The sequence below is a fragment of the Streptomyces sp. NPDC059861 genome (genome assembly GCF_042731435.1).
In the GTDB taxonomy this organism is placed as follows: Bacteria; Actinomycetota; Actinomycetes; order Streptomycetales; family Streptomycetaceae; genus Streptomyces.
Genome location: NZ_JBHWJQ010000049.1, coordinates 1 through 51,997, shown reverse-complemented (window position 1 = coordinate 51,997; position 51,997 = coordinate 1). Strand labels below are relative to the sequence as shown.

General features: G+C 69.5%; 41 protein-coding genes and 4 pseudogenes. 27 read left to right on the top strand and 18 right to left on the bottom strand.

Annotation, left to right across the window (positions count from 1 at the left end; all coding sequences use genetic code 11):
* Positions 1-726 precede the first annotated feature (726 nt).
* The 4 genes from ACFV6X_RS31760 to ACFV6X_RS31745 all read left to right on the top strand — a co-directional run bounded on the left by ACFV6X_RS31760 (position 727) and on the right by ACFV6X_RS31745 (position 6,015).
* On the top strand, positions 727-3,108 hold the full coding sequence (locus tag ACFV6X_RS31760) for a SpoIIE family protein phosphatase (RefSeq protein ID WP_385389519.1): 2,382 nt from the start codon (positions 727-729) through the stop codon (positions 3,106-3,108).
* Between the two features lie 219 nt (positions 3,109-3,327).
* Positions 3,328-3,798, top strand: a complete 471-nt coding sequence (locus ACFV6X_RS31755) for a DIP1984 family protein (protein ID WP_385389517.1) — start codon at positions 3,328-3,330, stop codon at positions 3,796-3,798.
* Positions 3,799-4,370: 572 nt separating this feature from the next.
* Positions 4,371-5,018: a hypothetical protein gene (locus tag ACFV6X_RS31750; protein WP_385389514.1), complete on the top strand. Its 648-nt coding sequence runs from the start codon at positions 4,371-4,373 to the stop codon at positions 5,016-5,018.
* Positions 5,019-5,229: 211 nt separating this feature from the next.
* The gene (locus ACFV6X_RS31745) at positions 5,230-6,015 is read left to right on the top strand and encodes a DUF4253 domain-containing protein (RefSeq protein WP_385389511.1); all 786 of its coding nucleotides are present in this window, start codon (positions 5,230-5,232) and stop codon (positions 6,013-6,015) included.
* Between the two features lie 237 nt (positions 6,016-6,252).
* On the opposite strand, the gene ACFV6X_RS31740 is transcribed toward ACFV6X_RS31745, so the two are convergent.
* On the bottom strand, positions 6,253-6,639 hold the full coding sequence (locus ACFV6X_RS31740) for a metalloregulator ArsR/SmtB family transcription factor (protein ID WP_365451461.1): 387 nt from the start codon (positions 6,637-6,639) through the stop codon (positions 6,253-6,255).
* Between the two features lie 94 nt (positions 6,640-6,733).
* Here ACFV6X_RS31740 and ACFV6X_RS31735 point away from each other — a divergent pair, with 94 nt between their 5' ends.
* Together ACFV6X_RS31735 and ACFV6X_RS31730 are read left to right on the top strand one after the other, a co-directional pair.
* A complete protein-coding gene (locus ACFV6X_RS31735) occupies positions 6,734-8,710 on the top strand; it encodes a heavy metal translocating P-type ATPase (protein WP_385389508.1) in 1,977 nt (658 codons plus the stop codon).
* Positions 8,697-8,954: pseudogene (locus tag ACFV6X_RS31730) on the top strand ((2Fe-2S) ferredoxin domain-containing protein); the annotation flags it as partial. The gene ACFV6X_RS31735 and the pseudogene ACFV6X_RS31730, both read left to right, overlap by 14 nt.
* Positions 8,955-8,965: 11 nt before the next feature.
* Here the strand turns inward: ACFV6X_RS31730 and ACFV6X_RS31725 are convergent.
* Together ACFV6X_RS31725 and ACFV6X_RS31720 are read right to left on the bottom strand one after the other, a co-directional pair.
* Positions 8,966-9,412: a cupin domain-containing protein gene (locus tag ACFV6X_RS31725; protein ID WP_385389505.1), complete on the bottom strand. Its 447-nt coding sequence runs from the start codon at positions 9,410-9,412 to the stop codon at positions 8,966-8,968.
* Positions 9,413-10,295: 883 nt separating this feature from the next.
* Positions 10,296-10,952, bottom strand: coding sequence for a TetR/AcrR family transcriptional regulator (locus ACFV6X_RS31720; RefSeq protein ID WP_385389503.1), 657 nt, complete (start codon positions 10,950-10,952; stop codon positions 10,296-10,298).
* Between the two features lie 77 nt (positions 10,953-11,029).
* Here ACFV6X_RS31720 and ACFV6X_RS31715 point away from each other — a divergent pair, with 77 nt between their 5' ends.
* Complete coding sequence (locus ACFV6X_RS31715) at positions 11,030-11,722, top strand: NAD(P)-dependent oxidoreductase (protein ID WP_385389500.1); 693 nt, start codon at positions 11,030-11,032, stop codon at positions 11,720-11,722.
* A 189-nt stretch (positions 11,723-11,911) separates the two neighbouring features.
* Positions 11,912-12,631 carry a beta-glucanase gene (locus tag ACFV6X_RS31710; protein WP_385389499.1) on the top strand — a complete coding sequence of 240 codons (720 nt, stop codon included), beginning with the start codon at positions 11,912-11,914 and terminating at the stop codon, positions 12,629-12,631.
* Positions 12,632-13,203: 572 nt separating this feature from the next.
* Here ACFV6X_RS31710 and ACFV6X_RS31705 read toward each other — a convergent pair.
* Positions 13,204-15,348, bottom strand: a complete 2,145-nt coding sequence (locus ACFV6X_RS31705; RefSeq protein ID WP_385389497.1) for a ThuA domain-containing protein — start codon at positions 15,346-15,348, stop codon at positions 13,204-13,206.
* Positions 15,349-15,352: 4 nt separating this feature from the next.
* The gene (locus tag ACFV6X_RS31700) at positions 15,353-18,193 is read right to left on the bottom strand and encodes a carbohydrate-binding protein (RefSeq protein WP_385389494.1); all 2,841 of its coding nucleotides are present in this window, start codon (positions 18,191-18,193) and stop codon (positions 15,353-15,355) included.
* An 847-nt stretch (positions 18,194-19,040) separates the two neighbouring features.
* Here ACFV6X_RS31700 and ACFV6X_RS31695 point away from each other — a divergent pair.
* A complete protein-coding gene (locus ACFV6X_RS31695) occupies positions 19,041-20,177 on the top strand; it encodes a PQQ-dependent sugar dehydrogenase (RefSeq protein ID WP_385389492.1) in 1,137 nt (378 codons plus the stop codon).
* Between the two features lie 330 nt (positions 20,178-20,507).
* Positions 20,508-20,641 (top strand): annotated as a pseudogene (locus ACFV6X_RS31690) (IS5/IS1182 family transposase); the annotation flags it as partial.
* A 17-nt stretch (positions 20,642-20,658) separates the two neighbouring features.
* Here the strand turns inward: ACFV6X_RS31690 and ACFV6X_RS31685 are convergent.
* On the bottom strand, positions 20,659-21,642 hold the full coding sequence (locus ACFV6X_RS31685) for a BtrH N-terminal domain-containing protein (protein ID WP_385389489.1): 984 nt from the start codon (positions 21,640-21,642) through the stop codon (positions 20,659-20,661).
* 368 nt (positions 21,643-22,010) lie between these two features.
* On the opposite strand from ACFV6X_RS31685, the gene ACFV6X_RS31680 reads away from it, so the two are divergent.
* Positions 22,011-22,463 carry a hypothetical protein gene (locus tag ACFV6X_RS31680; protein ID WP_385389486.1) on the top strand — a complete coding sequence of 151 codons (453 nt, stop codon included), beginning with the start codon at positions 22,011-22,013 and terminating at the stop codon, positions 22,461-22,463.
* Between the two features lie 34 nt (positions 22,464-22,497).
* The gene (locus tag ACFV6X_RS31675) at positions 22,498-23,082 is read left to right on the top strand and encodes a hypothetical protein (protein ID WP_385389484.1); all 585 of its coding nucleotides are present in this window, start codon (positions 22,498-22,500) and stop codon (positions 23,080-23,082) included.
* Positions 23,083-23,490: 408 nt separating this feature from the next.
* Here the strand turns inward: ACFV6X_RS31675 and ACFV6X_RS31670 are convergent, their stop codons facing one another.
* The 3 genes from ACFV6X_RS31670 to ACFV6X_RS31660 form a co-directional block, all read right to left on the bottom strand.
* A complete protein-coding gene (locus tag ACFV6X_RS31670; RefSeq protein ID WP_385389481.1) occupies positions 23,491-24,234 on the bottom strand; it encodes a 3-oxoacyl-ACP reductase family protein in 744 nt (247 codons plus the stop codon).
* 596 nt (positions 24,235-24,830) lie between these two features.
* Positions 24,831-25,319, bottom strand: a complete 489-nt coding sequence (locus ACFV6X_RS31665) for a hypothetical protein (RefSeq protein WP_385389479.1) — start codon at positions 25,317-25,319, stop codon at positions 24,831-24,833.
* A gap of 406 nt (positions 25,320-25,725) precedes the next feature.
* Positions 25,726-26,043 carry a hypothetical protein gene (locus ACFV6X_RS31660; protein ID WP_385389477.1) on the bottom strand — a complete coding sequence of 106 codons (318 nt, stop codon included), beginning with the start codon at positions 26,041-26,043 and terminating at the stop codon, positions 25,726-25,728.
* Between the two features lie 320 nt (positions 26,044-26,363).
* Between ACFV6X_RS31660 and ACFV6X_RS31655 the strand changes: the two genes are divergently transcribed.
* A complete protein-coding gene (locus ACFV6X_RS31655) occupies positions 26,364-27,143 on the top strand; it encodes an SDR family NAD(P)-dependent oxidoreductase (RefSeq protein WP_385389474.1) in 780 nt (259 codons plus the stop codon).
* 622 nt (positions 27,144-27,765) lie between these two features.
* On the opposite strand, the gene ACFV6X_RS31650 is transcribed toward ACFV6X_RS31655, so the two are convergent.
* Positions 27,766-28,617 (bottom strand): endonuclease/exonuclease/phosphatase family protein, encoded by an 852-nt coding sequence (locus ACFV6X_RS31650; protein WP_385389472.1) that lies wholly within the window; start codon positions 28,615-28,617, stop codon positions 27,766-27,768.
* A gap of 608 nt (positions 28,618-29,225) precedes the next feature.
* Entirely contained in the window at positions 29,226-29,579 is a 354-nt protein-coding gene (locus ACFV6X_RS31645) for an antibiotic biosynthesis monooxygenase family protein (RefSeq protein WP_385389470.1), read from the bottom strand.
* A 389-nt stretch (positions 29,580-29,968) separates the two neighbouring features.
* Between ACFV6X_RS31645 and ACFV6X_RS31640 the strand changes: the two genes are divergently transcribed.
* Positions 29,969-30,196 carry a DUF6355 family natural product biosynthesis protein gene (locus tag ACFV6X_RS31640; RefSeq protein WP_385389522.1) on the top strand — a complete coding sequence of 76 codons (228 nt, stop codon included), beginning with the start codon at positions 29,969-29,971 and terminating at the stop codon, positions 30,194-30,196.
* A gap of 200 nt (positions 30,197-30,396) precedes the next feature.
* On the opposite strand, the gene ACFV6X_RS31635 is transcribed toward ACFV6X_RS31640, so the two are convergent.
* The gene (locus tag ACFV6X_RS31635; protein WP_385389468.1) at positions 30,397-30,972 is read right to left on the bottom strand and encodes a dihydrofolate reductase family protein; all 576 of its coding nucleotides are present in this window, start codon (positions 30,970-30,972) and stop codon (positions 30,397-30,399) included.
* A gap of 402 nt (positions 30,973-31,374) precedes the next feature.
* Between ACFV6X_RS31635 and ACFV6X_RS31630 the strand changes: the two genes are divergently transcribed.
* The 8 genes and pseudogenes from ACFV6X_RS31630 to ACFV6X_RS31595 all read left to right on the top strand — a co-directional run.
* Positions 31,375-32,382, top strand: a complete 1,008-nt coding sequence (locus ACFV6X_RS31630) for a LacI family DNA-binding transcriptional regulator (protein WP_385389466.1) — start codon at positions 31,375-31,377, stop codon at positions 32,380-32,382.
* A gap of 64 nt (positions 32,383-32,446) precedes the next feature.
* Positions 32,447-33,736: an extracellular solute-binding protein gene (locus ACFV6X_RS31625; protein ID WP_385389463.1), complete on the top strand. Its 1,290-nt coding sequence runs from the start codon at positions 32,447-32,449 to the stop codon at positions 33,734-33,736.
* A gap of 7 nt (positions 33,737-33,743) precedes the next feature.
* Positions 33,744-34,676 carry a carbohydrate ABC transporter permease gene (locus ACFV6X_RS31620; protein WP_385389460.1) on the top strand — a complete coding sequence of 311 codons (933 nt, stop codon included), beginning with the start codon at positions 33,744-33,746 and terminating at the stop codon, positions 34,674-34,676.
* A gap of 1 nt (position 34,677) precedes the next feature.
* Complete coding sequence (locus tag ACFV6X_RS31615) at positions 34,678-35,556, top strand: carbohydrate ABC transporter permease (protein WP_385389458.1); 879 nt, start codon at positions 34,678-34,680, stop codon at positions 35,554-35,556.
* 8 nt (positions 35,557-35,564) lie between these two features.
* Positions 35,565-36,644: a glycosidase gene (locus tag ACFV6X_RS31610; RefSeq protein WP_385389456.1), complete on the top strand. Its 1,080-nt coding sequence runs from the start codon at positions 35,565-35,567 to the stop codon at positions 36,642-36,644.
* Positions 36,641-37,855, top strand: coding sequence for a Gfo/Idh/MocA family protein (locus ACFV6X_RS31605; RefSeq protein WP_385389453.1), 1,215 nt, complete (start codon positions 36,641-36,643; stop codon positions 37,853-37,855). The genes ACFV6X_RS31610 and ACFV6X_RS31605 overlap by 4 nt, the downstream gene beginning before the upstream one ends.
* The gene (locus ACFV6X_RS31600; protein WP_385389451.1) at positions 37,852-39,438 is read left to right on the top strand and encodes a glycoside hydrolase family 13 protein; all 1,587 of its coding nucleotides are present in this window, start codon (positions 37,852-37,854) and stop codon (positions 39,436-39,438) included. Before ACFV6X_RS31605 ends, ACFV6X_RS31600 begins: the two co-directional genes overlap by 4 nt.
* Before the next feature lie 232 nt (positions 39,439-39,670).
* A pseudogene (locus tag ACFV6X_RS31595) lies at positions 39,671-40,356 on the top strand (molybdopterin-binding oxidoreductase); the annotation flags it as partial.
* 23 nt (positions 40,357-40,379) lie between these two features.
* Here ACFV6X_RS31595 and ACFV6X_RS31590 read toward each other — a convergent pair.
* The gene (locus ACFV6X_RS31590) at positions 40,380-40,799 is read right to left on the bottom strand and encodes a hypothetical protein (RefSeq protein ID WP_385389449.1); all 420 of its coding nucleotides are present in this window, start codon (positions 40,797-40,799) and stop codon (positions 40,380-40,382) included.
* Positions 40,800-41,307: 508 nt separating this feature from the next.
* Between ACFV6X_RS31590 and ACFV6X_RS31585 the strand changes: the two genes are divergently transcribed.
* The 4 genes and pseudogenes from ACFV6X_RS31585 (at position 41,308) to ACFV6X_RS31570 (ending at position 46,579) form a co-directional block, all read left to right on the top strand.
* Positions 41,308-43,389 carry an NPCBM/NEW2 domain-containing protein gene (locus ACFV6X_RS31585; protein WP_385389446.1) on the top strand — a complete coding sequence of 694 codons (2,082 nt, stop codon included), beginning with the start codon at positions 41,308-41,310 and terminating at the stop codon, positions 43,387-43,389.
* A gap of 1,080 nt (positions 43,390-44,469) precedes the next feature.
* Positions 44,470-45,123, top strand: coding sequence for a nicotinamide riboside transporter PnuC (gene pnuC / locus ACFV6X_RS31580; protein ID WP_385389443.1), 654 nt, complete (start codon positions 44,470-44,472; stop codon positions 45,121-45,123).
* Positions 45,120-46,199, top strand: coding sequence for an AAA family ATPase (locus tag ACFV6X_RS31575; RefSeq protein WP_385389441.1), 1,080 nt, complete (start codon positions 45,120-45,122; stop codon positions 46,197-46,199). The genes pnuC and ACFV6X_RS31575 overlap by 4 nt, the downstream gene beginning before the upstream one ends.
* A gap of 3 nt (positions 46,200-46,202) precedes the next feature.
* Positions 46,203-46,579: pseudogene (locus ACFV6X_RS31570) on the top strand (VOC family protein).
* 192 nt (positions 46,580-46,771) lie between these two features.
* Here the strand turns inward: ACFV6X_RS31570 and ACFV6X_RS31565 are convergent.
* The 3 genes from ACFV6X_RS31565 to ACFV6X_RS31555 form a co-directional block, all read right to left on the bottom strand.
* A complete protein-coding gene (locus tag ACFV6X_RS31565; RefSeq protein WP_385389439.1) occupies positions 46,772-47,551 on the bottom strand; it encodes a TIGR03943 family putative permease subunit in 780 nt (259 codons plus the stop codon).
* Entirely contained in the window at positions 47,548-48,594 is a 1,047-nt protein-coding gene (locus ACFV6X_RS31560) for a permease (RefSeq protein ID WP_385389437.1), read from the bottom strand. The genes ACFV6X_RS31565 and ACFV6X_RS31560 overlap by 4 nt, the downstream gene beginning before the upstream one ends.
* A 619-nt stretch (positions 48,595-49,213) precedes the next feature.
* Positions 49,214-49,591, bottom strand: coding sequence for a DUF1330 domain-containing protein (locus tag ACFV6X_RS31555; protein ID WP_385389435.1), 378 nt, complete (start codon positions 49,589-49,591; stop codon positions 49,214-49,216).
* A 423-nt stretch (positions 49,592-50,014) separates the two neighbouring features.
* Here ACFV6X_RS31555 and ACFV6X_RS31550 point away from each other — a divergent pair, with 423 nt between their 5' ends.
* Positions 50,015-50,314 carry a hypothetical protein gene (locus ACFV6X_RS31550; RefSeq protein WP_385389432.1) on the top strand — a complete coding sequence of 100 codons (300 nt, stop codon included), beginning with the start codon at positions 50,015-50,017 and terminating at the stop codon, positions 50,312-50,314.
* 444 nt (positions 50,315-50,758) lie between these two features.
* On the opposite strand, the gene ACFV6X_RS31545 is transcribed toward ACFV6X_RS31550, so the two are convergent.
* The gene (locus ACFV6X_RS31545) at positions 50,759-50,914 is read right to left on the bottom strand and encodes a hypothetical protein (RefSeq protein ID WP_385389429.1); all 156 of its coding nucleotides are present in this window, start codon (positions 50,912-50,914) and stop codon (positions 50,759-50,761) included.
* 124 nt (positions 50,915-51,038) lie between these two features.
* Positions 51,039-51,758, bottom strand: a complete 720-nt coding sequence (locus ACFV6X_RS31540) for an SDR family oxidoreductase (protein ID WP_385389426.1) — start codon at positions 51,756-51,758, stop codon at positions 51,039-51,041.
* Positions 51,759-51,997: the final 239 nt, after the last annotated feature.

The following is a 51,997-nucleotide window of genomic DNA, read 5'->3' as shown; positions in this document are numbered from 1 at the left end:
CCCACCGGTACCGGTGGGCGCACGTCCCCCCTGGTCTCCAACCTCGGCGTGCTGTACACCTTGCCCGCCCTGGTGATGTCGTTGACGATCCCCGAAGTGCTGGGCACTCGGATCCTCGACCCGCTCCACGTCGCGATCGCGTCGAGCGAGTACACCTTCGCACTGCTCGCGGAGCTTGGTCGACGGCCTGGACACGGTGCCGGCGGTCTTTCTCGCCACGGCCGCCGCCCTCGGGCACACCGCGCGCCGGCAGCTGCTGCCCGTACGGCTGCCGCCTGCCCTCCCCGTCATCGGCGCGGGCTGCGTCCGGCCGCCGTCTCCGACGGCGGTCTCGTCTCGGTCGCCTCCGTCGTCGGGTCGGCCGACTCGTCTCCCTGCCCTCGCTCACCGCCCGCGGACTGAGCGGGTTCAGCCGGTCATCACCGACGCCTCCGCCAGCCGCGCCGACACCGTCGACCCCGTCTGGCACCGGGCCCGATCGTGCCCGCTCGCCGTGCGGGAGGCCACAGCCCGGCCCTCAGGGCGGAGCCCGTCAGCACCGGCGACCTCCTCCCCGGCGCCCGGGGCGGCCGACGCGCCACACCAGGCACCTTCGAGATCAGGACCTACAGTTGAAGTAGGCGACGACCTGGCGGGAGGCGGGCTGAACCGGTCGGTTCGGCTGCCGGACGAGCGGTCCCGTCGCCGGCGCGGGGCGGGCAGGGTGGAAGCGGAGGTGCTTTCGAAATGCCCAACGACGACGTGCTCGCGCTCGTCGACGAAGGCGGCCGGGTGGTCGAGTGGAGACGCCCCGCCGAGGAGCTGTTCGGGTGGTCCGTCGACCAGGCCGTCGGCCGGTCCGTGACCGCGCTCCTGCGTGAGCCCACCACCGACGGCGAACAACGACGGGAAAGACTCCCGGACACCAAGGCGATCCAGGTCAAGCCGGTGCTGCACGGCACCTCTGTGCTCTGGCAGGTGCGCGTGGCGCAGGACACCGCACCGGGACAGAACACACCCGAGCACGAAGCGTCAGGAGGGGAGGCTCCGGGGCATGACCTTGCGATCCTGGAAGCTGTGTTCGCCCATTCCCCGGTGGGACTGCTCGTCCTCGACGACCGACTGCGCGTGGTCCGCACCAGCAGCGCCGTCGGCTGGCTGCGCGACACCTCTGCGGGGCAGGCGGGGCACCTGCCGGGCAGGCACTTCACCGAGGCGTGCGCATTCGAGGACGCCGAGCAAGAAGCCGTCGTGGCTCGACGGGTCCTGAAGAGCGGCAAGCCGGAAGTGAACCGGACCGTCCGGGTCCTGAGAGCACCGGGCGGTCCCCGAAGCCGCACCGCATCCGTCTCCTACTTCCGCCTGGCGGACTCCCACGGCGATGCCATCGGAGTGGTGGCGTACACGGTCGACATCACCGAACGGGTAAACGCACAGCACCGCCTCGCCCTGGTGGAAGCGGTCCGCACACGCGTGGGGCACCGGCTGAACGTGATGCACGTCTGCCAGGAACTGGTGGAGGCCGTGGTGCCCGCCTTCGCCGACGTCGCCGATGTCGAGGTGATCGAAGACGTCATCCGCGGGGAAGACCCTCCCCCCACCCCCGTCCAGCCGGACCTCCCGCTGCGCCGAGCCGCCTTCCGCGGCGACATCGGGAGTCACCCGACCGCAGTCGTGCGCCCCCTGCCGGCCGGCACCCCCTTCTCGTACGTCCTGTCCGACCTCCGGCCCCGCCTCGTCCCCCTCGAAAAGAACAGCTCGTGGCAGGCCGCCGACCCCGAACGAGCCGACGTCATCGAGCGATCCGGCGCCCACTCCCTGATCGTCGCGCCACTGGCGATGCACGGGCAGACTCTGGGCGTCGTCAGCCTCTACCGTGGCCGCCGGCAGGACCCCTTCGAACAGGACGACATCACGGTGGCCTACGCGGTGTGCGCGCACGCGGCGCTCTGCATCAACAACGCCCGCCTTTTCATGCGCGAATGGATGATCGCGTCGACCGTCCAGCGCAGGCTTCTCCCCCAGCACCCCTCCGCGCAGGCCACGGTGGAGATCGCCTCAGTGCACCACGCCGACCCGCAGGGCGGCAGCACATGGTTCGACACGATCGCCCTGCCGAGCGCGCGGACCGCCCTGATCGTCGGAAACGTGGCAGGGCAGGGCATCGCCGCCGCCGTCACCATGGGACTGCTGCGCACAGCGCTCCATACACTCGCCGCCCTGGACCTGGAACCCGACGAACTGCTGGCCCGCCTCAGCGACACCACAGCCCGTCTCGTCGCCGCACGCGCCTCACTGCCCGCTACCGACCCCCTCCACGGCGAACCGCTGGCCGCCGGCTGCATCATCGCCCTCCACGACCCGGTCGACCTCACCTGCACCATCGCCCGCTCCGGTCTCCCCGAACCGGTCGTGATCTTCCCCGACGGCACCCCCGCCGACCTGTCCGTCCCCCCGGGCCCCCCGCTCGCCGAAGCGGACAACGCCCCCTTCCCCGCCACCACCGTCAGCATCCCCGAAGGAACCACGCTGGCCATGGGCACAGCCACACTCACCGACCAGCTTCTGGCACCCAGCGGCTCCCTGCGGCCACTCCTGCACCGCACCTGCGCAACGCCCCTGCCGCACATACGCGACACCCTCGCCGACGCACTCACCCACCACCACCACCCCACCGGCGAGACACTCCTCCTTCTCGCCCGCACCAAAGCACTGCCCGCCGACCAGGTACTGACCTGCGACCTCCCCGCAGACCCCGAGGCCGCACCGATCGCCCGCGCTGCCACCCGCCGCCAACTGGACGCCTGGAAGGTGGACGAAGAAACCGCGTTCATCACCGAACTCATCGTCAGCGAGCTCGTCAGCAACGCGGTCCGCTACGGCACCCCTCCCCTACGACTCCGCCTGCTCCACCACCAGAAGCTGACCTGCGAAGTCACCGACACCGCAGCCAGCGCCCCGCAGGTCAAACACGCCCGCACCATCGACGAGACAGGCCGAGGCCTGCACATCGTCGCCACCCTCGCCGACCAATGGGGCACCCGCTACCAGCCCCAACGAAAAACCGTCTGGGCAGAACAGCCGACGGGAGCGTCGGTGGGATCTCCCTCATCCAGTTCGCCCGCGTAGGAGTAACGGCGCAGGCACGGCCGGCATGTGGTCGCGGGCAGGAACCGACGTGCCGGCCACCATCGGCGTCCTGTCGGATTCCCTTTCGTAGCGCTCTGAGCGGATGCACGCTCTCACCGCAGTGGCTGGTCAAGGCCCCGGCTGATCAAAATCCAGGTGCGTGTCAGCTGGTCCGCGCTCGTATACTCGTGCGAGCTCATACAGGGGGAGGTGGAGACAGTGAAGCTTGCTGAGGCACTGGCAGAACGTGCGGAGGCGACGCGCCGGGTAGAACAACTGCGAGCGCGCGTCGTCAGCAGTGCGCGGTACCAGGAAGGGGAGACCCCCGCCGAAGACGCAGCGCAGCTTTTGGCTGAGGCCGGTGAGGTGCTGGAGGCCCTGGAGGCGTTGATCCGGCGGATCAACCGGACCAATGCCACGGTGGAGATGGGTCCGGACGGCACGCTCACCGATGCCCTCGCCCGCCGGGACGTTCTGCGGCTGCGTCACTCCGTGGTCACCGCGGCGGCGGATGCGGCGGCGGGCAAGGGCGAGCGCGGATACGGCCGGCAGCTTCGGTCCGAGCTGATGATGCTTTCCGCGCTTCCGGTCGCGGAACTGCGCGGTCAGGCGGATGCACTCGCCCGGGAGATCCGCGAAGTCGACGTGCGGATCCAGCGTACGAACTGGGAGGTCGATCTGCTGGACTGAGGAGTCCAGCAGGCTGGGACGATGTGGAGCAGGTAGCAGCTTCGGAGGCGTGCACACACCGAGGGCCGGCGGTTTTCCAGCCCACTCCTGGCGCGTGAAGAGCAACGCGGGGGTTCGACTCCCCATCAACAGCGCAGCTCAGCACCGCGTACAGGTGACGGTGCACATCGCACAGCACATCACCACGTGCAGATCCGAAGCGGCGAGGGCGGGTTCGGGGCTTTCCACATCGCAGCACCATGGAAAACGGCGCTCTCCGGCGATCCTGTTGGCGCCTTTGGCGACGCTTCTGCAACTACCGCGAACGGGACTTCCGCGAAAGCCACGTCGCTTGTCGAGAATGCCGACCACCGGCGCTGGGCGGGCCGGAGAGCGGCGTCGCCGAGTTCCGAGTACGCCGGATGCCCGTTCCGGGGATCAGGTCGGGCTGTGCACAAGAGGGTGGCTCAGCTGCCGAAGCGCGAGGGCGTCGACCTGCGCCCCTCTGCCCGTCGCGAGCCGGGATGCTTCGTGCACGTCAAGCGCTCGACCCCGACACCGCGTTGTCAGAGGGAGCGGCCAGAATCGCTGCCATGACGAACCAAACGACCTGGCTTGCCACCCCACGATGTATCAGCTTCGGGGGCTACCACGTGGTGCTCGCCCGCGGCCTGTCCCCGGAAGAACTCGCCGACCGCCTCGCCGCGGCCCTGCTGTACGACACGAAGCACATCGCCGTGCCGGTCGGAGAGCACACCGGAGAGTCCCTTCTGGAACTCATGGACGACACGTACGGCGATTCCTTCGACGGCATCGGACTGCGCCTCGGCCGCACGAGCAACTGGTCCTACGCCGTCGCGTACGGCGGCTGGCCCGGCGAGTTCGGCCCGCTGGCACCGGTATCGCGCGGCGGAGCGCACGTCTGCCTCCTGGAGTACGAGGAGGAGAACGGCAAACCGGTGCCGCCACAGTTTGCGTACTTCCGCGAAGGCCGGCTTCTGAGTGGCTGCAACCTGCACCTGGACGCCTCCTGGGGCTACCAGGGAGTCGACGGCGACCCCGGCACAGCCGCCCGCTTGGAGGAATCGCTGACCGCCGCCGGCCTGCCGGACCCGGAACGGACCCGAAGAGAGGTGCACCGCATCGCGCTGGGCGTTGTAGAGGAGTTCTTCGGGCTCTCACTACCCAAGGAGCAGATCGTGACCGGCACCCTCCCAGCCGTCCTACTCGAACCGGCCTAGTCGATGTCCACACCGACGGACGAGGACCAGTGCGTGCACTCGCTCCTCCCGACCATAGGCCCGACCAAGGCAGGTCACGGCAGTGCGCAGCCTGACAGGGGGCTGCGCACCGCGAGGCCGGGTCAACTACGCAGCCGGATCATTGGAACGTGGGGCGCCCTTTGTCCCTGCGGGTGGCGGCGCTGTCGGTACCTGGGTCTACGGTTCGACCATGTCGTTCGCCTTGCCCGATGGTCTGCCTCCCGGCCGGTTTCTGTCTTGTGGCTCCGTACAGGTATGGGTCTCTGACGAATTGCCTGAAGACGTGGAACGGTCGTGGCCTGATCTGCTGCGCGAACAAAGAGCCCACGGTCTGGTTCCACTGCTGTGCTGGCCCGGCGCCATGGGCAGAGCGCTCACTTTGGACCAGGTCGATGCCGTCCGCTTGGAGGAGGTGCTGGCCACAGACTTCGTCGAGTACCGCCGCAGGAGGCTGCCTCTCTGGCAGGACCCGACGTCGTCACCGGCACCTGACGGAGTCGAGCCGTGGCCGCAGAACCCCGGACCGCCCTTCGAGCAGTGGCCGGGCCTGACATCGCGGATGCCGGTTACGTCCGCAGGACCGACGTCTGAGGAGGCTGCGTGCAGACTGCTGCCCGAGCTCATCGACACGGACCCGTTGGGGCTGGCCGAGTGTCACCTCGTTCTCGTCCCTTCCCGTCGCAGCAGCGATGCTCTTGCGTTGATCGGTTGGTCGGCGGAGGCACCACTCCCCCTGCTGTGTGCGCTCCTGCGGAGCTGGGAGGACCGATTCGGCGCCCAGGTCGTGGCGGTGTTCGGCAGCGAGCTGCACGTCTCGGTGGCGAGACCTCCCGTCGCAGCCGAGCACGCGAACCTGCTCGCGTTGGAACACCTACTGTCGACCGCGAACAACATCGTCGACGACCCGCCCACACCATTCCCCCAGTACGCGACGGACCTCGTGGGGCGGACGTCCTGGTCGTTCTGGTGGGATTAGGCATGCCGGTCAGGCTGCCTCCTTCCGTGGCGCGGGAGGCCGTCGAACGCCATGCAGTGGGCGCGGGCTGCGCCGATGTCCCGGATCGGACGCCGACGGGTGAGGGCTGATGGTGGGGCCAACGGGAAGTGATCGACGCGATCGCCTGTAAGTTCCAAAAGGGCTCGCAGTGGCTGCACCGCCACGCGGGAGCGGGCGTGTCGTTATCGGAACGACCCCTGGAGCCGCAATCTCGCCTCAGTCCGCAGCGACCGGCTCAGCGTGTTCGGTCGGGACATCGCGGACGCCCAGCCGCAGGTGTTCGACGTGGTACAGGGCCTGCTCCAGGAGTTCGGCGACATGGTTGTCGTAGAGGGCGTAGATGATCGACCGGCCGTGGCGCTCACCGGCGACCAGGCCGAGGTTGCGCAGCAGGCGCAGTTGGTGGGAGCAGGCGGACGCCTCCATGCCGACGGCCTCCGCGAGGTCGCTGACTGAACAGGGCCCCTCCTGGAGCCGGGCGAGGATGTGCAGCCGCGAGGGTGTGGCCAGCGCCTGGAGGGTGGCGGCGACATCCGCGGTGCCCACGGCGTCCAGGCGCTCGCGGGTGGTGGCTCTGCTGGTGGCGTCGCTGCTGTGGCCCATGCCTCCATCATAACGACCACACATGAAGACCTATTCAGCTATTCATGTATGGTGCGTGCGTACGCCCCGTCCACCCGTGAAGGGTTGATTTGTCATGCCTTCTGTCCTGGATCAGCGGTCTGCGCCGCCTGCTGTCGGCGAGCGGCCATCCGCGTCACGGCGCCGGACGCGCGTTCTGGCGCTGCCGGAAGCCCGGTGGGCGCTCGCTGCCCTGCTGCTGTTCCTGCTCGCCCTGCCCCTCCACCTGCTGGGCACCCCGGCGTGGCTGTGGGGGACCCTGTTCGCCGCCACCTACGTCACGGGCGGGTGGGAGCCGGGATGGGAAGGGCTGAAGGCACTCAAGGACAAGACCTTGGACGTGGATCTGCTGATGGTCGTCGCGGCGCTCGGCGCCGCCGCGATCGGGCAGGTCCTCGACGGCGCCCTGCTGATCGTCATCTTCGCCACCTCGGGTGCCCTGGAGGCCGTCGCCACCGCACGGACCGCCGACTCGGTGCGCGGCCTGCTCGACCTTGCCCCCACCACCGCGACCCGGCTGCTGCCCGACGGCACCGAGGAAACCGTCGACGCGGAGACGCTCGCCGTCGGAGACACCATCCTGGTCCGGCCCGGCGAGAGAGTCGGCGCCGACGGGCAGGTCGTCGACGGGGCCAGTGACGTCGATCAGGCGACCATCACCGGCGAGCCGCTGCCGTTGGCCAAGCAGGCCGGGGACGAGGTGTTCGCCGGCACCGTCAACGGCACCGGCGCCCTGCGGGTGCGCGTCGAGCGTGACCCGGCGGATTCGGTGATCGCGCGGATCGTGAAGATGGTCGAGGAAGCATCCGAGACCAAGGCCCCTACTCAGCTCTTCATCGAGAAGATCGAGCAGCGGTATTCGCTCGGCATGGTGATGGCGACACTTGCCGTCTTCGCCGTCCCGCTCGCCTTCGGCGGCGAGCTCCAGTCAGCCCTGCTGCGGGCGATGACCTTCATGATCGTCGCGTCCCCATGCGCCGTGGTCCTGTCCACGATGCCGCCGCTGCTGTCCGCGATCGCCAACGCGGGCCGCCATGGCGTGCTGGCCAAGTCCGCCGTCGTCATGGAACGCCTCGGCCAGATCGACGCCGTCGCCCTCGACAAGACCGGCACCCTGACCGAAGGCACCCCCCGCGTCACCGACATCCGCCCCCTGCCCGGCAGTGGGCTGGACGAGACCGCCCTCCTGGTCCTGGCCGCCTCCGCCGAGCACCAAAGCGAGCACCCCCTGGCCCGCGCCGTCGTCGACGCCGCCCGCGAACGGGAGCTGCCCCTCGCCGCCGCCGTCGACTTCGCCGCCGTCCCCGGCCAGGGCGTCACCGCCACCATCGACGGCCACAACATCCAGGTCGGATCTCCCTCCCGCCTCCTGCCCGCAACTGCCGACCAGCCGTACCGTCAGCTGGTGGCCGAGTTGGAGGAGACCGGACGCACCGCTGTCGCCGTTTTCCGCGACGGGGTACCCGTGGGCGTGCTGGGCATCGCGGACCGGCTCCGTCCGGACGCGGCCGCTACCGTCGCCGCCCTTACCGCCCTGACCGGCCGAGCTCCGGTGCTGCTGACGGGCGACAACGCACGCGCCGCCCGGCGTCTGGCGGATGAGGTGGGCATCACCGAGGTCCGTGCCGGATTGCTGCCCCAGGAGAAGGTGAACGCCGTCAAGGAGTGGGAGGCGCAGGGACGCCGGGTGCTGGTCGTCGGTGACGGCGTCAACGACGCTCCCGCGTTGGCCGCCGCTCACTCCGGGATCGCGATGGGCAAGGCCGGCTCCGACCTCGCCCTGGAAACCGCGGACGCTGTCGTCGTCCGCGACGAACTCGCCACGATCCCTGCCGTCGTCGCCCTCTCCCGTACCGCCCGTCGCCTCGTGGTCCAGAACCTCGCCATCGCCGGGACCTTCATCACCGTCCTCGTCGCCTGGGACCTGATCGGCACGCTCCCGCTACCTCTCGGGGTCGCCGGACACGAAGGCTCCACCGTCATCGTCGGCCTCAACGGGCTGCGTCTGCTGCGCGAGGCTGCCTGGCCACGCCTCGCGGGTGACTCCGCGTGAGCAGACGCGTTCCCCATGCCGCCGCCTCTGGGCGGCACGGCCCACTGTCACGGTCTGTCGCGGTTGCTGCTGCGGCAAGCCGAAGACCCCCGGCCCCGACCACGCCGCCAGCTCCGCGATATGCGTCAAGCACTCGACGGCACCCCGACCGTGCGGATCGCCGGTTGGCTCGACGGCTGCGAGCACGTCAACGTCGTCGTGGTCCAAGCCTTCCGCCGCCGGCCGCGAGAGGGGCGGACGACCCGCCCGGCATCCTCAGCCTTCGGTGGGACGAGGGGCGCGCAGGTGCGCCCGTTCCTTCAGCTCTTCCTCGTCGACCAACGTGAGCATGGGCTGACCCGGCGCGCACACCATGGTCACGATGAACCTGGTCGGTGCGTCCGACTGAGCGTTGCCGTCCTGGTAGTGGATCACGTCACCGCCCGGCTCCCAGAACGTCTCACCGGCCTCGATCACGCGCTCCGGCTCGCCCTCGAGCTCGAAGCGGAGCGCGCCTTCCATCACGTAGCCGAACGACGGCCCCGAGTGGCGATGCGGAGGGAGTCCGGGATGACCAGGAGGCCAGTCGACAAGTATCGTCATCGCCGATCCACCTTCAGGGAGGAAGGGCGGAGTGACTTCCTGCAGCAACTGGACCTCTGGCGGCAGCGAGACCTCGTGCCCCTCGGCAGGGGGGACGTCCGCCGCGTTCTTGTCCGACATGGACCACACCTCCGCAAGCCTGCCTGGAGTGGACGATCAGCCACAGCCCCTGTCCGTGACACGCCGGTCTCAAAACCACCCTGCCTCACGTGGGCGGCCGCCACAATCCGGGAGCAGCAGGATCGAGTGCAGTCGGAACTCAGGCTCCGGCTCAGCCTTCATCCGGCGGCCTTGTGAGTGACGGCTGGGCGCCAGGCCGGAGGACGTGAAGGTCGAGGGCCTCGTCCACTGCGCCGAACCGTCAGCCCATTCACCATGACCACGGCTCATCTTCGAGCGACTTGAGGCGAGGCTGGACGGCTGCCGCGACGGAGGCCGAAACCGACGGACTGGATGCCCGGGGGACGGCCATGGTGCCCGGCTGGGGACAGCGCGTCCGCCTCCGGCGTCGAGGGAGGATCCGCACCGCACCGCTGATCCAGATCGGCCACAACGGCGGCTTGCACAAGCTCCGCCGACTGGTGGCACGGCCCGACACGCTGCACAACCCGCCCCGATCGCGGTGGTACCGGTCTTGGGCGGTACCGGCCGGACGGGCCTGCGTTCGGCCACCAGCGCCTCCTCGTGGTCGGGCCGGCCACGCCTGCGCAGGCGGTGCGCAACCGCGATCGCGCAGCCCCGCCGGGTGCTGCGCACTCTGCCCGCGCAACCAACCGCCGATGGCACCGCGCCCCGACACGGGCCGGCCGCCACGCCCGGCACCCCGGTCACTGTGAACGAGGCTCGCGCCTTGTCGGCGGCTACCGGAACGGCGTAGTAGCGCACCGATCCGTCGGCGTACCAGGCACCCGCGATGAGGAGTTCAGCGCAAAGACCGCTGCCTCACGAGAACCTGCGTGCACCGCTGCCTACGGCGCTTGCCGCACCAGCGGTGTCGAGGTGGTCACGACCGGACGGCCCCGACACCGGACGTCGGCGAGCCCCGACGGTCTGCCTGGGTGGTCGCGGCGGTGCGCGAACGCGGGGTCAGTGCCGCGCGCAGCGCCGGGGTGAGGATGTGGCGAGTCTCGGACGGGGTGAGTGCCGCGGGGGTGGGGAGGGGATTGAGGTAGCGGGTGTAGATGAGGCCGCCGAGGATGGTCACCACGGCCGTGGCGCGGGCAGTCGCGTCCCGGCCGCCGAGAAATTCACCAAGCCGGACCAGCAGCTCACGCTCAAGGTATTCGCGTATCACCTTGGCGGCCTCGTCGCTCTGAGCGGTCAGCTGGAGGAAGTCGGCGTCCTCCCACAGGCCCGTCACCGCGTCGATCAGGCGGCCGGGGAGGGTGGCCGGGTCGCCGCCCAGGACGTCGTCCACCGCCAGCGCATTGGCGCAGTGGAACTGCATCACGTCCGCGAACAGGCCCTTCTTCGAGCCGAAGTGGTACGCGATCAACGCCGGGTCGACCCCGGCGGCCCCGGCCACCGCGCGCACGGTGGTGCGCCGGTAGCCGCGTTCCAAGAACAGCGCACGGGCCGCCAGGACGATCGACTCCCGGGTCGGCGGGTTGCCCCGGGGGCGGCCACGTGTGCGGACAGGGGCAGGGGCGGCGTTATTCATCAGCGTTGAGCCTGCGTTTCGTGACCGGCACCGTCAAGGGCGTTTCCGGGAACCATACGAAGGGATTGCCCGACACCATGCGTATCGCAGTATTCGGCGCCAACGGACCGACCGGCCGCCACCTCACCGACCAGGCCCTCGCCGCCGGCCACGAGGTCGTCGCGGTGACCCGTCGGCCCGGCTCCCTCCCCCAGCGGCCCGGCCTCGCCGTGGCCGTCGCCGACGCCACCGACCCGGCGGCCGTCGACGCCGCGATCGGCGGGACGCAGGCCGTCCTGTCGGCGCTGGGCGCGCGCTTCAGCAGGGAGACCATCACCACGTACTCGGCGAGCGCCACCGTCATCACCGGGGCCATGGCACGCCACGGCATCAAGCGGCTGCTCGCCGTCAGTTCCAGCGTCGCCGACCCGAACTGGCGTCCCACCGGCGCGCACTTCTTCAACCATGTGCTCGATCCTCTGGTGAACCGACGCCTCGGCCGCACCCTCCACGAGGACATGCGCCGCATGGAGGCCGTCATCCGGCAAACGGGCCTCGACTGGACCCTCGTCCGGCCCTCGGGCCTCTTCGAGCACCCGGTCGTCACGGACTTCCACACCGCCGAGACCAGCGCCGACGGCGTCTTCACCGCCCGCGCCGACCTCGCGGCGAGCATGCTGCGCGAGCTGGAGGAGCGGCGGTACGTCCGAACGGCCATGGGCGTCATCACCACGGCCGTGAAGCCGAACATCGCCAAACTGATCTGGAACGAGGGCGTGAAGAAGAAGTGAGCCGGGCAACCGTCGAACCGTCCCTCGCCGCGCGCCGAAGCCGCCCCGCTGGCGGTGAGCCCCGCGCACGCCGACCAGCTGCTCGCCACATGATGCCCGTCGCTCCGCAAGACACCCGGACGTGGTGTTTGAGCCGCCAGACATGTGGAATCGGGCATGGCGGCAAGCTCTCGTGGAGAAGTCCTCGTCATGCGTGAGCCCTCGCAGGACAACACATCACGCCCGCCCGACAACCTGTACAGGACGGACGTGGTCTTCACGGCAGACTTCGCATCAACCCGGCAGTGGGTGGCCGGCCGTTCGTGGGCCTATCCAGGCGGCGGCCCCATCAACCCCGCCGACGACAAGCTGGACTACCTCGTGCCCGATCCTTCGTACTGCCGGCAGGGAAGGTTCCTGGCCACACGCCGGTCAGACGGCAGATGGAACACGGGACTGCTCACCACCGAGGGAAGTCAGGAGGGGTTCCTCGTCCAAGCGGGCGACGTGCTCGAGGCACGCGTACGCCTTCCACGGGAGATCGGGGCCTGGCCCGCCATCTGGACCTGGCGGGACGGTGACCAGGAGATCGACATCTGCGAGTACCACCCCGACAACCCCGATCTGCTGGAACTCAGCAACCACGTCCGTGACACGGGGCACTCCTACAGGAGCGAAGCGATCTCGCCCGGGGCGTGGCTCGATCTGCGTGTCGACTTCGGCGCCCGCTCCGTGGTCTGGTGGGTCGACGGGACCCGGGCGTTCGCCGACGGGCGAGGGGTGGGCAGCCAGTGGCGCGCCTGTCTCATCGTCAACCTCTCAGTGTGTGCGGGACGTTACCACCCGCCGCCGCAGGACGGCATCGAGGAGATGGCGTTCGAGGTCGCGAGTCTGGTGGTGCGGCGTCCACGGGGTCACGCCGAGCGTTGAGCTGCGATCGCTCTCCCAGGCACACGGAGGAATTCTTCACCGTGATACCGGCCGCGTGGGGCCCGGATCCGGTCCGACACGAAGGCGAGCGCGGTGTGCCTCGCCGGCGGCCAGGGCCTGGGGCTCGACGAGGGTCCGCAGGCCGCCGACGGCGATCAATGGCTCGGGCTGCTCGGTGAGGGTTTTCGAGGCGGCCGACTGGCCCCGGACGGCCCGCCTGACCGCCCTCCAGGCCACTGCCCCGTGGGCATCTGCCCCGCCCGCACGATGACCTCAGACCTCGCGGTGGAGCCGCCTCCGGCGGCCCCACCAGGCAGCAGCGTGCCCGAACGCTCCCCTCGGCCAACGACGAGCCGGGAACTCCTTCAGAACACCCCACCATGAAGCTCGGGCCGCGCAGGCAGCCACCTTCAGGACGTGATCATCTGCCTGACCACCTCGGCTATGGCCCACACTCGTACCAGGCCTGGACGACGGCCCGATGGCGGTGCGCCTCTTCCATTCCGTGTCAAGGGCGTCCGGCCGGGCTACGCCGGCCGGACGCTCTCATGGGTGCACCGGCCCGGGCCGCATCAACGCGGGGCTGCCGCCCGGAAGCGGCTCGCCCAGTACGCGGTTCGGTCCAGGTAGGCCGTCTCCGCTGCCTGGCCGTTCAGTCCGTAGGCCCCGTCGTACGTCAGGTAGCCATGACCGCCCGGCGGTGTCGAGTCGGCGGGCTCGATGGAACTCCCCTCATGCCATTCGTTGAAAGAGGTCACCGACACCCACGACGGTGAACCGCCGATCGCCGGGTCGAGGGCGTTGGTCCACTGCCGGTCGTAGGCCGCGCCGTTCGCCCGCTCCACGGTGGGCGTGGAGTTGCCGGGCACCGCCCGGTCGTCGATGTAGCCGGGCGCGACGGACGGGGCCCAGATCAGGCCGTTCGCGCGGGCGTAGTCGCCCGCGTGCTTCCAGCCGGGCGCGGTCGCCCCCGCGATGCCGTCGTAGGTGTACATGCCGGAGAAGTGCGCGATCTTGCTGGTGTCGGTGGTCTGGGCGAGGACGATGCTGGTGTCCGTGACCTGGTCCAGCGCCGTCCAGTCGGTGATGTCCAGGCTCTGGAACACGTAGAAGGCGCTCTTGCCGCCATGCTCCGACGAACGGTGGAAGGCCGGGTGGCTGCCATAGGTGCGGTTGATGTACTCGATGTCGGCGACCGTCGAGGCCGCGGTGCGGCCCGCGTACGGCTCCAGGTGCCAGGCCACCTGGATGCCCTGCTCCTGCGCGGCGTCGAGCACGCCCTGCACGAGCCGGTCCTCATAGCCGGCCCGGCCCCACCAGCTGTAGACGATCACGCCGGCGCCCGAGCGGGCGACCCATTCCATGTGCTGGGCGACGGTGCCTTCGTAGTCACCCGAGTCGTACGGGCCGAGCGCCGGGTAGAAGTCGGCGCCGACGTCGTCGGGCGGGGTGCGGCCGCCCTGTTGCCAATGCCGCCAGCCGCCGTTGACCGCCGGGCTGCCGTACCAAGGGTAGTAGAAGAGGTGTACGTCGTCGGCCAGAGGGGCGGAGACGGGCTCGGCGCCGAGGCTGAAGGTGTCGATGTCGAACAGGGCACCGCCACCACCGGTGAATCTCAGGAAGAGCGGTCCGGTGGCGGATCCCGTCAGGGTCGTCGTGACGGTGGTGAAGGTCTCCCAGCCGCCGGTCACCGGCACGGCCACCGAGCCGAGCAGGGTTCCGGTGGCCGATCCGGAGCGGATCTCGATGGTGCCGCCCGCGCCCGCGGACGACACCTTCGCCGTGAAGGTCTTCGCCCCGGCCGTGGAGACGGAGGAGTAGCCCGCCCAGTCTCCGTTGTCGATGTAGCCGAGGGTCTGGCCGCCGCTGGCGGGGGCGTGCGCGGCCGTCTGGACGCCGGAGCCGGCCGTGTACGACTCGGCCTCGACCTGTACGGTGCCGGCCGGAACCGAGCAGTTTGCCGCGAGTTGCCCGGCCGCGTACCGCACCGCGCCCAGCAGGAGGGAACGGAAGGCCGGGTCGGCGTAGGACTCGATGGTGTGGCCGAGCCCGGTGTAGAAGGAACGGCCCTGGCCCTGCCTGTGGCACCAGGTGATGGGGTGGTCGGCGCCCATCGAGCCGCCGCTGTAGCTGCTTTCGTCCAGGGTCTGCAGGACGTGCACGTCGGGACGCGGGTTGGCGCGGTAGTTGTACCACTCGTCGGTACGGGTCCAGGTCGCACCCAGGTGCGAGGTGGCGGGGTGGGTTCGGTCCTCGTTCCTGATCGTGGCCCGCTGGATGGCGGGGTGGCTCTGGAACCAGGCGCCGACGAGCTGCCCGTAGTACGGCCAGTCGTACTCGGTGTCGGCCGCCGCGTGCACGCCGAGGTAGCCACCGCCGGAGTCGACGTAGGACTGCAGAGCCGTCTGCTGGGTGGAGTTGAGGACGTCACCGGTGGTGTTGAGGAACACCACCGCCTCGTAGTTCGCGAGATTGCCGGCTGTGAAGGCTCCGGCGTCCTCGGTGGCCGTGACCGTGAAGTCGTTCTGCTGGCCGAGGGTGCGCAGGGCGTCGATGCCGGCCGGAATCGCGTCGTGGCGGAATCCCGCGGTCTTGGCGAACACCAGGATCTCGAACGAGGCCGCGTGCGCCGTGCCCGCAGGGACGACCAGGCTGCCCAGCAGGGCCAGGATCAGGGCCGCGCCGCCACGGCGCAGGCGCCGTAGGAGGGTGGTCATGTCATCAACCCTTCCGTTTCGTCGAGGAGGCAAGCGTGAAGGTGTCGACGTCGAAGAGGCTGCCGGAACCTCCGGTGAAGGTGAGGAACAGCGGTCCCGTTCCGGTGCCGTTGAGTGTGGCGTTGACGGTGGTGAACGTGTCCCAGCTGCCGGTCACCGGCACCGTCACCGAGCCGAGCAGCGGCCCGGTCGGTGAGCCGGAACGGAACTGGAGGGTGCCGCCGGCGCCCGCGGAGGAGACCCGCGCGGAGGCGGAGGTGGCTCCCGCGGTGGAGACGGAGGCGTAGCCGGCCCAGTCGCCGTTGTCGATGTAGCCCAGGGTCAGCCCTCCGCTGGCCGCGCCGTGCGCGGCGGACTGGACGCCCGAGGCGGAGCTGTACGACTCCGCCTCCCACGGCGTGGTCGTGGTGGAGCCGGTGCCGAGGGTGAAGGCGTCGACGTCGAACAGATTGCCCTGGCCGGTCGGGCCGCGGAACACCAGGAACAGTTCGGTGGTGCCGGAGGGCGCGCCGGAGAGGTTGGCGGAGACGTCGGTGAAGGTTTCCCAGCCGCCGGTCACCGGCACGGTCGCGGTGCCGAGCAGGCTCCCGGTGGCGGACCCCGCGCGCACCTCGATCCTGCCGCCCGCTCCGCCGGAGGCCACTCGGGCGGTGAAGTTCGTGGCGCCCGCGAGGACATAAGGCTTGAAGGAGATCCAGTCGCCGTCGTCGGTGAAGCCGACCGTTTTGCCGCCCTCGGCGTTGGCGTGGTCGGCGGTCTGGATGCCGGACTGGGCGCCGAAGTGCTCGCCCTGGCGATGGCGGGGTTGCAGGGTGCGCACCGAGTGCGTGGTCAGGCCGCCCTTGTCGGTGTATTCGGCGTCGAAGACGCCGTAGAGGTTGGCGGCGCTGTCATGTTCGCCGTCAGCGGGGACGGTGAGGTTGCCCTGGCAGCCGGTGGTGGAGGTGATGGCGTGGGTGTGGCTGTCATGGCCGATGAGATAGGTGACCTTCACCTTGGAGCAGTCGATCGTGACGTCCTCGGGGTCGCTGACCTGCACCCTGAAGGGCACGGTGTCCCCGAAGGAGAACAACTGCCCGTCCGGTGGCTGTTGCAGGGTCACCGTCGGCGCGGTGTTGCCCGCGGTGACCACCAGGCTGGCGGTGCCGGTCAGGCCCTGTGGGTCACGGACCGTGAGGGTAGGGCGGTAGGTGCCCGCGGTGGTGTACGTGTGGCTGGGGTTGGCCTGTGTGGACGTCGTGCCGTCACCGAAGTTCCAGGAGTAGCTCAGCGCCCCGCCCTCGGGGTCGGAGCTGCCCTGCGAGGAGAACCGCACGGTCAGCGGCAGGGCACCGGAGGTGCGGTCCGCGGAGGCCTGGGCGATCGGGTTGCGGTTGCTGCCCCCGATGTACTCGATGCGGTACAGGCCCGCGTTGTTGCTGCCGGTGCCGTAGTCCAGGACGTACAGCGCGCCGTCGGGCCCGAAGTCGGTGTCCATCACCTGCGTGCCGTTCCAGGGAACGTCCTCGATGGTGCCGTACGTGCCGTCGCTTTCGACCTCGATCGCCTTGATCCACTGGCGGCCGTACTCGGCGGCGAAGAAGCGGCCGTCGAGGGACTGCGGGAACTTCACGCTGGAGGTCGAGTTGGGGTCGTAGCGGTAGACCTCGCCGCCCATCGGGGACTCCGAACCGCCCCCGAACTCGGGCGGTGAGCCGTCCAGGCCGTACTTGATCCAGCTGGACCTGACGGCCGGCAGCTGGGCCTGACCGGTGTTGCGGAACGAGTTGTTCGTGGGGCCGCCCGCGCAGTTGTACTTCGCGCCGGACGGACCGCTCGGGAACGTGTACTCGTTGTAGACCTCGCTCGAGGTGTTGGTGCCGGTGCAGTACGGCCAGCCGTAGTTGCCGGGCGAGGTGATGCGGTTGAACTCGACCTGGCCGCCTGGTCCTCGGTTGGGGTCGGTGGCGCCGGCGTCGGGACCGTAGTCGCCGAGGTAGACCGTGCCCGTGGCCCTGTCGACGGACATGCGGAAGGGGTTCCGGAAGCCCATCGCGTAGACCTCGGGCCGGGTGTTCGCGGTACCGGGGGCGAAGAGGTTGCCCGACGGGATGGTGTAGCCGCCGTTGGCGGCCGGCTTGATCCGAAGCACCTTGCCGCGCAGGTCGTTGGTGTTGCCGGAGCTGCGCTGGGCGTCGAACTGCGGGTTGCGGCCGGTGCGTTCGTCGATCGGCGTGTATCCGGAGGAGTCGAACGGGTTGGTGTCGTCGCCGGTGCTCAGGTAGAGGTTCCCTGCCGCATCGAAGTCGATGTCGCCGCCGACGTGGCAGCACTGGCCGCGGTCGTTGGGCACTTCGAGGATGACCTTCTCACCGGCCATGTCCAGGGTGCCGTCGCTGCGCAGCGTGAACCGCGACAGGTTGAGGTGGCCCTTCCAGGCCTCGAAGTCGGCGGCGCTGCCCGTGGTGGGGGCGTCGCCCGCAGGAGTGTTCAGCTTCGGGGAGTAGTAGAGGTAGACATAGCGGTTCGTGGCGAAGGCGGGGTCGACGGCTACGCCCTGGAGGCCTTCCTCGTCGTGTGTGTAGACGTCCAGCTTCCCGGCCTGCTTGGTGTTGCCCGCGACGTCGGTGAGGCGGATCGTGCCGTCGCGCGCCGTGTGCAGCACAGAGCGGTCGGGCAGTACGGCCAGAGACATGGGTTCACCCAGCTCGGCAGCTCCCGTGGCGAGTTGTACCTGCTGGTAGTCGGCGGTCGGGAGGTCTGCGGGGGCGGCTGCCGCCTGTTGGGGCGCGGTGACCGCGACTCCGGCCAAGATCAGGGCCAGTGCGGTGAGCCATCGTAGCCCTGCGCGAGGGCGCTGAGACATGACAGAGCTTTCCTTCCTGACGGTGGGGGAAGTCAGGCAGGCGCGCGCCGGCCGCGCTTGCCGCATGGATCAGCGGTGCTTTCCTGCAGAGATATTGCGCGGTACGTACGAAAGATTGTGCGGCTCTGCGAGATATTTGCACACTGGCGGCGCCTGGCCAATTTGTCAAGGCTCTGTCAAAATTCGCGATGCCGAGAGCGTCATGCGGCGACCGAAGACCCCTCCTACGCCAACGTCGTATCCGCCACGGGAGGAGACCACGACGTTCACCGCACGCGGGGAGCAGGGAACAGACCGTGCGCCGGCTCAGTCGGAGCGCGCCGAGGGGACCATTCCCGCGGGTGCGAGGAGCAGGGGCGGGCAAGGTCACTTGAAGCCCGGGGGTCCGTCCCTGCGGGTGCGGCGAAGAACACGGCGCCCGGGACTGCCGGTTCGAAAGGCTCTCCTGCAGTTGGGAGCGGCCGCTCTGGGGTGGGAGGGAGGCGTCGCGGTGTCGCCGCTTCTCTGCGGGTCAGGTCTGCGGCGCGCCTGGTCGAGGGAACGGCCCCGGTATGCCGTCACGGTTCGGCCATTGGCGGCAGCTTGCTGGAGGGCGGGAGCGGGACCGTTGCGACTCAGGGCAACAAACCCATCGGCGAGATCGCGTAGTTCGTGATGCGCGGTTTCTGGCGTGGCTGGTCTATACCAAGTCGCACTGTCCCAGTATCCTCATCCGTAGCCAGCCAATAGCACACCGTTCTCTCTCCCCCACCCCCCCCACCAGGTTGCGTGCTGGCGCCAGCGTCACCCCACGAGACGCCCCGGCAGCCGCGCGACCTGCCGATTCACCGCCTCCAGGAGGAACACGGTGAGAGTTCGCACCAGAAGCTCGGCGATCATCGGCACCATCTGTCTCGTCGCTTCCCTCGCTCTGACCGCGGCGTCGGCCGACGAGCCCGCCGCCCCACGGCAGGCGGCGAAGGTCACCCTCAAGAACGTGGCCACGGCCCAGAATCCGACGGCCGGCACCACCGGTCCTGGAGGGAGGCTCTGGATCGCCGAACGCGCGGGCACTGTAAGGATCCTGGACGCCAAAGGGCTCGGCAAGCCCGTCCTCGACATATCCGCCGAGACCACCACCGACGGCGAACGCGGGCTGCTGGGCATCGCGTTCGACAAGAGGTTCGCGCACTTCTACATCTCGTTCACGAACCTCGAAGGCACCAGCACCGTGGACGAGTTCGCCGTACTGCACGGCAAGATCCAGCCGCGCACCCGGCGTACGGTCCTCACCCAGACGCAGCCCTATCCGAACCACAACGGCGGCGACATCAAGATCGGCCCCGATGGCTACCTGTACATCGCGCTTGGCGACGGGGGCTCGGGCGGCGACCCGCACGGCAACGGACAGAACCTCGACACACTGCTCGGCAAGCTCCTGCGCATCGACCCGAGGGGCGCCAAGCCGTACGCGATCCCGCGAGACAACCCCTTCGTGAACGACCCCGCCGCGCGGGACGAGATCTGGGCCTACGGGCTGCGCAACCCGTGGCGGTTCTCCTTCGACTCGGGCACGGGCGACCTGTTCCTCGGTGACGTCGGCCAGAACGACTGGGAGGAGATCGACTGGGCCCCGGCGAGCAGCACGGGCGGGCAGAACTACGGCTGGGGCCAGATGGAGGGCACGCATCCCTTCCGCGGCGGCACGGAACCCGCGAACCACGTACCGCCGGTCTTCGAGTACGACCGCACCAACTTCGCCTGCTCGGTGACCGGCGGCTACGTCTACCGGGGCAAGGCGATCCCGTCCCTCAAGGGTCAGTACGTGTACAGCGACTACTGCGACGGCACCATCCGCTCCCTGCAGATGAAGAACGGCAAGGTGACCGGCGTGAACGACCTCGGAGCCAACGGCGGCGAGGTCATCTCCTTCGCGCAGGGCGGCAATGGCGAACTGTACGTGCTCGCCATTGGCGGCAGCGTCTTCCGTATCGACCCGGTGTAACGACCACCAGAAGGAGTCGCCGGGCAGCGACTATCACCCCCGCAAAACGTCGGCGCGGATGCCCACCGGTGTTCGTCAACGTCAACACCTGCACGTCGCGTGGTGTGGACAGCTGTCGGTGCGGGGGTCTTGCGGGGCAGGCGCCGGGTCATCATGGTGATGAGCGCCCAGTTCAGGTGGGCTTCGGAGTACTGGGGCAAACGTTCGTAAGCGCGTGTGTGGTGACGAGCGGTAATGGTGTCGGGAGAACGAGCCACGGACGAAGGGGGAGCCGTCGGCCGGGCCAGTGGGGCGACGCCCCGCAACTCATCCCGGTCATGGAAGTGTCCGCGTAGGAACGAAGTTGAGCGGCGATCAACGCCCTCACGACCTTCCGGGCGGTCGCCACGAGGTTCGACAAGCGCGCCTACGTCTGCCATGGCACCGTCACCGTTGCCTCGTTCCGACTCTGGTTTCGCACATGACCCCCCGGGCAGGCCTCCTAGAGCATGCTGAGTGCCTGCATCGCATCACGTTCGATGCGCGAGAGCTCGTGGAGGACGGAGCCGGCCTGCATGAGGTTCTTCGTGTCGCCGGATTCGCCTGCTGTCCCGATGAGTGCTGCCACCTGTGTCCAGAGGGTGGCGGCCTCGGCATACAGGCTGTGACCAGTGCGCAGGTGCCTGCTGTCGATCAACGTGGCAGACTCGGCGAGGAAGTCCCGGTAGAGGTTGCGGAACAGGGCGCCGCCGGTGCCCGCCCTCTCCATGAGGACGGCGGCCCGTGACAGGTCCTCCCGCGGATTGTCGCTGCGCTGCAGCCACTTCGGAACTTGCTTCGCGGTCTTCTCGATGCCCCGGTGGCCCAGGTTCGCGATGGGCGGGTTCAGGAAGGCGTCGGCGCAGGTCTTGATCGCGGGGATGATCCGGTCCAGCGGTGACGTCAGGTTGCTGGGCGCTGTGATGGTGAAGGAGCGGTGCTTGGCGGTCATGGGGCCGCGCTCGGCTCTGGCCCTGGCCAGACCGGCGAGGCTGGTCGAGACGGCTCCGCCCTGCGGGTCGGTGTCCACCAGGTAGGCGTCCTGTTCGTCGTAGCCGTACATGGCCACGACGTGCCCGCCGAAGTGCACCTTGGTGCTGAAGTAGTCCAGGTGGTAGCTGTCGAGCTGAAGGCCGACCGGCCGACCGGCGTCGATGGATGCCGCCACGTTCTGCCATGCCTTGCGCGGGGAGGTGGTCTCCCCTACCAGCAACTGAAGCCCGAGGACGGCGGCCAGGTTCCTGGTGAGATCGAACGGCTTGACCCGGCCTCCCAGGAAGGGAAAGCCCATGCCTTTGCTGTCCCAGTAGATGAAGGACAGCCCGGAGCCAAGCCCGAAGAGCATGGGCTCGGACAAGTCGAGTCCCTCATGGCGCAGCAGCACGCCCAACGCCGTCGTCTCGCAGTGCTGCGTACCGCGGACTTCGATGTCCTTCACCATGGTCATGCCGCTGATTCTCCTCCCTCACCGGACAACAACGCGGCAGATGGGCGCGCCAGGCCAGCACGTCCCAGGCATGATCCGCCGGACAAGACCCGCCTGTTCCTCGGCACGCTCGCCTACCCCCTGCCCCACCCCACCCCGCTCAAGGCAGGCGAGGCGCCCGACTTCAACGCGGTCATCCACACCCTCGACCTCCTCGGCTGTGGGGCAACCCCCGGCAGCGCGCATATCCACTGGACTGTGTGCCGGCAGTGGCTCGACCGCGCCGGTAACCCCTTCCTGGCGCTCGTGCCGTCGGAACCGTTTCACCGGGCGTCGTGTCCTTCATCGCGGAAGGTGATTCCACGCCGCGGAACCACCGGTGAAGGGAGATGGCCATGGGGCAGGTACGCGAGGGGGCACGGTTAGGGGCTTGGGCCGTCGTCGGGGTCATCGGCCTCGCGGTGCTGTACTTGGTCGGGGTGCTCGCCTTCGGCGGCGCGGGGTGGATCACCGCCCCGTTCCGCGGTGAGGCGGACAAGCGCGAGAACACCGTCGGCTCGGGCGAGTTCCGCCAGACCACGTACGAGGAGTTCTTCGATCTGTGCGAGGCCGTGCAGAACGCCGAAGGGACGATCCAGGCGCTTGAGGAGGAGCGGAAAACCGCTTCGCGGACTCGCGCGACGCAGATCGACCAGTCGATCACCGCGCTGAAGGCCACGCGGATCGAGTCGGTCAACGCCTACAACTCCAAGGCCGCCCAGGAGCACCGCGCGCCCTTGCGTGACAAGGATCTGCCCTACCGGCTGGATGCCACCGCCGAGCGCACGACGTGCACCAACTGATCCCCATCTCATCCAGGGAAGAGGGCAGCACCGCATGAAGAAGTACGCACGCATGCTCCTGGCCACCGTCGTCGCCATCGTTGTGGGCCTTGCCCTGACGTCCTGCACCGACTCCAGCCAGGACAAGGAGAACAAGGCCAAGCAGGACAACTACGACCACCTCGTGGCCCAGCAGCCGGCGGGCCGCATGGAGTACTCCCCGACCCGCGAAGCGATCAACCAGTGGGTCAAGACGTGGGGGAAGCGGGGCAAACTATCCTACGTCTACATCCAGAACGCCGACGGCGAGTACGGGTACTTCATCATGAAGGGCCTGCCGGTGCCGCGCTGCAAGATGCTGACTCCGACGGAGAGGGTGGAGTCCACGTCCAACGGCGTCGCTGTCCTCGCACAGCCCGGCATGGACGGCACCTACACCTCGGGTTCCACCTGTAACGCCTACTACGGCTTCGACGCCACAACGGGCGCGTACATGGAGTTCACGGTCGGCACCAACCAGTCGTTCTTCCTGTTCGACAAACCCATGACGATGCCCGAGTACGCCACCGCCAAGCAGCTGGGACCGACCTCGGTGAACGACCTCGAGAAGCAACCTGAGCGATCGGGGGCCGGTCGATAGAGCTGGTCCGCAAACGAGGACGACGACGCGGGCGACTTTCCCACAGGCGTGGCGGGGGTCGTCGCGCGTCCGTAGTTGCAGGCCGTCACCGGCAGGCCATCGCGGACGATCCGAGCGCCTCTGGTCTGGACGCCGAGGACGTCGGCAGGGTCGCCGACATCGCCGCCGAGCACACGGCGTCCTCGGCGAGATCCTCGTACCCCGCCTGCTCACCGGGGGAAGGCGTGAGGGCTGTGGCGTGGACGCGCCGGAACCGATGCTCGCCACCTCCCCGCCGACCAGCCTCTGCCGGCGGGGTGGGCGGGCAAGGTGAAGTGCGCCGCGTGGCGGGCCGGGGCGTCGGGGGAGGCCGGGCACATCGTGCTGCGCTGACCAGTGTCCCGACCAACTGGTCATCCAGCTAAGGGATCAGGCGGCGAAGCCGCCGTCAACGTTGATGGTGGCGCCGGTGATGAATGAGGCGTCAGGTCCGGCGAGAAAGGTGACCACACTCGCGATTTCGTCAGCGGTGCCGTAGCGGCCCGTTGCGATGAGCGGTCGAGTGATCTTCGCGAAGTCGCTGTCGGCGGGGTTCATCTCGGTGTCCACCGGACCGGGCTGAACGGTGTTGACCGTGATGGCGCGGCTGCTGACCTCGCGGGCCAGGGCGCGGCTGAAACCGGCGACGGCGGCCTTGGTGAGTGCATAGACGGTGCCTCCGGCGAAGTGGATCCGGTCGGCGTTGATGCTGCCTACGGTGATGACGCGGCTGCCGGACGTCATGTGCCGCAGTGCTTCCCGGGTGGTGTGGAAGACGCTGCCTACGTTGACAGCCACGGCGTGGTCGTAGGTCTCGTCCGTGACCTCTTCGATGGGCCCTACCCCACTGGCGCCTGCATTGTTCACGACGATGTCCAGGCCACCGAGCTGTTTGACGGTCTCGGTGACCGCACTTCGCGCGGCAACGCGGTCTGAGGCGTCCGCCTGGATCGCGACAGCGGTTCCACCGTCGCCTGCGATCTGCCTTACGAGGGCTTCGGCCCGGTCTGGGGAGGAGTGGTAGGTGACGGCGACGGCAGCGCCTGCCTGCGCGAGGTGGCGGGCGATGGCAGCGCCGATGCCGCGTGATCCGCCCGTGACAAGCGCGTTTTTGCCCTGCAGGGGGTGACTCATTGGGAACTCCTATTTTTTGAGCGACCACTCAATATTACGCTCGCGACAGGATGCGTCAACCATCCATCAGCGACTCTGCAGGGCAAATAAGACACGCCACGACGCCCCGTCGCCTGAACGGTCAGCTGGAGGTGGTCACGCGCAGGTCGGCGACAGGGCCACCCAGAGGCGGGGAACGGCCGAGCGAAGCCCGGTACTCTCAGTCACCAGTTCAACGACATGAGCAAAGTCTCGCGGCTCACTCCCGATGCGGCCTCTACGGCGATGCCGTCTGCGGGTGCGGCACAGACCGGGCGGCAGCACGAGCTTGACCTCCGACCAAAGGCCCGCGCCCTTCTGAGCGTGTGCGAAATCGCTCGGTGGGCATGACCTGGGCGGCTTTGAGGCGGGCGCACACACCCCTCCGGCGTCACGTCTCCTGTCGTACCCCCACGGCCGACCCCCGCGAGCCAGCGGCCGACCACCTTGGTCGCCTTCCCGACGTGCCCTTGGAGGGATGTACCGCTGCCACCGAGGGCCAGATGGTCTGGTTGATCTGGTACTCCGGCAGTCGGCGGGGTGGCCCGTTCCGGGCTCGGCCCGGTCCCCGACACCGCTCACCGCCGCCCGAACAGGTACTTCACGTGCCGAAAATGATCACGCACACGCGCAACCCCCACGACCAGCGCACCGCCGGCGATGAGCACGCCGCCCCCGATGGGCAGCAGCGAGTCGACGATCATGCTTCTGCGCTGGTCGTCCACGCTCGCCTCGCCCACGTCCTGGCCGTTGAGCAGCAGACGGCAGTCGATCGTCTCGGACGGAGTGCAGTACGGCTCGAACGTCACGATGGCATGGAACCCGAAGACGACGAGCCCGGCTCCGACGCCGAGGACGAGGAGCCACAGCAGGAAGGCCGCCCCCGCCAGGACCGGGCCGCCGACGGCCAGCACCACACCCACGACCACACTCACGACGATGATCAGCGCGTAGGCCACGGTGACCCAGACCCACAATCCGCTCGCAAACCCGACCGGCACCAGGATCACCGAGAACGCCACACACCAGTACAGCCCATTACGGAGGCCGTCCTGGACCTCTTCCATCACTCCGCCCCCCGTCATCACCGTCGTCCATCCGCCACAGGGCGGCGCCGATCCGGCCCACGCCTCGTCCGCACCCCCCAGGGGTACCAGTCTCGCGCGGCGGCGGGAAGCGGTGCTCCCGCGCGGCCTTCTCCTCGGCCGAGCGGCGGGCCTTCCCGGTATCCCGGACAGCTGCTTACCGCAGGCGCAACCGCGTCGCCCCAGCAGCCACCGCGCACATGAACGCTGCTCGTCATGGAGGCTGCTGGGATCAGATTCGTCGTGTATGGCTGCCTGGAGGTCAGTGACCCGGGGGGGCGCCGAGTGGGCGTGGGGTAGCTGTCGGGCCGCCGCCCTGGCTGTGTTGAGGCGGGTGCCGCGCGAGGCGGCGAGGCCCCCGCCGAACCGAAGACCGGTTCCGTGATGCTCACATGGGTGACTGGAGTCGGGCGGCCGAGGAGCTGCGGGGCGTCGCGCGGCGGCGACGGGCGGCGAGCGGGCTCAGTTCGAAGGTCAGCCGTCCCAGCGCAACGAGGGTGCCCTGCCCGAAGACGAGCAGCAGCCATGCTCCGTCGCGCCCGTACCAGTCCTCCGTCCAAGGCCGCGTGATCGCCGCTGTCACGATGAGATGCGAGAGGGCGATGATGACGCCTGCCCGCCGCCGCACGGGAAAGACGAGCGGCAGCAACGCCCAGAGCGTGGAGGCAAGAACCAGCCAGGGGGCGGCAAAGGCCAGGCCGTGCATGATGGACCTCGATATCGGTAGAGCGTGCCAGTTACCGTCACACCAGTGGGCCCGTAGTGCCAGCCCGACGAGATATCGCCCTGATCACGATGCGGATTCGGTGCACATACTGGACCGGTCGGCGGCATGTTCCGCCCTTCAGCTCACCACGGCTGACGGCAACTGAAGGACTTCGGGCGGACTCCGCGGTACTGCTCGAGAACCTGTCCCGAGGCGGCTCAACGCGTCGGCCTCGCTCCTAGGTTGCTGCCTTGGGCCTGGCGTGATGGCGTACTTCGACCTTCCCCGCCCGGTACTTCCACGCCGTCTAGGGTGCGGGTATGACCTCACATAGCTACCTCTCCGAACTGTTCTCGCTGGATGGCCGGGTCGCCGTGGTGACAGGCGGCAGCTCCGGCATCGGCCGAGCCATCGCCGGGGCTCTCGCGCGAGCGGGGGCCAGCGTGGTGATCATGGCCCGCAAGGAGTCGGAACTGGCGGCCACCGTCGACGAACTGGCGGCGGACGGCTGCCAGGCGAGCTGGGTGAGCGCCGACCTGAGCACCCGCGACGGGGTGCGCGCAGCGGCAGAGCAGGCAGCCGAGGTGTTCGGCGAGCCCGACATTCTCGTCAACAGCGCCGGGATCAACCTGCGGCCGCCGATGGGCGAGCTGGGCGAGGACGTGTGGGATGCCACGATGGCGGTGAACCTGGAGGCGCCCTACTTGTTGGGCCAGCGATTCGGGCCCGGGATGGCCGAGCGGGGCTTCGGTCGGATCATCCATGTAACCTCCCAGCAGGCGCATCGGGCGTTCGTCCAGAGTGGCGTCTATGGGGTCTCCAAGGGGGCGCTGGAGTCGTTGACCCGCTCACAGGCCGAGGCGTGGTCGCCACACGGCGTCACCTGCAACACGCTGGTGCCCGGCTTCGTCATGACCCCGCTCAACGCACGGTTGTCGTCCGATCCGGAGAAGGTGGCGGCGCTGGCCGCGCGCACGTTGGTCGGGCGCAACGGCGTTGCCGAGGACTTCGCCGGAGCGGTGGTGTTCCTGGCCAGCCACGCTTCCGGCTACGTCACCGGGCAGGCGATCTTCGTCGACGGCGGGTTCTCCGTCCACTGAACCCACCCCGTCGGACATCCCCGTCAATGCTTGTTCGGCCTGGACTGCCTCGGAGTCGCCCTGCCGCACGCCGGATCGACCGACTGCCGCACACCGGGCCCTGTGCCCACTGCAACGGCCACCTGGCCCGGTGGGAATGCGGCCGGCAGGAAAGCTGACCGGGAGGCCGGTCAGCGGTCCCGACGGGAAAGCGCGGGCCCGGCCAGTGCCACCCCTGGCAGTCGCGGACACCGTCGTCGTCACCAGGGTCCGGGCTGAGGCGACACCAGGTGATGCCGCCGGCGAGGCAGGGTGTACGCATCCGTGGGGCCGTCGTCGGCATCCGTCTGCTGCCCGACGCGGCCCCGTCAGCAGCCCTTCCGCAGCGAGCCGTACCACCCACCGACTCACCAACCACCCCCCGTCCAACGACGGGGAGTTTCAAACAGGCGAGCCGCCCACCGCACGCCGCAGCCCCCGGCACCGAGCACGGCAACGGCGGCCACTCCACGACACGGAGAGCCCGATCGCCACGACCGACAACACCGCCACCGAGGCTCTCAGCACCGCGCCGCATCACTCCCCCACACGCGCGTGCAACCGCACCGCCCCTGCTGGGCGGCCCGCAGGTGGGCGTGGTCGCTCAGGACGTGACGAGGACCTTGCTGAGCAGAGGAAGGTGGTCGGAGGCAGTCGGATCGTTCTGAATCACGCGGGTGACGAGCGGCGTCACCTCACGGGTCGTGTAGATGAGGTCGATCCGCTCCGTGGGGGCCTCGGCCGGGTAGGTCGCACCATCGCCGTGCCCATGCAGGGACTTGGCCCACGCGTCGGTGTACGCCTTCTGCAACGGCTGCGACTCCGGGGCGGTGGGCAGTGCGTTGAAGTCACCCACGAGGATCCCGGGCCTCTTCTTGCCGATCAGGTCTACGACCTGCGCCGTCTGCTGAAGGCGGTCGGTCTGCGAGCTGGCGGCCAGGTGCGTGTTGTAGAACTCCACGTTCTTGCCGTGGACATTGAGGGTGGCGTGCAGCAGACCGCGCTGTTCCTGGCCCGGCGACTTGTACAGCCAGGTGTTGTCGGAGGCGGTGATCGGGTACCGCGACAGAATCGCGGTGCCGTACTGAACGCGGTGACCGCCGGCCGCCGGCGGGGCGTTGTCGATATTGGCACCGAAGACCACGTGGTAACCGAGCAGAGACGCCAACTCGGCAGGCTGGTCCGCCCAGTCGCTGCGCCCGGAGTAATGGTTGTCGACCTCCTGAAGGCCCACCACGTCGGCGCCACTGTCGCGGATGACGTCCGCGATGCGCCGGAGGTCGAGGACGTCGTCGGTGCCCTGAGCGTGATGGATGTTGAACGTCATGACGTCCAGCACGCGGGGGCCGGGACGCCGGTCGGCGGAGATCTGGTCGTCTGCCGAGGCCTGAGTGACGGATCCAGCGGCGGCGAGCGCGACGACAGCGGCGAGAAGGGACAGGGTCCGGCGGTACATGAGGGCCTCCTGGCACAGGTTCATCAACGGTCCCGATCATGGCCGGGTCCTCTGACGTGCCATTGGCCGCAACGTGAAGACAAGCAACCCCGCCGGCTACGACAGGGAGTCGACAGGTCGATCCCGACCCCCGAGATCCGAACATGCCCGTACGAAGCCGCGCGTTCCGTGGTCCGTCACCCAGCGGGACTGGGACGTCAACGCGTAGGGGGTGGAGCCCAGGCGGCCTGTGAACAGCTACCAGCGGAGATGTCGGTCCGGCTGCCGGCCTGGTCCGCGGCGGTGTTGCCGATCCGTGATGGCGGTCAGGGCTGTACTGATCGTCTCCAGCACCTCGGCCATCTGCGGGGCATCACCCCACCGGCCCGCATGACCAGCAGGGTGAGTTGACGGTGGCCGCCTCACCGGCACGGGTGGAATCTGCGAGTCGGTCCGCCCGTTTCCCTCGTCGTGGTGGTACCGGGGCGTCGCTCTCCGCTGGGACCCCCGGCTTGGCCTCCCGGGCGCCGACAGCACGTTGATGCGCTCGGCAGGATGTCGAATCTGCGGACGACCGAGCTCAGTCGACCCAGCCGGCAAGGTCGGCGTCGTGTCGGGCTCTGTGAGGCCTACGCTCGCGTGAACCCGTGGCTCCGCTCCACTTTCGCCACGTGCAGCGTGTAGCTCTGGTACCACTCGGCTTGCCCGCGCTGTTGCGCCGCGCGGTGCTCGGCGTTGGTCCGCCACTCCGTGAGGGCGTCGGCGTCGCGGAAGTACCCGACGGTGATGCCCAGCCCGCCAGGAGTCTGCGCATGGTCCATCCCCAGAAACCCAGGAACGTCCTTCACCAGGTCCTCCATGCGTGCGTTGGTCTCGCTGTAGCCGCTCTGGTTCTGGGTTCGCACCGTGGTGAAGACAGCTACGTAGTAAGGGGGTTCGTAGGCCTCGACGGGTGCGGCAGGCGCCTCCGAGTGATCGCTCATGGCACCACCGTAAGGCGGGAGGCGCCCAACGATCCAGCGTCTTTCCCCCGCCGGGCCTTTTCCGGGCGCCCGAAGGGCATCGCCCGGTCCGCCCGGTCGACGACATGCGCCGTGTTCTGGGCGTTGCGGCCGTAGAGCCCGCCGTAAACGCTCACGTGACCCACCCTTGAATCGTCGGTGGGGCACTTCGTGTGAGGGCGAAGGCACCCGGGAGTGTGAACCACGTACCTCGTTGGAAGAAACCGCTGAACAGTCCTTGGGTGATCAACGATGCTGCCTGTGCCCGAGTCCTCCGGCTCGGGCACAGCATCCCTGCAAGGAGATCGTCGATGAACGTCCGCCGTAGTCTGTCCGCTGTCATCGCCGCCGTGGCTCCCGTCGCCAGTGCGATGGCACTCGTCCTGGGCGCGCCCGCCACGGCGGCAGCCGACCCCTGTGGGTTCTACGAGACCGGCTCCGACGCGTTCTACAACCACTGCACGAGCGACGGCTCCAACGTCGTCATCGAGGTGGAGGTGTTCGGCCCCGACTACGACAGGTGCGTGGGGCCCGGCCGCAGCTGGCTGGGCTCGTCCGGCAGTATCCAGGGCGCGCACTACGCCGACAGGACCTGCTGACCCCCTCCGGGGGCTCCGGCTCACCTCATCCGGTGCGGTCACGGAAAGCGGCAACGGCGACGAAGTAGTCCGCCGTGACACCCCTGGCCACGAGCGCGAAGTCACGACGGGCGACGACATCAGCGGCATCGCGCACGATATCGCCTCGTGGCTCAAGGGCCCGAGCCGCCCCAGCCCGACAAGCTGAGGCGGCAGCGTACTCAAGGCGCGGCCTGGCGCGCCACGCGGTAGCGGAGGTAGACGACTCTTGAGCTGAGGGTGCGAGTCTCGACGAGTTCGAGATCCACCCGGCGTTCGCGCCGGGGAAAGAACGGAATGCCACCGCCAACCAGCACCGGGTAGACCAGGACCCGGTACTCGTCGATCAGATCCGACGCGGCCGCCTCGGCGGCGAGAGACGCGCCGCCGATCGCGATGTCGCCCTCCCCCGGCTCGGCTCGCAACCGCGCGATCTCCTCCGCCAGGCCGCCGGCGGCCAGGCGGGCGTTGCCCTGCACTGCCGACAGCGTGGTGGAGAACACCACCTTGGGGAGCGGCTTCCAGAGCGCGGTCCACTCGCGATCCGAGTCGTCGAGCGTGGGATCCTGGTCGGCGGTCTCCCAGTACAGCATCGTCTCGTACAGCCGTCGTCCCAACAGGTGGACGCCGACCTCTCGGATCTCGTCGATCCAGAAGCGAAAGACCTCCTCGCCGGGCACCGTCCAGTCGAAGCCGCCGTCCGGCCCGACGATGTAGCCGTCAAGTGAGACGCTCATCGAATAGGTCACGCTGCGCATCAGGAGTCCTCCTCGTAACGGGTTCGACAGTACGACCGCCGGACGCCGCAGGACTCATCGCGACTCGCGAGATCCCCTCAGATCTCCCCGCCCCACGCGAAGATCATCGGCGGCCGGCTCCTCCCTGGTTGTCGACATCACCCCCGTCGGCAGGGGATCGACGGGCCGGCAGTCTCACCGCCGCGCTCGCCACGCTCACCGGGGGCCACCCTTCGCCATAGCAACTCGGCGCAAATGTCCCCCACTTCAAGTGACCGAGGTCACACCGTTCCGCGCCTTGTCCGATCTACGTCTAAACCGCTTTAGTGGCGGCACGGCGTTACCACTGAACCGGTTCAGTGGCCGCGCCGGACATGATCCGACACGGAGGGGACCACCATGCGGCGTCCGACCATTGCCGACGTGGCACAGCGAGCCGGCGTGTCCAGGAGCTCCGTTTCCTTCGCACTCAACAACCGGCCGGGACTCGCCGACGAGACCAGGGTCCGCATCCTGGCCGTCGCCGAGGAACTCGGCTGGCGGCCCAGCCGCCCCGCACGGGCGCTGTCGCTCGGCAAGGCGGGCGCGGTCGGCCTCGTCCTGGCGCGGGAGCCCGGCCTGATCGGTGCCGATCCGTTCTTCCCGGCGTTCATCGCGGGCATCGAGGAGGTGCTGTCCGAGCAGGGCGACGGACTCGTCCTGCACGTGACGACCGCCGACCGCGAGCAGGCCCTGTACGAACGGCTGGCCGCGGACCGCAGGGTCGACGGCGTGCTGCTCACCGACCTCAGGGTCGACGACCCGCGCCCCGCGCTCACCGCCTCGCTCGGCCTGCCGACCGTCGTCGTGGGTCGCGCCGAGTGGGCGGGCGGGCACTGCGCCGTCGAACTCGACGACGAACCCGCCTACGTCGCCGCCGTCCGGGCGTTGGCCGAGGCAGGTCACCGGCGCATCGCCCACGTCGAGGGGCCGCAGGAGTTCCGGCACGCGATCCGGCGGCGCCAGGCGTGGGAGCGGACCCTGGCCGACCTCGGACTGCCGCCGGGCCCGCTGCGCCCCGGCGGCTTCACCGCCGAGGGCGGTGCCGGGGCCACCCGGGAACTGCTGGCCCTGGCCGAACCCCCGACCGCGATCGTGTACGGCAACGACCTGGCGGCCACGGCGGGACTCGCCGTCGCCCATGAACTGGGGATCGCCGTCCCCGGGCAGTTGTCGGTCGTCGGCTACGACGACACCCCGCTCGCGCAGTACACCCACCCGCCGCTGGCGTCCGCGAGGGCGGATGCCCGGGGCTGGGGGGCGGCCGCCGCGCTGGCCCTGCACACCGTGATCGCCGACGGGACGGCGCCCGATGTCGTCCTGCCCCCGGCGGTCTTCGTCCCCCGCCCGTCGACCGGCCCGGCTCCGTCCGGTGCCGCAGGCGGGCACTGAGAAGTCCGACCCCGGGGGATCCCGTCCGGCAACGAGGCCGGGCGTGCACATTTCGGAGAGAACGATGCTCAGGAGAACAGCGTCCGCCCTGGCCGCCGTGCTCGCGCTGGCCACCGTGGCCACCGCGTGCGCACGCTCCGGCCCGGACCCGGCAACCGCGGCCAGGTCACGCGGACCCATCACCGTCTGGCTGTCGAACAACGCCCAAGAGGCCGAGTGGGGCAGGCAGATGGTCGCGGACTGGAACCGGCTCCACCTGGACCAGCGCGTCACGGCGCAGAACATCCCGGCGGGCAAGACGTCCGAGGAGGCCATCAGCGCCTCGATCATCGCGGGCACCAGCGCCTGCCTGGTCTTCAACACCTCCCCCGCCTCCGTACCGCAGTTCCAGAAGCAGGCCGGGCTGGTGCCGCTGAGCGACTTCCCCGACGGCGAGCAGTACATCGAGTCCCGCAGCGGCGGCCTCGCAGGGCAGTACCGCTCCGAGGACGGCAAGTACTACCAACTGCCGTGGAAGAGCAATCCGGTCATGATCCTCTACAACAAGAAGCTCTTCGCGAAGGCCGGCCTCGACCCGGAGCGCCCGCGTCTGGCCACTTACGGCCAGTTCCTCGACACGGCGCGCAAGTTGGTGCGCAGCGGTGCCACGGAGGCGGCCCTGTGGCCGGCGCCGAGCAGTGAGTTCTTCCAGTCCTGGTTCGACTTCTACCCCGCCTTCGCCGCGCAGAGCGGCGGCCGGTCCCTGGTGGAGGACGGCAAGCCGCAGTTCGACTCCCCGGCCGGCCGGCAGGTCGCCGACTTCTGGAGCACCATCTACCGCGAGAAGCTCGCGCCCAAGGAGCTGTACCCGGGTGACGCGCTGGCCGACGGCAAGGCCGCCATGGCGACCGTGGGCCCCTGGGCCGTCGCCGCCTACAAGGACCGGGTCGACTGGGGGGTCGTACCGGTGCCGACGTCCGACGGCCGGCCCGCCTCGCGGATCCACACCTTCAGCGACCAGAAGTCCGTGGGCATGTTCAGCGCCTGCGAGAACCGGGCCACGGCCTGGGACGTGATGAAGTTCGCCACCTCGGAACGGGAGGACGGCAGGTTTCTGGCCACCACCGGCCAGATGCCCGTCCGGGATCATGTGGAACGGGAGTTCGCGGACTGGTTCGCGAAGAACCCCGCCTACCGGCCGTTCGCCGACCAGGCCGGCCGTGTGGTGGAGGTGCCCAACGTCGCCGGCTCCATCGACGTGTGGCAGACCTTCCGCGACGCCTGGACCCGTTCGGTCGTCTTCGGCCGGCAGTCACCCGCGTCGGCGCTGCGCGAGGCCGCCGCCGGAACCCGCACGATTCTCGGCGAGTACTGAGGCAGCCATGACCCTGACCCGAACCCCCGCCCGGACCGCGGCCGTCCACCCGCGCACCCCGCAGCGCCACCGGCGCCGCCACACCGGCATCGGTGCCGCCTTCGTCAGCCCCTATCTGCTGTACGTCCTCGCGGTGTTCGCGATACCCCTGGGCTACACCGTCTGGATCTCCTTCCACCGCTTCTACTTCACCGCCCCCGGCGCCGACGCGCCGAGCCCCTGGGTGGGGCTGGCCAACTACCGCGACGTGCTCACCGATCCGGTGGTGGGCAAGGCGTTCCTGAACATCGGGATCTTCCTCGTCATCAATGTCCCCCTGACCGTGCTGCTGTCGCTGGTGCTCGCCACCGCGCTGAACGCCAAGGTGCCGTTCCGGTCGTTCTTCCGTGCCGCCTACTATCTGCCGTACATCACCGCGAGCGTCGCGCTGGTCGCCGTCTGGCAGTTCCTGTTCGGCACCGACGGCCTGGTCAACAACGCCCTCGGCGGCCTGGCCCCCGACCCGTCCTGGCTGGTCAACACGCATCTCGCGATGCCCATGATCGCGCTGTTCGTCACCTGGAAACAGCTCGGCTTCTTCGTGATGCTCTACCTCGCCGCGTTGCAGAACATCGGCAAGGACCTCTACGAGGCGGCGTCCGTCGACGGCGCGGGCACGGTCCGCACATTCTGGTCCGTCACCGTGCCGGGCGTGCGCCCCGCGACGACCCTGGTGACGGTGTACGCGATCGTCACCGGCGCCAACCTCTTCAGCGAGCCGTACCTGCTGACCGGCGGCGGCGGTCCGGACGACGCGTCCATCTCGCCGGTGCTGCTGATGTACCAGAAGGGCATCGAGCAGGGCCACCCCGACTTCGCGGCGGCCCTGGGCGTGGTGCTGGTCGTGCTCGTGCTCGCGGTGTCGCTGATCACGCGCAAGCTCACCGAGAGGGGCAACTGACATGAGCCGACACGACTTGACCGCCCCGTCCGGCCACGACGTGCCGCACACCGGCCGGGGCACCGGCCGCGCGATCCGGTTCGTCGTCCTGCTCGTCGGCGCGCTGGGCTTCCTCTTCCCCTTCTACTACATGGTCGTCGGATCGCTGCGGAAGGTGACGACGGGCGATCTGTCGTCCGCCGCGCCCAGCGGACTGACCACGGGCAACTACGGGGCCATCGACGGCGCCCTGTCCCTCGGCAGGGCACTGGTCAACTCCGGTGTGATGACCGCCGGTGTGCTGCTGTGCACGCTGGTCTTCGGTGTACTCGCCGGATACGCCCTGGCCCGTCTGCAGTTCCGCGGCAGGGGCACCGTGTTCGCGACTCTGCTGCTCGTCCAGACGATCCCGTTCCAGCTGCTCACCCTGCCGCTGTACGTGCTGGTCGTACGGGACTACGGACTCGGCGACACCTACCTCGGCATGATCCTGCCGTTCGCGATCAACTCGACCGCGGTCTTCCTCTTCCGGCAGTTCTTCCTGCAGATGCCGGCCTCACTGTTCGAGGCCGCGCGGATCGACGGCGCGAGCGAGCTGCGCATCCTGTGGCGGATCGCGCTCCCGATGGCCCGGCCCGCGCTGCTCACCGGAACGCTGCTGACCTTCATCGGCCCGTGGAACGAGTTCCTCTGGCCGTTCCTCGTCACGAAGAACGCCGACATGCAGCCGCTCGCCGTCTCGCTGGCGGGCTTCCTCAGCAACCTCCAGGGCACCGTGTCGAACCCGACCGGCGCGCTGATGGCGGGCGCCTGCGTGCTGGCCGCCCCCGCCGTGGCGCTGTTCCTGCTGTTCCAGCGCCACTTCACGCACACGAACATCGACTCCGGAATCAAGGGCTGAACCACACCATGAGCACTCCCGACCCCCGCCACCACATCCCGTTCCGGCTCGTCCGCAAGGGCGTCGTCATGTCCCCCCTGCCGGGTGAGGCGAACGAGGTGGAGGGCGTCCTCAACCCCGCCTCCGGCCGTACCCCCGACGGCACCTTGCACCTGCTGCCCCGCCTGGTGTCCGAGGGCAACGTCTCCCGCGTCGGCCTCGCCGAGGTCACCTTCACCGACGGAATGCCCTCCGGCGTCGAGCGCCGCGGCACGGTCCTGGAGCCGGACGCCGGCTGGGAACGCGGCAAGAACAACGCCGGTGTGGAGGACCCCCGGATCACCTGGGTGCCCAGCCTCGGCCTGCACGTGATGTCGTACGTCGCGTACGGGCCCCTCGGCCCGAAGCCGGCCCTCGCGGTGTCCGAGAACCTCACCGAGTGGACGCGGCTGGGGCCGATCCAGTTCGCCTACCAGCCCGACCTGGACACCGACCTCAACCTCTTCCCCAACAAGGACGTCGTCCACTTCCCCGAGCCCGTCCCCGGCCCCGACGGGCAGCCCGCGTACGCCATGCTGCACCGTCCCATGTGGGACCTCGGCTGGTTCCGTCCCGGCGAGGGCGTCCATCTGCCCGCGGGCCTGGAGGACGAGAGGCCCGGCATCTGGATCTCGTACGTGCCGGCGGCCGAGGTGGAGAAGGACGTCCGCGCCCTGGTCCGGCCGCGCGACCACCGGCTCGTGGCGCTGTCGGAGTTCGACTGGGAGGCGTTGAAGATCGGCGCCGGGCCCGCGCCGATCCGTGTCGAGGAGGGCTGGCTGCTGATCCACCACGGCGTGTCCGGCGTGCCGGAGGACGACCCGTTCGTGCCCAACCGGCGGGTGTCGTACGCGGCCGGGGCGATGATCCTGGACCCCGCCGACCCCGCACGCGTCCTGGCCCGCTCCGCGCAGCCGCTGATGGCGCCCGAGACGGAGGAGGAACGATCCGGCACGGTGCCGAACGTCGTCTTCCCCACCGCGATCGAGGAGGTCGACGGCACCCGCTACGTCTTCTACGGCATGGCCGACGCCCACATCGGCGTCGCCGTGCTGGAGCGCACCGTATGACCTCCGCACCACTCGGGCTCGGGCTGATCGGCTGCGGCGCGTTCGGGGCGTACGTCCTGGACGCCGTGGCCGGTCTGCCCGGCCTGCGGGTCGCCGCCGTCGCCGACCCCGACCCACGGCGCGCGCAGCCTCTCGGTACCCGCCACGGCGCGGCGGTCCGCGACGGACTCGACGCGCTCCTCGCCCGCCCCGACGTGGACGTCGTCGCCGTCGCCACCCCGCCGCACACCCACGCGGATCTCAGCGTCCGGGCCCTGCGCGCGGGACGTCACGTCTTCTGCGAGAAGCCCCTCGCGCTGACCACGGCCGACGCGGCCCGCGTCAGCGCCGAGGCACACCGGTCCGGCAGGGTCCTCGTCGTCGACCACGTCCTGCGCTACAACCCGCTGCTGCGCGCCGTCGAGACGCTGATGGACGAGGGCCTGCTGGAGCGGCCGAGGCGCTTCCTCTTCGAGAACGACGCCGCCGACGAGGACCTGGGCAGCGACCACTGGTTCTGGGACCCGGCCCGCAGCGGCGGCATCTTCCTCGAACACGGTGTGCACTTCTTCGACGCCGCGCGCGCCCTGCTCGGCAGCGTCCCCGAGTCCGTGCAGGCGACGGCCGTCCGCAGGCCCGGCGGCCCCGGCGGGCTCGTCGACATGGTGGCCGCCGATGCGGTGCACCCTGGCGGCGTCCTGGCCGGGCACTTCCACTCGTTCACGCACGCGCACCGCGCGGAACGCCAGTTGATGCGCCTCGACCACGGTTTCGCCGAGTCCCTGATCACCGGTTGGATCCCCACCCGGGCCACCGTCACCGCATGGACCGACGACCGCGGTGCCGACCGCTGGGAGCGGCTGCCGTCCCGGACCACCGAACTCTTCGCCGTACCCGGCTTCCCCGAGGGCGGCGAGCAGCGCGTCAGCGTGCGGGTGGAGCGCGGCGCGGGCGGCACCGCGCCGGTCTCGGGCCGGGGTGCCGTCCGCACCGTCCCGCACCGTGTCGAGACCGTGCTCGACCTCGGCGGAGAGACCGCCAAGGCACGCGTCTACGCCGGCAGCGTGCGAGCCGCCTTCGCCGAGCTGCTGCACTGCGCGGCCCACGGCGGCACGCCCGCGGCCGACGCCCACGCCGGGCTGACGGCCGTCGCGGTCGCGGTGGCCGCCACCGAGGCGGCGGCCACCGGGACCGCGCGGCCCGTGGTGCTGCCGGAGGGGGGTACGCCGTGAACTGGTGGCGCGACGCCGTCTGCTACGAGATCTATCCTTGGTCCTTCGCCGACTCCGACGGGGACGGCACCGGCGACCTCCGCGGGATCGCGGACCGCCTGCACCACGTACGGCGCCTCGGCGCCGACGCGGTGTGGATCACCCCCTTCTACCCCTCGCCGCTCGCCGACGGCGGCTACGACATCGCCGACCACACGGCCGTCGCACCGGAACTCGGCACTATCGGCGACTTCGACGCGCTCACCGCGCGCGCCCACGGCCTCGGCCTGAAGGTCGTCGTCGACGTGGTGCCCAACCACACCTCCGACGCGCACCCATGGTTCCGGGCCGCGCTCGCGGCCGGTCCGGGCAGCACGGCCCGCGAACGGTACCTCTTCCGCCCCGGTCGCGGACGGCTCGGTGAACTGCCGCCCAACGACTGGCAGTCCGCGTTCGGCGGCCCCGCCTGGACCCGCGTGTCCGACGGCGAGTGGTACCTCCACCTCCACGCGCCCGAGCAGCCGGACCTCGACTGGAGTCACCCGGCGGTGCACACCGAGTTCGAGAGGATCCTGCGGTTCTGGCTCGACCACGGCGTGGACGGCTTCCGCATCGACGTGGCGCACGCCCTGTACAAGGCGGAGGGACTGCCGGACGCCGGGCCCGGTCAGCACGAGGACCCGGCGCGCAACCACCTCATGCCGTACTACGACCAGGAGGAGCTTCATCCCCTGTACCGGCGGTGGCGCACCCTCCTCGACGAACACCCCGGAGTACCGGGCGCGGTGAGCCCCGAGGACCGCCTGCTCGTCGCCGAGGCGGCGGTGTTCGCCCCCGACCGGCTGGCCCGCTACGTCCGTCCCGACGAGATGCAGCAGGCCTTCGACTTCGCGTTCCTGGAAGCGCCGTGGGACGCGCCCGCGCTGCGCCGGGTGATCGAGGGCTCGCTGGCCGCGACCGGGCCGGGCCGCGCCCCCGTCACCTGGGTGCTGTCGAGCCACGACGCCGTACGGCCCCCCACCCGCTACGGATCGCCGCTGCGCGCGCGGTCCGCCGCACTGCTGATGCTGGCCCTGCCGGGCGCGGCGTACGTGTACCAGGGCGAGGAACTCGGCCTCCCCCAGGCATGGGTGCCGGACGACCGCATCCGCGACCCGCTCTGGCCGCGCTCCGGGCACCGCGAACGCGGGCGCGACGGGGCGCGGGTGCCGCTCCCCTGGTCCGGGACGGCCGCGCCCTACGGCTTCAGCACCGCGGCACCTCGGTCGTGCTGGCTGCCCCAGCCGGAGGACTGGGCAGCACTGACCGTCGCGGCACAGGACGGCGACCCCGACTCCACCCTCGAGATGTACCGCGAGGCACTTCGGCTGCGCAAGGCCTGGCCCGCCCCCGCCGACGGCTCACTGCTCTGGCACTCACCCTCCGAGGCGCCCTACCTCGCCTTCACCCGCGGCCGCCTCACCTGTGTGGTGAACCTCGGTGCACGGCCGCTGCCGCTCCGGGACACGGGGCTGCTCGGGCGGACCGTACTGACGAGCGGGCCACGGGACTTCGACGACGTCCTGGCACCGGACACGGCGGCCTGGCTGCTCGTCGAAAGTTGAGCGATGTCCGGCGTGCCAGAGGTCAGGCCGACGCCCCGCGTGAGATCGGCGAGCGCCGCGTCCGAGTCAGACACAGCACACCGGGTTCCTCGGCGGTACGCACGGGCCGAGTCCGACGGACGGGCGGGGTCGAGTATCCGTAGCTGACGGTAGCTGGGATTGGTCGGGAGAGGAGGCAAACCGATGGGTCATCCGGACCGATCCGCCTGCTGATCCGGCCCGGCTTCCCCATGTGAGCGACGGAGCGAAGAAGCCCAGTGATCCGCGGCGATGGCGGCGGCCGGCGCTGGGTGCGCTCAGCGGCCTCCTGGCGGGCGCCGCCGCTCTCGCCCTCGCCGAACTGACAGCGACGGCGGTACGCCCGCAAGCCGGCCCGGTGGTGGCTGTCGGCGGTGCCACCATCGACCGGACGCCGACAGCCGTGAAGGACTGGGCGAACCGCAGCTTCGGCACAAGCGACAAGCTGGTGCTGCAGATCGGCATCCTGACCGTACTCACGGTGCTCGCCCTCGCCCTCGGCGTCCTCGCCGTCCACCACCGCCGGACCGGCGCGGGTGGGGTGCTGGCCTTCGGCGCCGTCGGACCGCTGCGGCGACCGGCCGCCCCGACTCCAGCGGCCTCCCCGACGCCCTGCCCTCCCTTCTCGGCGCGATCGGCGGCGCTCTGATCCTCTATGCCCTCGTCGGCCGACTTCCGGCACCGCGTCCCCGCGCCGGACACACGTCGGACGAACCCGCCGCGGACGTGCGCTGGGACCGGCGCGGTTTCGTGTTCGCGGCGACGTCCGCCGCCACCGCCTCGGTGGGCGCCGGGTCGCTGGGACGCAAACTCAACGGTTCCAGCGGTCGTGACGCGATCGCCTCACGCCGGAGTCTCGTCCTTCCACCACCCGCCTCACCCGCACCCGCGGTACCCCGGGCTCTCCGGGACCCGGACGAAGATCAGCGCCCGTAACGCTCGCAGCGCAACGGTTTGTGGGAACCGTCGGTGAGGCAGATCCGCACGACCGCCGCTCCTCCGGGGACGTCCGCCGGCACGGTGAAGTGGAAGCGAGCGCTGGAGCCGCACACGACATTGTCGCTGAGTTCGTCCCCCAACTGCCCGTCGTGGCTGTCGAGGGTGTACGCCCGGGTCGCCCGGCAGCTCGCCAGGTCGGCCGCGCTCACCGATTTGTGCTCCCCGGACACGACAACGTCCCGATTGCCCCAGGCGATGAGGCCTCTCGTGTACGTGTTCCCGATGGTGACGTCGAATTCGCTGATCGGGTAGTCGGCGGCGTGGGCGTCGGCCGCGGGGGTGCCCAGGAGCGCGCCCGCGGTCAGCGCGACGGCGCTGAGAGCAGCGGCGAGGTGAGTGCGCATCCGGTCTCCAGGAGTCGAGCCTGTCGCGGCTGTCGGCTGAGAATCGCCCCAGTCTCCGGGGGCGCGGTGAACCTGTCTATGACAGATCGAGCCACTTGGAAATGCCATCCCCTCACACGGCCCGAACCGCCCGAACCCCCTGCTGTAGAGGTCGTCACGGGCGCACCGGCGTCGGAGCAACGGTCGCTCGGTGGGGAGGACTTCGCTCTTGAGCAGGTCCTCCGTCTGCCCGCGAGGACGACGTGCAGCCGCGGGCAGCGCTCGGGTGGGGTGTACATACCAGTTGGTATACGGCAGTTGCGTTCCCAGCACAGCCTCGGTAACTCTTAATTTAGGAATTATTATTGACGCGCCTCGGCAACAGCTGCAAGATCCTGGCAACAACACCGCAGGCGCGCGGGCATTGACTGGTCCGGAGAACGATCGCCGTACCCCCGCGAGGGAGCGGTACCTCGGACTCACGACCGGGACGGGTCGGCACGCCTGATCGGACAGCGAAGGATCCGATGTGAAACGACATCTCACCGTCCTCCTGGCGCTCCTGACAGGCCTACTGGTCGTGCACACGCCCGCCCACGCCGGCCCCCAGGCCGGGAGTGCCACCGTCACGGCGTCGGCACCTCAGCAGGTGCTGAGCCCGACGCCGTACATGGGCTGGAACACCTATTACGCGCTGGGTGGCGATCCGACCGAGGCCGAGGTCAAGTCGATAACCGACTTTCTGGTCAGCAGCGGTCTGCGCGACGCCGGTTACCAGTACGTCTGGATCGACGGCAACTGGGCGGCGCCGACCCCACGCAGCTCGGCCGGCGACTTGGTGGCCAACCCCGACCAGTTCCCGAACGGGCTGAAGCCACTGGTGGACTACATCCACTCCAAGGGCCTGAAGGCCGGCATCTACACCGACGCCGGCCCGTACATCCCGGGCAAGTGCGGACTCGGCAGCCACGGCTACTACCAGCGCGACGCGGACCAGTTCGCCGCCTGGGAGTTCGACGCGGTCAAGGTCGACTACCTCTGCGGGATCGCCGCGGACCTCGACCCGAAGACCGTCTACACCGAGTTCGCGCAGGCGCTGCGGAACAACGCAAGCAAGCGCCCCATGATCTTCAACCTCTGCAACCCGGTGACCTCCCCGGACTGGGGCAACTACCCGGAGGAGCAGCAGTCGACGTACTCCTGGTCCTACGCGCCGGGGATCGCGCAGTCCTGGCGGACGTACACGGATGTGGGTTTCGTCGGCGAGATCAAGTTCAAGGACGTGCTGCGGAACTACGACGCGAACGCGCGGCACCCCGAGGTCGCCGGGCCGGGGCACTTCAACGACCCGGACTACCTGGGACCTGAGCTGGGGATGAACGACGAGGAGTTCCGTACCCAGATGACGCTCTGGTCGGTGGCGGCAGCGCCGCTGGTGATCGGCAGTGACGTCCGTAAGCTCAGCGAGACCTCGCTCGGCATTCTCCAGGACCGCGATGTACTCGCGATCAACCAGGACACGGCCGGTGTTCAGGCCGTCCGCGTCGGTCCCGCCGGTACGACGGAGACCTGGGTGAAGCGGCTGGCCAACGGTGACCGCGCCGTGGTGCTGCTGAACCGGGGCGACAGTCCGGCGACCGTGACCACGAAGGCGTCGTCGGTCGGGCTGTCCGGGGATCGGTTCACCCTGAAGAACGCCTGGACCGACCAGGTCACCGAGAGCGCGGGCACCATCAGTGCCGCCGTCCCGGCCCACGGCGCGGCCCTGTTCCGGGTCGGCAAGGCAACGGGCAAGCCCGGTGTTCCGCACGTCGTCGCCGGCCTGCCGCAGGTGACGCAGGTCGGTGGCGACACGGTGCCGGCCGGGGTCGCCCCGGTGGTCGCCGGCGGCGACCAGGCCCGGGTCGAGGTCACCGTCCGCAACGACGGTGCGCGCCCGGTCTTCGCACCGCGGGTCGAGCTGGCGGTGCCGGACGGCTGGACAGCCCGTCCGCTCGGCAAAGCGCCGAAGCTCCTGATGCCCGACCGCTCCGTGACCATGGCCTTCACGACGACCCTGCCGGCCACAGCAGCGCCGGGCAGCGCCGCACTGACCGCCACCACATCGTACGAGGTGACCGGCAAGGGGCGGCTGCGGCAGAAGACGGCCACGGCGGTGGTTGTGGCACCGGCGGCGCCGGACGGCGACGTCGTCCTGTCGCACCACGACTGGATCAGCGCCACCAGCGGGTGGATGAGCCCGACGGTCGACCAGAGCGTCGGTGGCTGGTCACCCATCAGCATGCTCGGCCAGGTCTACCCGACCGGTATCGGGGTGGCCTCGCCCTCCGCGGTCCGCTACTACCTCGGCGACCGGTGCACCCGGCTGGCCACGACCGTCGGCATCGACGACGCGGTGCGCAACGTCGGCCCTGACGGTGGCACGTCAACCTTCCAGGTGATCGGTGACGGCCGGGTGCTGTTCGACAGCGGTGTGCTGAGCCGCGACGACATCCGCCAGGCCGACATCGACCTGACCGGCGTCCGGGTGCTCGACCTGGTGGTCGGCGACGCCGGCGACGGCGGCTACAACGACCGCGCCAACTGGGCCGGTCTGAACGCCACCTGCTGATTCGGCTCGGCCGCACCCAGGTGACATCTCACCTGGGTGCGGCCGTTTCGCCAAGAGTTCCCAAAGACGCCAGGCGGGCCGTCGGCGGCTGGTCACGCTGCTACAACCGAAGGTACCGAGGATGGCCGAGCAACTGGCCCAGGGGATCGTCGCCTTCCCGAGCATCGCCGCCTCACTCACGGCCGTCCTTGACCGGCGCAAGCCGCCGGCCGGGCGGATCGGGCACTGCGGGAGGCAGGCCCACCTCCTCGCGAAAGTCCTGACATCGATGCCGGGCATCGGCGTCAGGTGCGGAGCCCGGATCCTGATCGGCTCCGAGTCGAGTGCGGTGACGGAGGGAGACACGCCGCCGATGCCACCGGCGAGAGCCACCAGCAGTCCTCCCATCTCGAGGGCGTGGTTGACCGAATTGGCCGGCGTACTCTCCCAGTCGGAGTTGTACAGGTCCCCTTTGCTCGGGCGATAAGAAACGACCCAGCCCACCTGATAGGTGGCGGTGAGCGGGTCACGGTTCCCGATGCGGACGAACGTGCCCGCCCTGGGCTCGCCGGTGAAAGGGTCCTCGTAGCGCACCTCGCACGCGCCGGGGGCGGCCGAACCATCGACCACGGTCAGCTCGACCATCGGGTCGTCGGACGCCTCAGAGCCCACGCCCCGAGGAAGCACAGCGCGAGGCCGACCAGCACGGTCCACCGAAAGTGCCCCAACGCCGAACGATCCGGGGCGCGTTGCCGTCACCGCCGATAGCCGTCCTCAGATCGGGACATCCCCACCACCCCCAGTCCCCCCTTGACGAAACAGGTAGTTGACTCAGGAGGCCACCCAAGGACGGCGACACATCACCATCTCGCCGTGGTCGAAGTCGGCGGCGTCCGCATCGAGGCCCCCCAGATCGCGCTCGGCGACCAGAAGTCGGGCCGCCTGCACCGGCTGACCAACTCGGCATGGATCCCGCCGCCGTGACGACGTGAGGCGAAGCCGTGACGGCCCTGCGGCCGCGGGCTTTCTCCGTGGGTCTTTCGCACTTGTGGCCCAAGCCGGTCACACTTTATAGTCAACATGACTTTTAAGGAGGCGGGCGTGAGCCTCGCGAACATCCTCGAACCCCTACAACAGCCGCTCTTCACCGTCCTGGACACCCCGGTCAGCTGGACCGAAGTCCTCGGATTCGGCAGCGGAGCGCTCTGCGTCTGGCTGGTCGCCCGCCAGCACCTCGCAAACTGGCCCATCGGCATCGCCAACAACCTCTTCTTCATCCTCCTCTTCACACAGGCCGGGCTCTACGCCGACGCCGGCCTCCAGATCGTCTTCATCGCCCTCGCCGTGTACGGCTGGTGGACCTGGACCCACGGGGGTGGACCAGGCTCCGACGCTCTCCCGGTGCGCCGCACCTCGCGCACCGAGTGGACGTGGCTGATCACGGCGGGGGTGGTGGGGACCCTCGTCCTCACCCTGCTGCTCGACAGCGCCACCGACTCGACCGTCCCCTTCTGGGACGCCCTGACCACCGCGCTCTCCCTCACGGCAACCTACGGCCAGTGCCGCAAGCGGCTCGAGTCCTGGTGGCTCTGGATCGCCGCCGACGTGATCTACGTACCGCTCTACGCCCACAAAGAGCTGTACCTGACGTCCTTGCTGTACGTCGGCTTCATGACGCTCTGCGTCCTCGGCCTGCGCCGCTGGAGCCGTGACCTCGCCGGCAGGACCGCGTTCCGCGTGGAGGCGGTGATATGAAGCGCTACGGACACGGCCTGGTCCTCGGCAAGTTCTACCCGCCGCACGCCGGCCACCATCACCTGGTCCGCACCGCGCGCGACCACTGCGAGCGCCTCACCGTGCTCGTCTGCGCCTCTTCCGTGGAGACCCTGACGCTGGAGGACCGGGTCGCCTGGATGCGCGAGATCCACCCTGACGTGCTCGTCGTCGGCGCCGTCGACGACATCCCCGTCGACCTTCAGGACCCCGACGTCTGGGCCGCCCACATGGCCGTCTTCCGCGCGGCCGTACCCGATTCCGTCGACGCCGTCTTCACCTCCGAGCCCTATGGCGAGGAACTGGGGCGCCGCTTCGGCGCCGACTCCGTGTGCGTCGACCCGGACCGTACGCTTCACCCCGTCTCCGGCACAGCCGTCCGCAAGGACCCCGTCGGCAACTGGGACTTCCTGGAGCCGCCCGTACGGGCCGCGCTCACCCGGCGCGTCGTCGTCCTCGGCGCGGAGTCCACCGGCACCACCACCCTGGCCCACGCCCTCGCCGACCACTATCGGCGCCGCGGCGGAGTGTGGTCCCGCACCCGGTACGTCCCGGAGTACGGCCGCGAGTACAGCGAACTCAAGCTCGCCGAACTGCGCGCCGAACGCCCGGACGCCGAATGGTCGGACGTCACCTTCCGCTCCGCCGACTTCCCCGTCATCGCCCGGCGCCAGGCCGAACTGGAGGACGAGGCCGCGCGGGTAGGCTCCCCTGTGCTCATCTGCGACACCGACGCCTTCGCCACCACCATCTGGCACGAGCGGTACATGGGCACCACCAGCCCCGACACCCGCGAGATCGCCGCCCACGGCCGCCAGCACCTCTGGATCCTCACCGACCACCACGGCGTCGCCTTCGAGGACGACGGACTTCGCGACGGTGAGCACTTGCGGCCCTGGATGACCGCCCGCTTCGTCACCGAACTCTCCCGCAGTGGCCGCCGCACCGCCGTCGTCACCGGCCCGCGCGAGGAGCGGCTCGCGACCGCCGTCGCCGCCGTGGACACCCTGCTCGCCGAGGGCTGGCACCTCGCCGACCCGCTCCCGGAGCGCCGATGAACTGTGCCTCACTGGCGGCTGCGACCGTACGACCAGTCCGTCTTCGGTGGACGCCTGGTGGCCGCCACGTACAAGGACGCCGGCAACGTGCAGCACGACAACGAGGCGGACTGGGCGAGGTGGTGGGAGACAACGGCTTCCACGTCATGTGCTACGACGTGCCGAGCCAACTGCCCCTGAGCCTTGGCGAGACCCCCTTCTTCGTCTCCGTACGCGGCGACGACACCGACGAGATCAGCGCCCTGTGGCAGAAACTGTCCGCGGGCGCGACAGCGGTGCAGCCCTTGGAGGCCGCGCAGTGGGCGCCGCTGTACGGCATGCTCACCGACCGCTTCGGCGTCACATGGGTCCTGGAGGTCGCCGCTCCGTACAACGGCTGATCCCTGCTGGTTCGACAGACATGACCTGGTCCGCCGTGCGCCGCGCGGCGGACCGAGTCGTGACGGAGGGAACGAACGCCATGCGCATGCGGCAGCTGGGGCGCATCGGTGTCGAGGTCGGCAGCCTCTTCGGCGACCCTCCGAACCGCGCGAGAGTCTCGATACGTCGGCGCCGCAGCCCGCTCGGTCAGGTCAGCCGGATGTCCGCTGCCCCTGCCGAAGGGGCAGCGGAAGGGCGTCCATGTATGCGTTCGTCGGTCGTTCCACCTTGTTGACGCTGCGGGCGTCGAGCGCGACTGGAGCAGAACCCGTACCAAGGGTTCCGCCCGCGTGCCAGGTGCCCACGACGGTCACCCACGTGTTGGCCGCCGGGGCCGGAGTCCCGTGGATCCGCACCTTGACCGCCTGCGCGTCAGCCGCGCAGCAGTTGATCAGGAGCCGGGTCAGGTCCCAGCCCTGGCCCTTCTGGGAGGGCGTGACGAATCCCGTCATCTGGACGCTGCGGCCCTTGATGGCCTGTTCGCGATCCTGCTGGACACGACTGGTGAAGTCGCGAAGGGTCAGTGGGAGCGGCGACATCGCCGGCAGCGGATCGAACTCGTTCTGCTCCAGGACGGGCTTGGAGGCCTGGCGCGAGGCGGTGTACGCGCCAAGAGCGGGCGGGGCGTAGAAGAGGATGCTCAGCGCCGGGAGGAAGAGCAGCCACGCCGCGCGCGGCACTTGGGCGTGATCGTGACCGTGACCGTCGTGATCCTGTTGCCGAGGATGCTCACCGACTGGTTCGCCTCTTCCCGCTCTCCGCTGAGACCAGGCGTCCGCCATGCCGAGCAGGAGCAGCAGTGCTCCCGATGCGATCAGCAGAGGTCGCATCCACTCCTTGACGTATCGCAGGTAGAGGTCGGTGAAGAGCGAGAGGTGCAGCAGGCTTGTGCCGCTGAGCACGAGCAGGACCGCCTGCAGGGGGCGCTTCACAGCAGAACTCCTCCGATGAGGGCGCTGCACAGAATGGCGACGACCGTTGTGGCGGCCGAGAAGCGGACCGCGAAGGCGCGGCCGAAGGTGCCCGTCTGGAGCGCGATCAGCTTGAGGTCGACCATCGGGCCGACCACCATGAACGTGAGCCGCGCGACGGGCGAGAACCCGGTCAGGGACGCAGCGACGAACGCGTCGGCCTCCGAGCACACCGACAGGACAATGGCGAGCGCGGCGAGGAAGATTACGGAGAGCCAGGGCGAGCCGGAGAACGCGTCGAGCACCGAACTGGGGACGGCCACGTTGAACGTGGCCGCGGCCATGGCCCCGATGATGACGAAGCCGCCCGCGTGCAGGAAGTCATGCTGGAAGCCGCGCCGGAACTCCGTCCAGCGGCTGTGCCCCGGCCGGTGTCCGGTGTGGCGCACGGCCGGCCGCAACCACTTCTCGCGGCCCAGCGTGAGCCACAGCCAGCCCATCACCGTGGCCGTGACGAGGGAGGCCAGCAACCGGGCGACGACCATGGCCGGGTCGCCGGGGAAGGCGATGGCCGTGGTGGTCAGAACGACAGGGTTGACGGCGGGGGCCGACAACAGGAACGCGAAGGCAGCGGCTGGTGTGACACCGCGGCCGATCAGGCTGTTGGCCACCGGCACCGACGCACATTCGCACCCGGGCAGCACCACCCCGGCAGCTCCGGCGACCGGGACGGCAAGCGCGGGCTTTTGAGGCAACAGCCGGCTGAACACCCGCGCCGGCACGAACGCATTGATCGCGCCGGACACGGCCGTACCGAGCAGCAGGAACGGGAACGCCTGCACGGCGATGGAGAGACAGACGGTTCGCCAGGCGTGCACCGCCGGCTCGCTTCCCCACCTGCCCACGAGGAAGAGCACCACTCCGGGAAGCACGGCCGCGCCCAGAAGCAGGAGCGGCCAGAACCGGGGCCAGCCGCGCGCCGGAGGCTCGTCGGCGACCGCGAGGGACGCGGCGGCAGCCACGGCGCCGTACGACTCCTCGGCCCGACCATCTGTCTGCTGCATACAAACTCCGAATGTCTGATGTTCGGAAGGAAAGATAGCGGTCTCCCAGTGCTGGACATCCGCACTCTTAGGCGCTCGTGCAGGTGGTGCTGAGCAGGGCCGTCCCTACGAAGGCGGATGCAGGCGGCAACGTGGCGACGGGTCCACCGGACTGCTCACGGTCGCCGGTGTCCGCGGCGGCCTGGCGCGCACGGGTCGGCGAGCACGTGGCATCGCCCCTTGAGGGCAGGCGGAAGCCGGACGGGGCGATCGAGGGACAACCCGTATCGGTGGGCGGAGAAGTGCACGTTGAGCAGGTCAGCCGTCCAGGCGGGTGCGCTCCTCCCGCCCGGGCGGCGTCCGGGTGCTGCACCAGGCAGAACCCCTGTGCTCAGGTCGGACGACAGAAGAGTGCGCGGCCGAGCACCGAGGCGGTGCAGGGCCGGTGTTGTCACCGGCTCCGTGTTCTCTCTCGGCACCCCGCGAGGAACGGGATCCCTTCAGGCTCTCGCACGGTGTGCGCCGGGAGATCACGACGACTTCGTCGGGTGACCCCAGCGGGTGCCTTCGCCGCTGGTCGCGGGACGAAGGGCGCCGCGGTAGAGCGCCTTGCAGGCGAACCAGTCACGGAGCTTCGCGGTCACCCACCATGGCGCGAAGGCCAGGGGCTGGTCGGCTGGAGTACGGCCTCGGCCAGGGCTTGGCGGCGCAGGCTGGTGATCTCCTGGTATCCGGGGTCGGCCACCATGCGGCTGAATGCTTCACGATCCGGATAGCGGACGAGCAGCACCGCGTCCCAGGCTTGCCCTTCCTCGGCGACCAGGGGGGTGTCGCCGTCGCCGGCGCAGACCAGTTCGCCCCCGTACCGCTTGAGGAAGGCACTGGTCCGTTGCGCGTACTCCTCGTACCTGGCCCGACCACCGGGAGCGAAACGCAGGAGGTTGAGCATGACTACGGGGCCTCCCTGGTCCTCCGCCATCAGCTGTGCGAGATCGGCTCCTTGAGGGTCCACGGCCATGGGCTTCTCCTTGCGGTCATGGAGGGCACGGTGCTTCCGGCGTGTGCCGGAGAAAGGCAGGGCAGAAGCCTAGGGCTAGCGCATCCCTCTTGCATACCGTCCGGTTGGTCTGCGCCCACGCACGACGCAAGCACAATGCTGAAACGCAGTCGCCGGGTGGTCCCCGGCAGGGAGAGCCGCGGTGCAAGGCCCGTTGGGCGCACCGCACCGCCGAGTCGCCGGGAACGCGGCGTCGCTCAAAAAACAACCAGCGGCAGGCGTGTCACCAACCTCCCGGCCGAGTACACCGAGCGCGAAGCCGCCGTTCGGATCACCTGAGGCGGCCCTTCAGGTGATTGCCCGATGCCTCATGAGCCAGGCAGCGCCGGCAGGGGTAGGACGTTCGAGCACGGGACGAACCCAGAAACCTCTGAGGAGTGAGCGATGTACGCTGCGGTCCGGCGTTACGAAGGGGTGACCGATCCGGCCGAGGCGGGACGACTCGTGAACGAGGGGTTCGTGCCGCTCATGCGCCAAGTCTCCGGCTTCGTAGCCTACTACTGGCTCGATGCCGGGGACGGAGTGATGGTCTCGACCAGCGTCTTCCAGGACCGGGCCGGAGCCGAGGAGTCGATCTCGAAAGCGACGGACTTTGTTCGGGACAACCTTGCGTCACTGCTCCCCAACCCTCCCCAGGTCATGGCCGGAGAGGTTGTGGCTTCAGCATGGGAGGGTTCGGTCTAGAGGCAGCCGGCTGGAGGCAGCCTTCCTCCGTGGCGATGCGGTGATGTCGCCGCCCCAGCGGGCTTTCAGCCCGGGGGGCCCGGCTCACAACCCCTGGCGATGAGATCGAGTCGTAGGGCAACTCGTGGATCGCGGATCGGATCGTGGCCAGGTGCCGTCAGTCGCCTGCGATGTCGGCCCTGTGGTTCGGCGGCTCGGATCAGCCGTGCGACGCGACAGCGTCCGCATCCTGCGTGGACGGCGGTGATCTGCTGGGTCAGCTCGGCGTCCCGCACCTGGCGCGGACACGGAACGCCGTCGCGGCGGGCGTAGCAGGCGGGCCGGAGTCCTTGAGCAGCTCACATACCCGTTTGACGCTGTGACCTGCGCGCCTCTCCTCCTTGATGACGGGTGCACCGTCACCGAGTCTCCTTCGCGAAGAGAGCCGTGGTGACGGGTGCACCGTCACCGAGTCTCCTTCGCGAAGAGAGCCGTGGCCCGCTTGAGGACGGCGACGTCCTCACACTGGCAGTGGTGCTCCTGCCGCAGCGTGGTCAGCTCCTCGCGTTCGCTGCTGGTCAGACTCTCACGCTCACCCGCGTCGACCTCGACCGGCTTCACGCAGTTCCCGGCACCGCCGTGGTCAGGCCGAAGTCCATCGCGATCTGACAGACAGTGTGCGACGCTCACCTCGCCACCTCGACGCGACCTGCAAAGCCGATCCAACCGATCGTGTCAGCCGTTCTCAGGCGCTGTTGCGGCCGATGCTCGCACCGCCGTCGACGCGCAGGATCTGGCCGGTGATGAAACCCGCCTTCTCGGAGAGCAGGAAGGCGATGGCGGCTGCGAGCTCGTCCGGGCGTCCGAACCTTCCCATCGGAACAGTCGCCAGGTAGCGGGCGGCTCCGGCTGACCCAGGCGGGTTGGTCTCCCGGAACAACTCGGTCTCGGTGGGGCCCGGTGCGACCGCGTTGACGGTGATCCCGTGTGCAGCGAGTTCTCCGGCCCAGCCTCGCGTCAAGAACTCCACGGCGGCCTTGGCCGCACCGTAGGACGTGCGATCGGGCAATCCCAGGGTGACCAAGCTGCTGACGTTCACCACGCGACCCCAGGACCGTTCGAGCATGCCGGGAAACACGGCCTGCACGATCTGCACCGCGGTACGCACGTTCATGTCGAGAACCGCGTCGAGGTCCGACAGAGCGACCTCGCCGACCGGGGCGGGTCGCACCATCCCCACATTGTTGACCACCGCGTCGACCGGTCCGGCGCCCATCACTTCGCCCAGGACCTGATCGGTGGCCGCACGGTCGGCAAGGTCGGCTTCGTGGAACTCGCCGGGAAAGGACTGCGGTGCGCTGCGGGCGACACCGACGGGGGTATGACCCTCTCCTGCCAATTGCTCGGCGAGGGCGCGGCCGATGCCTTTGGACGCACCCGTGATGAGTACTCGCCTGCGGGTCATGGGTTCACTCCGTTGCTGCGCTGATCCGCGCATCGATTGTGTGGGAGGAGAGAAGGCAGGCCCGACAGACTCCGATGGCCCGGTCAGTGAACAGGGCCGCAGTACGGCAGATGCCGCCGCAAGTCACGGGAGAGGGTGCAGGTTGGCGGGGTCTCAGTGGCTGTGCAGGATGGTGTGCAGGGTGTGAATGGCCTGTTGTGTCGCTGCGGTTGTGGCCTGGGTGGGCCGCAGGGGGTTGA

Bases quoted from the DNA above. Each gene is read 5' to 3' on its own strand.
- ACFV6X_RS31605 (WP_385389453.1), top strand. From the start codon at position 36,641: ATGACCTCCGCACCACTCGGGCTCGGGCTGATCGGCTGCGGCGCGTTC.
- ACFV6X_RS31725 (WP_385389505.1), bottom strand. From the start codon at position 9,412: ATGTCGGACAAGAACGCGGCGGACGTCCCCCCTGCCGAGGGGCACGAG.
- ACFV6X_RS31680 (WP_385389486.1), top strand. From the start codon at position 22,011: ATGGCCATGGGGCAGGTACGCGAGGGGGCACGGTTAGGGGCTTGGGCC.
- ACFV6X_RS31590 (WP_385389449.1), bottom strand. From the start codon at position 40,799: ATGCGCACTCACCTCGCCGCTGCTCTCAGCGCCGTCGCGCTGACCGCG.
- ACFV6X_RS31550 (WP_385389432.1), top strand. From the start codon at position 50,015: ATGTACGCTGCGGTCCGGCGTTACGAAGGGGTGACCGATCCGGCCGAG.
- ACFV6X_RS31640 (WP_385389522.1), top strand. From the start codon at position 29,969: ATGGCACTCGTCCTGGGCGCGCCCGCCACGGCGGCAGCCGACCCCTGT.
- ACFV6X_RS31745 (WP_385389511.1), top strand. From the start codon at position 5,230: ATGTCGTTCGCCTTGCCCGATGGTCTGCCTCCCGGCCGGTTTCTGTCT.
- ACFV6X_RS31625 (WP_385389463.1), top strand. From the start codon at position 32,447: ATGCTCAGGAGAACAGCGTCCGCCCTGGCCGCCGTGCTCGCGCTGGCC.
- ACFV6X_RS31560 (WP_385389437.1), bottom strand. From the start codon at position 48,594: ATGCAGCAGACAGATGGTCGGGCCGAGGAGTCGTACGGCGCCGTGGCT.
- ACFV6X_RS31650 (WP_385389472.1), bottom strand. From the start codon at position 28,617: ATGTACCGCCGGACCCTGTCCCTTCTCGCCGCTGTCGTCGCGCTCGCC.
- ACFV6X_RS31665 (WP_385389479.1), bottom strand. From the start codon at position 25,319: ATGGAAGAGGTCCAGGACGGCCTCCGTAATGGGCTGTACTGGTGTGTG.
- ACFV6X_RS31635 (WP_385389468.1), bottom strand. From the start codon at position 30,972: ATGCGCAGCGTGACCTATTCGATGAGCGTCTCACTTGACGGCTACATC.
- ACFV6X_RS31720 (WP_385389503.1), bottom strand. From the start codon at position 10,952: ATGAATAACGCCGCCCCTGCCCCTGTCCGCACACGTGGCCGCCCCCGG.
- ACFV6X_RS31615 (WP_385389458.1), top strand. From the start codon at position 34,678: ATGAGCCGACACGACTTGACCGCCCCGTCCGGCCACGACGTGCCGCAC.
- ACFV6X_RS31750 (WP_385389514.1), top strand. From the start codon at position 4,371: ATGACGAACCAAACGACCTGGCTTGCCACCCCACGATGTATCAGCTTC.
- ACFV6X_RS31735 (WP_385389508.1), top strand. From the start codon at position 6,734: ATGCCTTCTGTCCTGGATCAGCGGTCTGCGCCGCCTGCTGTCGGCGAG.
- ACFV6X_RS31710 (WP_385389499.1), top strand. From the start codon at position 11,912: ATGCGTGAGCCCTCGCAGGACAACACATCACGCCCGCCCGACAACCTG.
- ACFV6X_RS31655 (WP_385389474.1), top strand. From the start codon at position 26,364: ATGACCTCACATAGCTACCTCTCCGAACTGTTCTCGCTGGATGGCCGG.
- ACFV6X_RS31620 (WP_385389460.1), top strand. From the start codon at position 33,744: ATGACCCTGACCCGAACCCCCGCCCGGACCGCGGCCGTCCACCCGCGC.
- ACFV6X_RS31670 (WP_385389481.1), bottom strand. From the start codon at position 24,234: ATGAGTCACCCCCTGCAGGGCAAAAACGCGCTTGTCACGGGCGGATCA.
- ACFV6X_RS31675 (WP_385389484.1), top strand. From the start codon at position 22,498: ATGAAGAAGTACGCACGCATGCTCCTGGCCACCGTCGTCGCCATCGTT.
- ACFV6X_RS31660 (WP_385389477.1), bottom strand. From the start codon at position 26,043: ATGCACGGCCTGGCCTTTGCCGCCCCCTGGCTGGTTCTTGCCTCCACG.
- ACFV6X_RS31760 (WP_385389519.1), top strand. From the start codon at position 727: ATGCCCAACGACGACGTGCTCGCGCTCGTCGACGAAGGCGGCCGGGTG.
- ACFV6X_RS31685 (WP_385389489.1), bottom strand. From the start codon at position 21,642: ATGACCATGGTGAAGGACATCGAAGTCCGCGGTACGCAGCACTGCGAG.
- ACFV6X_RS31700 (WP_385389494.1), bottom strand. From the start codon at position 18,193: ATGTCTCAGCGCCCTCGCGCAGGGCTACGATGGCTCACCGCACTGGCC.
- ACFV6X_RS31540 (WP_385389426.1), bottom strand. From the start codon at position 51,758: ATGACCCGCAGGCGAGTACTCATCACGGGTGCGTCCAAAGGCATCGGC.
- ACFV6X_RS31645 (WP_385389470.1), bottom strand. From the start codon at position 29,579: ATGAGCGATCACTCGGAGGCGCCTGCCGCACCCGTCGAGGCCTACGAA.
- ACFV6X_RS31740 (WP_365451461.1), bottom strand. From the start codon at position 6,639: ATGGGCCACAGCAGCGACGCCACCAGCAGAGCCACCACCCGCGAGCGC.
- ACFV6X_RS31705 (WP_385389497.1), bottom strand. From the start codon at position 15,348: ATGACCACCCTCCTACGGCGCCTGCGCCGTGGCGGCGCGGCCCTGATC.
- ACFV6X_RS31555 (WP_385389435.1), bottom strand. From the start codon at position 49,591: ATGGCCGTGGACCCTCAAGGAGCCGATCTCGCACAGCTGATGGCGGAG.
- ACFV6X_RS31610 (WP_385389456.1), top strand. From the start codon at position 35,565: ATGAGCACTCCCGACCCCCGCCACCACATCCCGTTCCGGCTCGTCCGC.
- ACFV6X_RS31715 (WP_385389500.1), top strand. From the start codon at position 11,030: ATGCGTATCGCAGTATTCGGCGCCAACGGACCGACCGGCCGCCACCTC.
- ACFV6X_RS31575 (WP_385389441.1), top strand. From the start codon at position 45,120: ATGAAGCGCTACGGACACGGCCTGGTCCTCGGCAAGTTCTACCCGCCG.